This window comes from Lentzea aerocolonigenes, from assembly GCF_000974445.1.
GTDB lineage: Bacteria > Actinomycetota > Actinomycetes > Mycobacteriales > Pseudonocardiaceae > Lentzea > Lentzea aerocolonigenes.
On sequence record NZ_BBOJ01000025.1, the window covers coordinates 111,844 to 153,197 of the forward strand.

Here is a 41,354-nt window from a genome sequence, read left to right on the forward strand (position 1 = left end):
GCCATCGGCGTGGCAGCTCGCCGGGCACAACGCCACGCCCCGGTCAGGTTCGTGTCCAGCACCGAGGTGAACCTGTCCTCGGTCATGCGGGTGATGAGCGTGCTGTCGGTGATCCCGGCGTTGGCCACGAACACGTCCACCGGTCCCAGTTCGGACTCGACCGCGGTGAAGGCCGCGTCCACCTGCTCGTTGTCGGTCACGTCGCACTTCACCCCGAAGGCACCCGCCGGGCAGTCACCGCCGCGGTGCGTCACGGCCACCTTCGCGCCGTCGGACAAGAACGCCTCCGCGATCGCCCGGCCGATTCCCCGGTTGCCTCCGGTCACCAGCACCGTGCGCGTCATGGCGTGCTCCTTTCGGATCATCGGCGTCCGGGTGATGCCACAGGTCGGTGTCCCGGCCGCCCCTATCGTGAGGTCGGATTCGGGCACCGTCGCCCTCAACCTGGTTCGAGGTTAGGGAGATCGACAGTGCCACCTGATGGCCGTCACGGCCGACGTGTTGACCTTTCCGGCCATCCGCCCGGTTTCCGCCGGGGCACGGCCGGAGTGCGGGCGATGGTCGAGGTCGGCACCGAACACGGCGTGGACGTGCGGAAGTGTCTGCACAGCACCGGAATCTCCCCCGAGATGCTGCACGGTGAGGGCGCGGTGGTGAGTGACACGCAGGAACTCGCGGTGGCCGCCAACCTCGTCACCGCGACCGGCCACGCGGCCGGGGTCGGGCTCGCCGTCGGCGAACGACTCTCGTTGCGCGCCTACGGGATCTGGGGTTTCGCGTTGCTGACCTGCCCGACGGTGCTGGGAGCCGTCGAGTTCGGCCTGCACTACCTGCCTCTCACCTGTGCGGTGACCGGCTTGAGCCTGCGGGTGTGCGAGGACGAGGCTCACCTGATCGTGGACGACCGCCGCTCCCCGGCAGCGCTGAGACCGTTCCTCGCCGAGCGGGAGGTCGCGGTCACGGCAGGCATTCTGCGGACCATCCTCGGTGAGTCGCCGCCCTCTCTGCGCGTGGAACTCCGCCGTTCCCGGCCGTCGGCCGACTACGAGAAGGCGATCGGCGCGCCGGTGCGGTTCGACACGCCGCACGACGCGATCGTCACGAGCAGCGCGGTGCTCGACCTCCCCCTGCCGCAAGCAGATCCGCTCACCATGACGGCGTGCGAGCGCACGTGCCTCTCACTGCTGCGCGAACAGTGCGCCCCGTGCGTCGCTCAGGCCGTGCGGACGGTCATCGCCGAAGGTGTTACCGACGCCGGCCTCATCGCCGCCCGTCTACACCTGTCGGCCCGCACGTTGCGCCGGCATCTCGCCGCGGAGGGAACGTCGTTGCGCAACCTCGTGGACGAGGCCAGGCGGGTCAAGGCCATCGAGCTCATCACGCTGCACCACCTCGGCGTCGAGCAGGTCGCGCTGCGGCTCGGTTACGCCGAGGCCGCGACGTTCATCCGCGCGTTCCGCCGGTGGACGGGCACGACCCCCGGTGCGTACACCCGCCGCTGATCTCGCCGGCAGACAGGCCGCACTGGTGATCGTGCTGCACCACGTGCTCGCGGACGGGGCCGGCGGACTCGCCGTCCTCGCCGGTCCGGCCCATCCGGGACCCGGACTCGCCCGGTCGATCATCGGGAGTCCCGGCGCAGGTTGACGGCCATCGCGACGAGCGCGACGAGGAGCACTCCCACGACGAACGGCTCCGCCGGATCGAATCCACGAGCCCCGGCGATCCCGGCCCTGGCCTGGAACACCAGGGCCACGACGTAGTTCACCTGGTACAACGCACCGAACACGAGCACAGCGGTCGCGAGCACGAATCCCCACGAGTCGCGGAGCCACAACAGGACTGACGCCAGCACACACGCCGGCGCGAAGAACGCCAGGTCGAGCACGTACGCCAGATGCACCGCCGGCATCGGGAGCACCAGCTGGCTCTCGTCCGGAAGCGCTCCGGTGACGGCGAAGCGCAACGAGTAGAACACCCACATCCCGGCGAGGCCGAGCCCGAGGAGCATCAGCACCACGCTGATCGAACGCACCGGCGTTCCCGGCCTGAACCGCCGGCGGACGGCGGCGGCGTCGAAGTTTCGGAACAGCAGCACCGCGGCCGCGACCGTCAAGGGCAGGAGGGCCACGTGCACGAGGAACATGTCGTTGAACGACGATCCGAAGACGTAGATCGCGTAGTTGTAGCCGGCGTACATGAGCAGGCCGAGCCAGACCAGGCGTGCGCCGGCGGATCCCCGTCGTTCCACCACCAACGCACCGACCAGCAGCGGCGTGGCCAGCAGCAGGGTGACCAGGTCGTAGGCTCGAAGCTCCGCACCGATCTCCGGGGAGTCCCGGTAGAGATCAGGAATCCACAGTCCCACCGCGGACGACACGGCCATCAGCGCCGCCACGACCGCTGAAACCAGGCGGGCGGCGCGGAGGCTGTCCGTGCCGGTCTGCGTCTCGCCCACGTCGGCCCCTTCCGCCGAGCCTGCTCGGTCACGTGAAGATGATCTGGCCACCCGCCGCGCGCTCGTAGAACTCGCCGACCGTGATCACTTCCTGAACCTGGTCGATGAAATCCTCTTTGGACAGTCCGAACAGGTCCACGGACGCCTGGCACGCGTACAGGCCTGCTCCGGTGTCCGCGATCATCTCGATGAACTCGGGGATCGGCGGAATGTCCAGCCCGTCCATCTTGCGCGACAGGTAGTGCGTCATCACCGCGGACATGCCGGGCAGGCCGCCCGCCCACGTCGCGAGGTGCAGGCCGGGATTGCCGACCGTGGCGAGCTTGATGTGCTCGTGCCTGGCCTTGTGCACGGCGTCGAGCCCGAAGAACGTGAAGAACAGGTCTGCCTCGATGCCTTCCGCGCGGGCGCCGTTGGCCATGATCAGCGCGGGGTAGATGCCTTCCAGGGAGCCCTTGGAGACGATGATGGACACCTTCTCGATCTTGTCCTGCATCACGAACGGTCCTCTCTGCGATCAGATGCAGCCACGCGGCTTCGGGATGCCGGCGATGCGGGCCGCGAGCTTGGCCGGTCCCTTCGGGAAGAGCTGGTAGAGCTCCTTGACGCTGACGCCGGAGGACTTGCCCAGCGCGCGAACGGTGGGACCGGTGCCCTTCTGCGCGAACTCCGTGCGCATGAAGTTGATGACCTGCCAGTGCCGGCCGGTCAGGTCGCCCACGCCGGCCTCGTGCGCGATCTCGGCCGCCATGTCCTCACGCCACTGCCTGGGGTCGGTGAAGAAGCCTTCGTCGTTCACCGAGACCTCGGTTCCCGCGTACACCTTGCTGGACATCCAGGTTGCTCCTCACCGGAGTTCGAATCGCTTGCCCGCCAAGGGCATCGCGGTGGACACGCCGGGCAGGTCCCTGCCGGGCAGGAGGCTGTGCCAGTACAGCCAGCCGAACATCAGCTTGCCGAGGTGGTTGAGCCGGGACTCCTTGAGCAACGGCAGTCCGACCGCGGACGGGTAGTGCCCGGGCAACGGCTCGGTGTCGTAGTTGAAGTCGATCAGCACCGCCTTGCCGAAGCCGCTCTCGATGAAGCAGTTGGTGTGGCCGTCGAAACTCGCGTCGAGCTCTCCTCCCGCGAGGTACCGCACCACGTTGCGCACCAGCACTTCTCCCTCGAAGTGGGTCACCGAACCCGCCTTCGACACCGGGATCGCCGCGGCGTCGCCGATGACGAAGACGTTGTCCCTGACCTTCGACTGCAGCGTGTGCTCGTCGGTGGGCACGAAACCGAGCGCGTCACCGAGCCCCCGGGAACGCTCGACGCATTCGGCTCCTCCGTGCGCGGGCACGACGACGGCCAGGTCGAACTCGACCTCCCGCTCGTCGAACGAGATCAGCTTTCCCGCCGCACCGTCGACCTCACCGGTGTTGAACTCCGTCACCAGCTCGATGCCCTTCTCCTGCAGCATCCTGGCGAGGGCGCGGGAGGCGACAGGTTTGGTGAACGCCCCGTCCAGGGGCGTGACGTAGGTCAGCCGGACCTGGTCGCGGATGCCGCGTTCCTGGAAGTACCAGTCGGCCAGGAAGCAGAACTCCAGCGGTGCCACCGGGCACTTGATCGGCATGTCCACGACGTTGACGACCACCCGGCCGCCCTCGAAGTCCCGCAGCGCGCGGGCAAGCGCGGTCGCGCCCTTCAGGTCGTAGAAGCTGAACACCTTCGACATCCAGCCGGCACCGGTCAGGCCCTCGGTCTCCTCCGGCACCAGCCGGGCACCGGTCGCGACGACCAGGACGTCGTAGTCGAGCTCGGCACCCCCGGTGAGGTGGACCTTGTTCGCCTCCACGTCGACGTGGTCGACGCCGCAGTCGCGGTAGGCGATGCCGTCGTGCAGCTGCCGACCCCGCGAACGGACGAGATCCTCCTGGTGTGCGAGCCCGAACGGCACGAACAACAGACCAGGCTGATAGACGTGGTCGTCGTCGCGGTCGACGACGGTGATCTCGCACTCCCCCGCCAGGGCGCGCTGGAGCCTGTTGGCCGCGAGGGTGCCGCCGGTGCCGCCGCCGAGGATCACGATTCGCCTGGTCATGTCACCAGTCTTCGGTCCGGCGCGGCCGGTCCCCAGGGGCCTTCGTCCCCGCGCACGCGGGCCCGTGGACCGCGTCCGCGGGCGGTCCACGGACTCACGATGAACCAGTGACGAGCCACGTTCTCGACGCTCCGGCCTCGCCGCTGCTGGACCGCATCCGCAGCGGCCTCATCGGTGACGGCGAAGTTCTCGACGGGCCTTACGGTCCGCGCAGGATCATCTACGCGGACTACACCGCGTCGGGCCGGGCGCTGGACTTCGTGGAGGACTTCATCCGCGCGCACGTCCTCCCCCGCTACGCCAACACCCACACGGAGAGCTCCGGCACGGGGCTGTACACGACGAGGCTGCGCGAGCAGGCCCGGCGGCTCATCCGTGATTCGGTCGGTGGCACGGAGGACGACCTCGTGATCTTCTGCGGCTCGGGTGCGACCGCTGCGATCAACAAGCTCATCGGGATTCTCGAGATCCGGCTTCCGGCGGGGTTGAGCGACAAGTACTCGTTGCGGGACCGGATTCCGCCGGACCAGCGCCCGGTGGTGTTCGTCGGTCCGTACGAGCACCACTCCAACGAACTGCCGTGGCGCGAGTCGATCGCGGACGTCGTCGTCATCGGCGAGGACGCCCGCGGCCACATCGACGTCGCCGAACTGCGCAGGCAGCTGGTGCGGTACTCCTGCCGCCCGCTGCGGATCGGCAGCTTCTCCGCCGCCTCCAACGTCACCGGTGTGCTCACCAACGCCGACAGCATCGCCGCGCTGTTGCACGACCACGGCGCGCTGTCGTTCTGGGACTACGCGGCCGCAGCCCCGTACGTGCCCATCCGCGTGCGGGAGAGCGCGCCCGGTCGCGGCGACCACAAAGACGCGATCTTCCTGTCACCGCACAAGTTCGTCGGCGGACCGCAGACGCCCGGCGTGCTCGTGGTCCGCCGCGAGCTGGTCACCAACGCGGTGCCGACGGTGCCGGGCGGCGGCACGGTGGCGTTCGTCCGCCCGGACGGCCACCGCTACCTCGACGACCCGGTGGCCCGCGAGGAGGGCGGTACACCCGCCATCGTCGAGTCCATCCGGGCCGGTCTGGTGTTCGCGCTCAAGGACGCCGTCGGCACCAGGCTGATCCAGGCCCGCGAAGAACGCCTGTGGCGGCACGCCCTCGCGGCTTGGGAGGACGAGCCCGGCATCGAGATCCTCGGCCACCACGACGCCGCCCGGCTGTCCATCGTGTCCTTCCGCCTCCGCCACGGCGAACGGTTCCTGCACCACAACTTCGTCGTCGCCGTGCTCAACGACCTGTTCGGCATCCAGTCCCGCGGCGGGTGCTCGTGCGCCGGACCGTACGGACACCGGCTGCTCGCCATCGACACCGCGCACTCGCACGGCTACGACCACGAGGTCGCCATCGGCTGCGAAGGCGTCAAGCCCGGCTGGGTGCGGCTCAACTTCAACTACTTCATCACCGACGCCGTCCGCGACTACCTCGTCGAGGCCGTGCGGCTCATCGCCCGGTACGGCCACCGGCTGCTGACCGACTACTTCTTCGACCCGCACACCGGACTGTGGCAGCACCGCGCCAAAGCCGCTGTCCCGCTGGAACTGCCGGATCTGCGCGCGGTGGTGAACACCTCCGCGGCCGCCACCGCGCCGCGGGCCGACGACGGTGTCCTGGCCTCACAACTGGACGATGCCCGGTGTCTGCTCGCCGAACGCGCGGACCTGGTCGACGACGGGCCCACCGGGCTGTCCGAGGACTTCGAGGCGTTGCGGTGGTTCCTCCTGCCGCCCGTGTGTCTGCTCGGTCAGGCGAGTGCCAGGTAGAGGTCCTCCTCCAGTTGCGTGATCACGTCAGGTCGAGCACCTGACAACCCACCAGCACACGACCACTCCCGGCACGAGCGCAGAGAGAAGTCACGGCCGAAGGATCCGCCCCTGCGGGGTCATTCGCGGTGGGGCCTCGGTGACGCGCGCACCCACGGTCGTCCCGGCCTCGCCGCGCAGGATCGCTTCGGCGTCGGCGAGCGCGCCGATCGCCGCCGTGGACCCGGTCGCCTCGACGAAACGGCGGCACGCCTCGATCTTCGGGCCCATCGAGCCGGCGGGGAACGTCAGGTGTTCGAGTTCGTCCAAGTCGAGGTGGTGCAACGGTTCGGCGTCCGGCAGGCCGAAGTCGGTCATCACGGCGGGCACGTCGGTCAGCAGGAGCAGGCGGTCGGCTTTCAGGGCGATCGCGAGTGCCGCGGACGTGAGGTCCTTGTCCACCACGGCCTCGACGCCGACGAGCTTGCCCGTGTCCACGATCGGCGCGCCTCCTCCTCCGGCGCAGACCACGACCGTTCCGTCGCTCACCAGCTGCTCGATGGAGTCCTGTTCGACCAGCCGCAGGGGTTCGGGCGACGGCACCACGCGGCGCCAGTGCGGGCCGTCCGGTGCGATGGTCCAGCCGTTCTGCTCGGCCAAACGGGTCGCCCGGTCGCGGTCGTAGATCGGGCCGATGAACTTGGTCGGTGCGGAGAACGCCGGGTCGGCCGGGTCGACGACGGTCTGGGTCACCACGGCGAGAACGGGTTTGCGGACTCCCGCGTTGCGCAGCGACTGGGCCAGCCAGTAGCCGATCATGCCCTGTGTCTCGGCGCCGAGGGTGTCGAGCGGGTACGGACGGCTCAGCGCCGGGTCGGCCTCGCTCTCCAGCGCGAGCAGGCCGATCTGTGGGCCGTTGCCGTGGCAGATGACGAGGTCGTGGTCGGCGGCCAGTGGTGCGAGGGCGCGCGCCGCTGCCTCGACGTGGTGGAGCTGGACGGCCGCGTCCGCGCGTTCGCCGCGCACGAGCAGGGCGTTGCCTCCGAGAGCGACGACGATGCGCATCAGGAGGCCAATCCGGAGATCATGACCGCCTTGATGGTGTGCAGGCGGTTCTCGGCCTGGTCGAAGACGACGGACGCGGGTGAGGAGAACACCTCGTCGCTGACCTCGGCGCCGTCGAGGCCGTACTGGTCGTGGACTCGGCGGCCAACGGTCGTGGTGCGGTCGTGGATGGACGGCAGGCAGTGCAGGAACTTCGTGTTCGGGTTGCCCGTGGCCTTCATCAGTTCGGCGGTGACGCGGTAGGGCGTCAGCAACTCGACGCGGCTTTCCCAGACCTCCGGGGAGTCGCCCATGCTCACCCAGACGTCGGTGTAGACGAAGTCGACGCCGCGGACGGCCTCGTCCGGGTTGTCGGTGACGAGGACGCGGGCGCCGGTCGCGATGGCGAGCTCGTGCGCCTTGTCGATCACGTCGGCGGGTGGCTGCAGCGTGGTGGGGGCGGCGATGCGGACGTCCATGCCGAGCAGGGCGCCCGTGATCAGCAGGGAGCGGGCGACGTTGTTGTGGCCGTCGCCGACGAAGGCGAAGCCGATCTCCTCGACCGGGCCGGGGTGGTTCTCGACCATGGTGAGGACGTCGGCGAGCATCTGGGTCGGGTGCCAGGAGTCGGTGAGGCCGTTCCAGACGGGGACGCCGGCGTGGTCGGCTAGCTCCTCGACGGTCTCCTGGGCGAAGCCGCGGAACTCGATGCCGTCGAACATGCGGCCGAGAACCTTCGCCGTGTCCGGAATGGACTCCTCGCGGCCCATGTGGGAACCGGTCGGGTCCAGGTAGGTGACGTGGGCGCCCTGGTCGTGGGCCGCGACTTCGAACGCGCACCGGGTGCGGGTGGAGCTCTTCTCGAAGACCAGGGCGATGTTCTTGCCGGTGAGCAGTGGCTGTTCGGTGCCGGACGCTTTGGCCCGCTTGAGACCCCGAGCCTGGGAGACGAGGTCGAGGAACCTGTCCTTGGTGAGGTCGAGTTCCTTGAGAAGAGAGCCTGGGTGTCGCATCGGGAGGTCCTTTCAGATGCCGTCGCGCTGGATCGGACAGGTCATGCAGCGGGCACCGCCCCGGCCGCGGCCGAATTCGTTGCCGGGGATGGCGATGACCTCGATGCCGTGGTCGGCGAGCATGGTGTTGGTGACGGTGTTGCGCTCGTAGCCGACGACGACGCCGGGTGCGAGGGCGAGGAAGTTGTTGGCGTCGTCCCACTGTTCACGTTCAGCGGCGCGCGCGTCCTCGGCCGCGCTCAGCACGCGGAGGCGGTCGAGGCCGAGCTGGTCGGCGATCGTCGCGAACACCGAGTCGCGTTCCTCGACCCGCAGTCCGGCGGAGGCGTGCTCGACCACCTCGATCGGGTCCGCCGGGGTGATCAGCCACGTGCGCAGCTGAGCCGGGTCGAGTTCCGGGTACCGGATGAAGGTGGCCGGGTCGAGCATCGTCATGACCGTGTCGAGGTGCATGAGCGCGTGCGAGCGCGGCAACTGGACGGCGATCACGGACTTCGCCTGGCCGGTGCGGAACAGTTCGCGTGCCAGGATTTCCACGCCCATCGGGGTGGTCCGCTCCCCCATGCCGATCAGCACGGTGCCGCGGCCGAGGACGAGGATGTCGCCGCCTTCCAGCGTCGCGGGCTGGTGGTTGGCGTCGTCGGCACCGTAGTAGGTCGGGAAGGTGACGTCGGCGAACAGCGGGTGGAAGCGGTAGACGGCCTGGCAGTGCAGGGATTCGCGGCGGCGGGCGGGCTTGGCCATGGGGTTGATCGTCACGCCGCCGTAGATCCACGCCGAGCTGTCGCGCGGGAACAACGTGTTGGGCAGCGGCGGAAGGACGAAGTCGTCGAGGCCGAGCGAGCTCCACCGCAGGCTGTGCACGCCGAGGGGTGACAGGTCGGCGCGGGTGACCCCACCGATGAGCAGTTCGGCGAGCTGTGGCGCGTCGACCTTCTCCGCGAACTCGCGCACCGGGGCGGACAGCGTGGGGCCGAGCAGCTCCGGGGTGCAGACGCGGTCGAGGACGAACGCGCGGGCTTCCGGCAGTGCCAGGGTCTCCGCCAGCAGCGTTCCGGTGTGGTGCACGGTGATGCCGCGAGTGCGCAGGACATCGGCGAAGTGGTCGTGTTCCTCACGAGCCTTCGAGGCCCACAGCACGTCGTCGAAGAGCAGCTCGTCGCAGTTGCGCGGGGTGAGGCGGGACAGCTCCAGGCCGGGCCGGTGCACGACGACCTGGCGCAGCGTGCCGACCTCGGAGTGGACGCCGAGGGTCATGACTTCACCTCGCCGTACTCACCGCGGCCGGCCTTGAGCCAGATGTAGAGCGGCACGCCGAGCAGCAGGCACACGGCGCCGTAGTAGACGGCCTGGTAACCGCTGCCGGCCAGGGCCCAGAAGGAGAAGACCAGGGCGAGCACCGAGATGATGCCGTCACGCAGGAGGTGCGGCCACTCGGCCTTGCGTCCGCGGACCAGCAGCCAGAACAGCTGGGCGGCCGCGCTGAACAGGTACGGCACGACCGCGGTGAACACCGACAGCAGCACGAGCGTCGTGAAGACCTGCTCGAAGTTGGTGTAGCTGACGACCACCAGGGCCGAGGCGAGGACGGTCGAGCTGATGATGCCGAAGCTCGGGATGTCGCCTCGGGTGCGCAGGAACGCCTTCGGGAACAGGTTGTCCTTCGCGGCCGCCATGGGCATCTCGCCGATGATCAGGGTCCAGCCGATGAGGCAGCCGAGACCGGAGACGACAGCGGCGATCGCGATGGCCTGCCCTGCCCACTGGCCGCCGAAGATGGCGTTGGCGGCGTCGGTGAACGGCGCCTTCGTATCGCGCAGAGCCGCGTTCGGCACGGTGCCGAAGACGGTGAGCGTGCCGAGGATGTAGATGACAGCGCAGCCGATAGTGCCGAGGACGGTGGCGCGGCCGACGTTGCGCTCGGGGTCACGGACGCGGCCGGCGGCGACCGACGCGGTCTCGATGCCGATGTAGCTGAACAGCGCGATGGCCGCGGCAGCCGAGATGGCGCCCCAGATCGAGGTGCCGCTCGCGTTGAACGCGCCGAAGTTCGCCGACTTCACGAAGAACACGCCGACGGTCGCCATGAACAGCAGCGGCACGATCTTCAGCACGGTGAACAGGATCTGCGTCACCGCCATGTTCCGCAGGCCGGACAGGTTCACCAGCGCCGGGATCCACAGACCCACCAGAGCGATCACGATGGACCAGCCGACCTCGTGCTCCGTGTTCACGAACACCTCGACGTAGCCGACCAGCGCGACGACGATCGCGGCGTTGCCCGCCCAGGCGGTGATCCAGTAACACCAGGCGTTGAGGAACCCGGCGAACTCACCGAAGGCATCGCGCGCATAGACGTAGGGGCCACCGGAACCAGCGATCCGCTTGGAGAGCGCGCCGAACGCGAGAGCGAGCGCCAGGGCACCGATCGTGACGAGCACGAAGGCCACCAGGCTGACCGGACCGAACGGCGCGAGCGCGGCGGGCAGCCCGAACACGCCGGTGCCGATCACGGAGCCGACCACCAGCGCGATCGCGGTGGGCAACCCGAACCTGGACGGTGTCGGCGCATCGGCGCCGGGGTCAGGCCGCGTCGCGGCGGCTGGTCCTGAGGTGTCCGTGCTCACGACGTGCTCCCAACTCCGATGTGGACTTTCGCTGTGAGCAGCCTGCGCCGGGCGTGCACGACGTCCCACCGACCCAGGGCTTGTCGGTGCCGGGCACTAGGTCCCCTTCCGGGCGGGACCCCGGTCTCTGCGCGCCGCGAGACCGCGCGAGAAGCCTTGGGGTGAAGACGAGTCACGAGGAGGAACCGATGAGGGCGCTGGTCTACGGCGGTCCTGGCAAGCGCGAGTGGAAGGAGGTGCCGAAGCCCGGGATCAAGGACCCGACCGACGCGATCGTGCGCGTCACCGCGGTCACGATCTGCGGCACCGACCTGCACATCCTCAAAGGCGACGTGCCCGAGGTCGAACCGGGACGCGTCCTCGGCCACGAAGCCGTCGGTGTGGTCGAAGAGGTCGGTGCGTCCGTGACCGGACTCGAGCCCGGTGACCGCGTCCTGATCTCGTGCATCACCGCTTGCGGGCGATGCTCGTACTGCCGCACCGGAAGCTACGGCCAGTGCCTCGGCGGCGGAGGCTGGATCCTCGGGCACCTCGTCGACGGCGTGCAGGCCGAGTACGTGCGAGTGCCGTTCGCGGACACCTCGACGCACCTGCTGCCCGCCGACGTCTCCGACACCGCCGCGGTGGTGCTCGCGGACATCCTGCCCACCGCCTACGAGGTCGGTGTGCTCAACGGGACGGTGAAGCCCGCGGACACCGTGGTGATCGTGGGTGCCGGGCCGATCGGGCTGGCGGCGGTCCAGACCGCGCAGCTCTACAGCCCCAGCCACGTCGTCGTCGTCGATCTGTCCCCGGCACGCCTCGACGCCGCCAAGCAGTTCGGGGCCGACGTCACGGTCGCGACGGCGGAGGAAGCCGAGGAGGTCGTCAGCGAGCTGACGGGCGGGCTCGGCGCGGACGTGGCGATCGAGGCGGTCGGCGTGCCGGAGACGTTCGAGCTGTGCGCGAAGCTGGTGCGGCCGGGCGGACACGTGGCCAACGTCGGTGTCCACGGCAAGCCGGCGACGCTGCACCTGGAGAACCTGTGGATCCGCAACGTCACCATCACCACGGGCCTGGTGGACACGGTGTCCACGCCGACGCTGCTGCGCATGGTTGCTGCCGGCCGGATCGACGGGGAGCGGTTCATCACGCACCGGTTCGCGCTCGGGGAGATGGAGCAGGCGTACGAGGTGTTCGAGAACGCCGGCGACAGCGGAGCGCTCAAGGTGGTTCTGCAGGCCTGAGAAGCAGAAAGGGCGCCGGGTGTGAGCCCGGCGCCCTTTCGTGTGCTCATGTCCTTCTCCCCCAGCGGAAGTAGGCGAGAGGACCGGCGAAGTTCACCAGGATCGCCAGTGCCCACCAGAGCTTGCGGCCGCGCACGAACTCGCGAGGCCGCAACGCCAGGTCGGTCCACGCCGCCCCGGCCATCGCCACCTGCACGACACCGATCGTCAGCAGGGTCCTGCGCTGCGCCTCGGTGAGGTCGCGCCATCGTCTCGCCACGGTCAGATCCGTTCGGGTGTGGTGATGTGCACATCGGTCACGCCCGCGACCGCGCGCACCAGCACGTCGGCGACGTGCCGGTCGGTCGCGTCGTTCATCCTGTCCACGATGGACACTCTGCCGCGGTTCACCTCGACCTGCCACCGGTGTGCGGAGCCCAGCACGGCGAGGCGGTGGCGGACCTCCGCCTCGATGACCCAGTCGTCGCGGCTGATCGAGCGGAGCATGTCGCGCCGGGTCACGATGCCGGCGAGACGACCCTCGTGCACGACCGGCACACTGCGCACGCCGTGCTCCAGCATCAGGTCGGCGACCTCGGCGAGGTCGGTGTTCGGCGTGACCGTCACCGTCGGCTTCGTCATCACCTGGGCCACCAGGTCACCGGGCGCGTGCCGGGGCACCGGCGGTTCCCCGTGCACCAGCCAGCGAGGGTCCTGTGGCAGCCGGTCGCGCAGCAGTTCGACCTCGCTGACCACACCGACGAACGTGCCCACGGCATCGACCACCGGCAGCGCGGTGAAGCCGCGCTCCGCCAGCAGCCTCGCCGCGTCACGGGCACCTGTGTCAGGGCTGACCACCACGACGTCAGTGGTCATCACGTCTCGAGTTCTCATGTGGGCGCTCCTTCAGCCGAAGATCTCGGTCTGGCGCGGCGGGTTCGTGTCGTTCCACGCCGGCCGCAACCGGTTCTGCAGGTCGACGACACCCGGCAGCGACCGCACGAGGTGGTCGGCGATGTCGATCTCGCTCTGGCGTTCGAGCCTTCCCTGCAACGTGACCACGCCGTCGGCCACTTCGATGTCGATCGTGTCCGGGTCCGCCCACAGCGTCCGGCCGAAGATCTCCTCGCGAATGGTCGTCCTCAGCTCGTCGTCCTCGCGCAGGTAGAGCTTGAGCAGGTCGCGGCGCGACAACACGCCGACGAGAGCGCCGTCGCGGTCCATCACGAAGAGCCTGCGAACGCCGGTCCTGGCGAGCTCCCTGGCCGCGGCACTGGCCGAGGCGTCCGGCGCGACGCTCCTGACCGGGCTGGTCATCACGTCCCTGGCGGTCAGCCCGGAGGCCTGCTCCCAGCGGTGCTTGGCGTCGCGCCCGGCGAACAGACCGGGTGCCTCGGTGGTGCCGCCGCGGAACTCCTCCTTCGGCAGCAGGTCGGCTTCGGACACGACGCCCACGGGAAAGCCCCCGTCGAGCACGGGAACAGCGCTGATCCCGTGCTCTTCCAGCAGTTGCGCGAGGTCCTTGAACGAGGTCTCGACGTCTGCGCTGATCACCTCACGCGTCATCAGCGAGGAAACAGTCGGTTCACGCATGACACACCCTCCGGTGATCCGTTCGTTCACGTGCCCTTCAGCGTTGTCGAGCGCAAAACAGCAGGACACGTGCCAAAGGCGGCACCGCGCGGGGACAGCGGTCCCGGATCGCTGAGGACCTAGGCCCCTCACCACCACCGGGCGGCACTGCGAGGTTTGAGCGAGGGACCAAGACCTGGAGGTGAGCCGGATGAACCGCGGTCAGCCGGATGAGAACACGCTGCGGGCGGCGGTGGCGCTGGCGTGCCGTGCGCCGTCGGTGCACAACTCCCAGCCGTGGCGCTGGGAACTCGGTCAGCACAGTCTGCACCTGTACGCCGATCGAACACGCACGTTGCCCGCGATCGACCCCCTGGGTGCCGACCTGATCATCAGTTGCGGAGCCGCGTTGCACCACCTGCGGGTGGGACTGGCGGCACTCGGATGGCGGGCGGTCGTTCACCGGCTGCCGAACCCCGGAGAGCCCGACCACCTCGCTGCGATCGAGTTCCAGCCGTGCGAACCCTCCGAGTCGCACGTCGCTCTCGCTTCGGCGATTCCGCGCAGGCGCACGGATCGCCGCGCGTTCTCGTCCTGGGCAGTGCCCCAGGAGATCCTCGGGCAGCTCGTGGACTGTGCGCTCGCCGAGGGCGTCGAAGCCCAGGAGGTGGTGGGCCGCGCACGGGACGAACTGCTCATGGCGATCGCCACCGCCGCCACCGCGCAGCAGGCCGATCCGGAGTACCGAGCCGAGATCCGTGAGTGGACCGGCGTCTATCCCGGTGCCTCGGCGGGTGTGCCGGCCGCGAACATCCCGGCGGGTTCACGGCAGTACGGGAACCTCCAGATGCGTGAGTTCTCACCGGGTGAGCTGCTGCAGACCGACAACCGGCTGCTCAGCGAGGACGCCGGATCCCTGATCGTGCTGAGCACCTCGTCCGACGACGAGCTGTCCCGCCTGCGTGCGGGCGAAGCGACGAGCGCGGTCCTGCTGGAAGCGACCTCGGCCGGGCTCGCGTGCTGCCCGCTCAGCCAGCCGCTCGAGGTCGTGGAAACGAGAGAGCTCGTCCGCGACCACGTCCTGGGCGGCTCCACCTGTCCGCAACTCGTGATCCGCGTCGGCTGGGCCGGGTTCAACGCCGACCCGCTGCCCGCCACCCCCCGCCGTCCCGTCATCGACGTCCTCACTCCGCAGGAGCGGCCATGAGCAGCTACATCCGCGACTTCAGCACCCTCGGCAAGAACGACACGGACATCGCCGGCGGGAAGGGCGCGAACCTCGGCGAGTGCACCCGTGCGGGACTGCCGGTGCCGCCGGGCTTCGTCGTGACCGCGGAGGCGTTCCTGAACTCGATGAGCCAGGTCCGCGGCGACCTCGCCACCGAGCTCGCGATCGCGCTCGACCGGGCGACCTCCCCCGAACTGCTCGCGGAGTCCGCCGAGCGGATGCGGGAGCTCGTGCGCAAGGCCGGCGTCTCCGACGACGTCCGGCACGCGGTGCTGAAGGCCTACCGCGAGCTCGGCCAGGACGAGTCCGTCGCCGTGCGTTCCTCGGCCACCTCCGAAGACACCGCGGGTGCGTCGTTCGCAGGCATGAACAGCACGTTCACCAACACGCGCGGTGCGCACGCCCTGCTCGACAGGCTGCTGGACTGCTGGGTTTCCCTGTTCGGCACGCGCTCGGTCGCCTACCGCGCGGAGCAGGGCATCACCGACGAGCCCGCTATCGCCGTCGTCGTGCAGCGGATGGTGAACTCCGAGCGGTCGGGTGTCATGTTCACCGCCGACCCGTCGACCGGTGACCGCGACCGGATGCTCGTCGAGGCCTCGTTCGGCCTGGGCGAGGTCGTCGTGAGCGGCTCGGTCGAGCCGGACACGTACGTCTTGCGCCGCAACGGCGACACGGTGTCCCTCGTGGACACTCGCGTCGGCAGGAAGTCGCACAAGATCGTGCGCGGTCCGGACGGAGCCGACCAGCGGATCGACCTCACGACCGAGGAGTCCCACGCGCAGGTGCTCACCGAGGCCGAGGCGGTCGCGATCGGGCAACTGGGCATGCGAGTGCAGCGGCACTACGGTGAGCCGCAGGACACCGAGTGGGCCATCGCCGACGGCAAGACCTGGCTGGTCCAGTCACGTCCCATCACCACGCTGCCCGAGACCACCGCGACGCCGGACGGTCCGCTGGTCGCCGGTCTGGCCGCCTCTCCCGGCATCGCGTCCGGACGGGTCCGGGTGCTGCGCTCGCCCGATGAGGGCTCACGGCTGCGCGACGGCGAGGTGCTGGTCGCCGAGATGACCAACCCCGACTGGGTGCCGACGATGCGCAGGGCGTCCGCGGTCGTCACCGACGGCGGCGGCATCACCTGCCACGCCGCGATCGTGGCCCGTGAACTGCGCGTGCCGTGCGTCGTCGGCACCGGCTCCGCCACCTCGGTGTTGAAGGAGGGGCAGCAGGTCACCGTGGACGGCAGCGCGGGCGAGGTCCGCGCGGGATCGGCCCCCATCACCACGGCGCCGCGGATCGTCGCCCCGGCGGTGCCCGCCACCGAGGCCCTCGGCACGCGCGTGTACGTCAACCTCGCGTTGCCCGAGCACGCCGCCGAGGTCGCCGCCATGCCCGTCGACGGCGTCGGCCTGCTGCGGGCGGAGTTCATGCTGACGGAAGCACTCGACGCGGAACACCCCCGCCGCTTCCTGGCTCAGCGTGGCACCGAGGACTTCCTCCACGCCATGACCACGTCACTGCTGCAGATCACGCACGCGTTCGCGCCGCGCCCGGTCATTTACCGCACCATGGACTTCCGCACCAACGAGTTCCGCGAGCTCAAGGGCGGCGACGAGTTCGAGAAGCACGAACACAACCCGATGATCGGCTACCGCGGCTGCTACCGGTACGTCGACGACCCGATGCTGTTCGGCCTCGAGCTCGAGGCACTCGCACGTGTTCGCGAGCAGACGCCGAACCTGCACCTGATGATCCCGTTCGTCCGCACGAAGTGGGAGCTGGAGGCCTGCCTGGAGCAGATCGACCGCAGCCCCCTCGGACGACAGCGCGGCCTGCACCGGTGGGTCATGGCCGAGGTTCCGTCCGTGGCGTACTGGATTCCCGAGTACGCGCGCTCCGGCATCGACGGCGTTTCCATCGGCAGCAACGACCTCACCCAGCTCGTGCTCGGCGTCGACCGGGACTCCGAGCTGTGCGCGGACCTGTTCGACGAGTCCGACCCGGCCGTGCTCGACATGATCAGCCGCATCGTCGGTGCCGCACGCGACGCTGGCATCACCTCGTCGCTGTGCGGGCAGGCACCGTCCAACAAGCCTGAGTTCGCGGAGAAGCTCGTGGAATTCGGCATCACGTCGATCTCGGTGAACCCCGACGCCGTTCCGGCGGCCCGCGCGGCGATCGGATCCGCCGAGCGCCGGCTCCTGCTGCGGTCCCACCGCTGAACCTGGCCGGCCTCCGCTCAGGAAAGGCGCACCGCAGCGATCTGCTGTCGAACGCGTTCAGCCTGCGCGGTGCGCCCCGGTTGCACCGATGGCACCGCACCCCTTCCCCTCCCAGCCAAGTAGGAGATCCTCATGCCGGTTCGCGTTGGCATCAACGGGTTCGGTCGAATCGGGCGGGACGTGCTGCGCGCCGCCATCGACCGCAACGACACGGCGATCGAGATCGTCGCCGTCAACGACATCACCACGCCGGAGACGCTGGCGCACCTGCTCGCCTTCGACTCGACCTACGGGCCGTGGCGCAGGCACGTCTCCGCGGAGGGGAACACCCTCACCGTCGACGACCACAGCATCCTGGTGACCGCCGAGGCGGATCCGGCGGAACTCGACTGGGGCCGGCTCGGAGTGGACGTCGTCATCGAGGCCACGGGCCGGTTCCGCACCAGGGAAACGGCCGGCGTCCACCTCGAACGCGGTGCGCGCAAGGTTCTGATCACCGCTCCCGGCAAGGGCGTCGACGCCACCATCGTGCTGGGAGTCAACGACGACGTCTACGAGCCGGGCGCACACCACATCATCTCGAACGCGTCATGCACCACCAACTGCGCGGCCCCGATGGCGGCCGTGCTGAACGAGGCGTTCGGCATCGTCGAGGGCGTCATGACCACGATCCACAGCTACACCGGCGACCAGGCGCTGCTGGACCGGCCGCACAAGGACCTGCGCCGGGCGCGTTCCGCGGCGGTGAACATCATCCCGACCTCCACCGGCGCGGCCCGGGCCATCGGACAGGTCATCCCGGCGCTGGACGGCAAGCTCGACGGACTGGCCGTGCGCGTCCCGGTCGAGGACGGCTCGCTCACGGACCTGACGGTCCGGCTCACCGAGCCGGCCACCGCGGATCAGGTGAACCGCGCCTTCGAGGAGGCGGCAGCCAGGCATCTCAAGGGAATTCTGCGCTACACCACGGATCCGGTCGTGTCGCGGGACATCATCGGTGACCCGGCGTCGTGCGTGTTCGACGCGTCGCTGACCAAGGTTCAGGGGCACGTCGTGAAGGTGATGGGCTGGTACGACAACGAATGGGGCTACGCCAACCGCACCGTGGACCTCGCGGACCGCGTCGCCCGCACACTGCCCTGAGCGGTCACGTCTTCAGTTCGGCGAGCGCGTCGGCGATCGACGCGCTCCACCGTTCGATCTCGGCCCAGTCGCGGAAATCGCCGAACCGGCCACCCATGGCGCGGAACAGGAACGCGCCGACCTTCCCGAACGTCGCCGGCGTGATCACCCCGGTGAACAGGCGGTGCTCCACCGGGGTGACGTCCCCGAGCAGCTCCGCGAGGACGTCGGCCTCCTCCAGCATCGCCCATCCGCGCAGCGGGCCCCGCAACGCGCCCGGTGAGCCGACGCTGAACAACCACACCGGCTTGCCGCGCAGACCGCGCCGGTTCGCGGCGAGGAAGTCCGCGCCCTCCGGCAACCAGGACTGGTCGTGCACCGCGCTGCCGATCACGAACGCGTCGTAGCACGCCACGCCGGCCACCTCCTCGACCGAGCGCAACACCACCTCGTGCCCCCGTGCCATCAGCGCGCCTGTGATCCACTCGGCGATGCCCGCCGTCGAGCCGGCAGCACTCGCGTAAACCACCAGAACTCGCATCATCGCCTCCTCGTCCACCTTCCAGGATCGTCTGGAACGAAGAGCGACTTCAGTAGCGGGTGTCCCTGCCCAGGCGAGCCCAACGACCCTGTCCCACCTGGATCGCCAGCGCAAAAGTGTTGGTATGACCGAGATTCTCGTCGCATACGCGACCAAGATGGGCGGCACGAAGGAGATCGCCGAGGCGATCGCGGCGCGCATTCGGGCCGCCTCGCACGAGGTGACCGTGCTCGACGCCGCGGACGTCGGCTCTGTCGCGGACTACAAGGCCGTTGTTCTCGGCAGTGCGCTCTACGCCGGCCGGTGGCGTCCAGAAGCGGTGAAGCTGTTGAAGCGGAACGCGGATCTGCTCGCCAGGCGTCCGGTGTGGCTGTTCCACAGCGGTCCGCTCGGCAGCGACCTCTCCGCGCAGAAGGCGCCGCGCAAGGTGCAGGAACTCGCCACCCGCATCGGCGCGGACCAGCCGTTCACGTTCGGCGGCCGCCTCACCGGCCAGACCGCTGTCGGTTTCCTCGCCAAGAAGATGGCGAACGGTCCGATGGCGGGCGACTACCGCGACTGGGACGCGATCGACCTGTGGGCGTACAAGATCGCCCAGCACCTGGTCGCCGCGCGATGAGTCTGCTGTGGCGTGCACCGCCAACAGACTCATCCGGTGCGGTCCCAAGGACCCTGGGTGCGCCACCCCCGGCACGCGAAGCTCGTAGTCAGGACGAAACACCTGGGAGGTAACGATGTCTGCTGTTCACGTGCCCGTCCGAACCCGCACCGACGCGGGCGCGATGTCGCTCGCGGTGCTGCGCATCGCGACCGGTCTGCTGTTCCTCTGGGCCTTCTTCGACAAGGCGTTCGGGCTCGGCTACGCCACGCCCGCCAAGAACGCCTGGTTCTCCGGAGGCTCGCCCACCAAAGGTTTCCTCGGCCACGTCAACGTGGGACCGTTCCAGTCGACGTTCCGCGACTGGGCCGGCGCCTGGTGGGCCGACACGCTCTTCATGGTCGGCCTGCTCGCGATCGGTGTCGCGCTGGTGCTCGGCATCGGCCTGCGCGTCGCGGCCGTCACCGGCACGCTGATGATGCTGCTGATGTGGGCAGCCGAATGGCCGCTCGCGCAGCACGACTCCGCCGGCGCGGCGACGATGTCCACCAACCCGGTCATCGACTACCACATCGTGTACGCGCTGGTGCTCATCGTCGTTGCGACAACGGCTTCCAGCGCCATCTGGAGTCTGGCCCAGTGGTGGTCCGACCTGCCGTTCGTCCGCGCGAACCCCTGGCTCAAGTGACTACAACGCGAAATGGGGGCGCCGCAGCTGCGGCGCCCCCATTTCCGGCGTTTCAGTTGGCCGACGACCGTCACCGACCCGTCCATTCGGGTGCGATCCGCTTCCACTCGTCCGCCCACCGCCGGCGGCGGAATCTCCTGTGGACGAACGTCGTGACGAGATAGAGCAGCGCCATCGAGCCCGCGGCCGCGCTCCACAACAGGAGGGCCAGCACGATCGCATCGATCGCAGCCCCCTCGTTGGTCATCGGAGGCTCAGTCACACGCCCGTCCCGGTCGACCCAGATCGGCACGACAGCGCCGGCTTTGGCGTCGTAGTGGGCCTGGACGGGCCCGCGCCGGGCACTGCCGTCGCGCAGGCGCCACTGGGCGAGCACGGGAACCGTCTCCACGACCCCGCCCCGCTCGGACGAGCCGATCGTGTGCGGGGCGTCCTCGATCAGGACCGCCTCCGCGCGACTCCTGCTCACCTGTTCGACGGCAACTCGCTCCCGTTGCGTCGCATAGATCTCCGACCCGGCCGCACCGGCCACGGGGACGGCCAGCATCGCCACCGCGATGCCCAGCACGAGCACCGTGCTCTCGATCCGGTCGCCTGTGGTCGCGAGCTCGTTGCGGTAGGGAAAGGCTTGATGGACGAGTCTGGACATCCGTTTCGCGGTCATGGTCCACCTCCTTCCTCAAGATTTCCGGGTCGGCGCCCCGATCCACAGGGACCAACGTCTCGACCCCGCTGAGCCCGTGGTCTCGGTCTGGGAGGAGGCCCACGCGTCCGGTCGACGCCGTGCGAGCCGCGCGCGGTCCTCCTGTCACGCCGCGTGTTCTTGGTCCACGCCGGGGCGGACCACAGGGGCGCGCTGTCGAACTTCCCCGCCACACGCGCAATGCCTGGCCCGCGGTGTCGCCCAGGAGTTCAGCCGGACCGGCCGTCGAGCTCACCCGCCCGGTCGGGCACCTCGCGCTGCAACGTGCGCGCGGTGCGCTGGTAACCCTGCGACGGCGGCCGATGCGGCAGCGTGATCTCGGGCGGGGTCACCTCGTGGTAGTCGATCGTGCTCAGCAGGTGGGCGATCATGTTGATCCTGGCCCGCCGCTTGTCGTCGCCTTCCACCGCGTACCAGGGGGACTCGGCGATGTCGGTGTGCACCATCATCTCGTCCTTCGCCCGCGAGTAGTCCTCCCAGCGCGTCAGCGACTCGAGATCCATCGGGGAGAGCTTCCACCGCTTCAACGGGTCCCGGAGCCGCCTGCGGAACCGGTGTTCCTGTTCGGCGTCGCTGACCGAGAACCAGTACTTGCGCAGCAGGATGCCGTCCTCGACGAGCATCCGTTCGAAGACCGGGCACTGCCGGAGGAACAGCCGGTGTTCCTCCGGTGTGCAGTAGCCCATCACGCGCTCGACACCGGCGCGGTTGTACCAGCTGCGGTCCAGCAACACGATCTCGCCCGCCGCCGGCAGGTGCGCGACGTAGCGCTGGAAGTACCACTGGGTGCGTTCCCGCTCACTCGGGGCGGGCAGCGCGACGATGCGGGCGACCCTGGGGTTGAGGTGCTCGGCGATGCGTTTGATCGCCGAGCCCTTGCCCGCCGCGTCCCTGCCCTCGAACACGACGACGAGTCGCGCACCGGTCTCCCGCACCCACTCCTGCAGCTTCACCAGCTCGATCTGCAACCGGTACAGCTCCCGCTCGTAGACGTCCCGCTTCAGCCTGTCCATCGGCGTCTCCGCCACTTGTCCAGCTCCACCAGCACGTACGACACCGCGCTCAGCACGAGCACGACCAGCCAGGGCTGCCAGCCGAGCGGAGCTGTGTGGAACAACGAGTTCATGAACGGCGCGTAGGTGAGCAGCAGTTGCAGACCGACAGTCAGCGCGACGCCGACGAGCAGCCACCTGTTCGGCCCGGTGCGCGGACGGATGCGTTCCAGGGACCGGCAGTTGGCCAGATAGGCGATCTGGGCACCGACGAACACGTTGACCGCGACCGTGCGGGCGACTTCCAGCGACGCTCCCGCCGAGAGCTGCCAGCGGAACGCCCCGAACGAGCAGGCCAGGAGGATCGCCGACACGAACAGGATCCGTCCGACCAGGCTGCGGGTGAGCAACGGAAGCGAAGGCGGTAGCGGCGGACGGTTCATCACGCCCGGTTCACGTGGCTCGAAGGCCAGGGTCAGTCCCAGCGCGACGGCGGTGGTCATGTTGATCCACAGGATCTGCACCGGCAGGATCGGCAACGCGGCGCCGAGCAGGATCGCGGCGAGGATCACCAGCCCCTCCGCCATGTTGGTGGGCAGGGTCCAGATGATGAACTTGCGCAGGTTGTCGAACACCGCGCGGCCTTCCTCGACGGCGGCGCGGATCGACGCGAAGTTGTCGTCGGTGAGCACCATGTCCGCCGCCTGCTTGGCGACCTCCGTGCCGCCGCGGCCCATCGCGACGCCGATGTCGGCCCGCCGCAACGCGGGTGCGTCGTTCACGCCGTCGCCGGTCATCGCGACGACCTGGCCGTCCGCCTGGAACTGCTTGACCAGCCGCAGTTTCTCCTCCGGGGCGACACGGGCGTGCACGTCGGTGATGCCGAACTCCGCGGCGATCGCGCGAGCGGTGGCCGGGTGGTCACCAGTGATCATCTTGACCTCGACGCCCGCCGCCTGGCAGGCGTGCACGGCCTCGATCGCCTCGGGCCGGGCGGGGTCGTGCATGGCGACGAGACCGAGCAGCCGCACGTTGCCGCGCAGGGCTTCCTCGGTCATCTCGACGCCGGTGGCACGGCCGATCGCGAGAACGCGCAGCCCGGCGGCGGCCAGCTCGTCCGCTTCGGCGCTGTGGGGAAGTCCCGCGAGGTCGAGCAGCTTCTCGACCGCGCCCTTCAGGTAGATCACGTCGTTCTCGTGCCTGGTGGCCATGAACAGCCGTTCCGAGCTGAACGGCAGCACGTCGACCCGTGCCGTCAGGTCGGAGGAGTCCAATCCGATCTTCTGGGCGGCCACCACGAGCGCGGCCTCCGTGGGATCGCCGACGGGAAGCCAGCGGCCGTCCTCCTCCACGATTCGCGCGTCGTTGCAGGCCAGGCCCGCGAGCAGGCACTCACGCACCGCCGGGGTCACCGCCGGCGTGAAGACACCGGTGGGCGTGTAGCCGATCCCCGACACCTCGTGCCGCACTCCCCCGACCACCACCGCGTTCACCGTCATCGCGTTCGCGGTCAGGGTTCCGGTCTTGTCCGTGCAGATGATCGTGGTGCTGCCCAGCGTCTCCACCGCCGGCAGGCGCCGGATGATCGCGTTGCGCCGTGCCATCCTGGACACACCGATCGCGAGCGTCACGGTGACCGCCGCGGGCAGCCCCTCGGGAATCGCTCCGACCGCCAAGGCCACCGCGGCGGTGACCATCTCGGCGAACGGTTCGCCGCGCAGCACCCCGACCACCACGCTGAACGCGGCGAGGCCGAGGATCACGACCGTCAGCACCTGGCTGAAGTGGGCGAGCTTGCGGGTCAGCGGCGTCTGCACGGTCGCTGTCGTGCTCACCAGCCGGTGCACCCGGCCGATCTCGGTCTCCGCACCGGTGGCCACCACGACCCCGCGCCCGCTGCCCGCCGTCACCAGCGTGCCGGAGTAGGCCATGTTGGCGCGGTCGGCGAGCGCGGTCTCCGGCGGCAGCACGACCGAGTTCTTCGCCGACGGCACCGACTCGCCCGTCAAAGCCGACTCGTCGACGCGCAACTCCCGCGCCACCACCAGCCGGAGGTCGGCGCCGACCTGGTCGCCCGCGTCGAGCAGCACGACGTCGCCGGGCACGAGCTCGGCCGACGGGACGCGAGCGCTCACACCGTCGCGCACCACGGTGACCTCGGTGCGCACCATCGCCACGAGCGCGTCGAGCGCCTTCTCCGCACGGGCCTCCTGGACGAAGCCGATGATCGCGTTGATCACGACCACGCCGAACACCACGGAGGCGTCGACGACCTCGCCGAGCGCGGCGGTGATCGTCGCGGCGGCGAGCAGCACGTAGATCAACGGGTGGTGCAGCTGCCCGAGCAGTCGCAACGTCCAGTGCTGTCCACGCCGCGGCGGCAGCTCGTTCGGACCGAGGTCGTCGAGCCGCTGCCGCCACTGCGCCGTCGAGAGCCCGGCGTCCTGGTCGGTCTCCGCGAGCACCACGACCTCGGGCACCGGCAACCCGTGGTGCGCGACGTCCTCGCGGTCAGCCGTGGGAACCGGCATGACCAACTCGCAGATGCGGGTCCTCGTGACTGATCGCCCGCAGGACGTCGTGCCGCGTGACCACACCGAGGATCAGGCCGTCCTCCAGGATCGGCACGCTGAGCACCTCGCGCAGGGTCATCGCGTCGTACAGCGTGGCCGCCTCCATCTCCGGGCCGGCGGTCAGGACGGGTTGCGACATCACGTCCTCGACCTTGCCGGTGACGCCCGCGCAGGCGGCCTTCGTCACCACGCCGCGGAACACCCCGTGGTCGGACACCGGCAGCACGGTGAGGCCGGAGTCGTCCATGAGGCCCTCGGCGTGCCGGGCGAAGTCACGTGGCCCGACCGTCACGAGCGGACCGGCCATGACGTCCCTTGCCCTCATCGGGTCGCCTCCGCGGACTCCCGGTCGGTCACCGGGATGACGACGACCGGCGTGTGGGCGTGCCGCACCACGTGCATGCTCGTCGAGCCCAGCACGATCTGACGCATCCAGTGGCCGGTGTGCGAGGCGACGACCAGCAGTGCGGCGCCCTCCGACGCCTTCTCGAGCACTTCTGCCGCGTAGCCCCGCAGACTGCGCCGCACGATCTCGGGCAGCTCGGCGCGTCCCTCCGACGCCGCACGCACCGACTCGTCGATCAGGGCCTCCGACTCGGCCTCGGCCTGCTGCACGGTGTTCTCCCGCCAGTCGGCCATGGGCTCGTAGTTCCAGGCGTTGACGACGTGCAGCGTGCAGCCGCGAACGACAGCCTCGTCCATCGCCCACCGGAGCGCGCTGTTCGACGCCGGGGTCCCGTCGACACCCACCACGATCGGGTTTGCTGTCGTGCTCATCGAGTCCTCCTCAGTTGCCGCAGAAACGGGTCGGCCTGCCGGGCGTGGCCGGTTCGTGCTCTCACAGCAACGGTCCGGGGGTCAGCGGCACGGCGGCTTCGGCGGCTTCGGCGGCAGGACGCTCTTCCTGCTCCGTTTCGGGCGCGCGGATCACGACCACCGGGCAGGAGGCGTGGTGCACGCAGTACGAGCTGACCGAGCCCAGGATCGCCTCGACGATCGTGCTGTGGCCGCGGTTGCCGACCACGAGCAGCTCAGCGTCTTTCGAAGCCTCGACCAGCGCGGTGCGCGGATCGGCTTCGACGAGGACCGGGCGGACCTCGACGCCTTCGAAGCCTTCCACCGCCTTGTCCAGTCCTTCCTGGGCCGCGGCACGCATCGCCTCCGGCGACATCGAAATGACCACCTCGGCGGGTACCGCGCCGATGACGAACCCGTAGTCCGGGTGCCACGCGGTGACCGCGTCGACCCTGCACCCACGCCGCCGAGCGTCCTCCACGGCCCATTCCAGCGCCGCCCGCGCGGCGGCCGATCCGTCCACGCCGACCACCACGGGCCGGGATTCGTTCTCGCTCATGCACTTGAGCCTCCCGGCCCGCGTGATCAGCAGTGAGTGGCCCGAGTCCCGTGCGGTGCGGGACCTTCGTCCTACCAGGCCACACCGAGTGCCACCGCGACGACGACAGGCGCCAGCCACGCGGCCAGCTTCACCGCGAACCCCGGTCCACCGGCCACCGCGGCGAGCACGAGTTTGACCACCGTGTTCGTGGCGAGCGCGGCACCGCAGGCCAGCACCGCGGTGTGCACTGGAATTGACTGCGGCGCGAGGGACGCGGCGGCGATGGCCGCGGCGTGCGCGTCCGCGAGCCCTCCGAGCGCACCCGCGGCCACCACTCCCCCGCCACCCAGCCATTCGGCCGCCGTCCGAGTGATCACCAGGAACAGCACGAGGATCCCGGCCAGCACCAACGCGGCCTTGATCGACATCGGTCTGCCGACCACCGGTTCGTCGTCGGCTTCCGCGGGTTTGGTGCGCCACACGAGCCAGGCCACCTCCACCAGCAGCACCACCGCGCCGGCGCCGATCGCGGGCAGCAGCCGCAGCGCGACCGGCGGGCTCGCCACCGCCGTCACCGCGACGATCTGCGCGAGCGTGGCCAGGTTCACCGCCACGGCGCCGGGAAACGCCGCCGCGCCGACGGCCCGGTACTTGCGGCCCATCACCGCCGTCGTCGCCGAACCGGACACGAAGCCCCCGGCGAACCCCGTGACCAGGAGGCCCCAGCGCTGTCCGAACGCCCGCGCGGACACGTACCCGGCCCAGCCGATCACCGTGACGGCGATGACGAGCCACCACACCCTCGTCGGGTTCAGCACTCCGTACGGCCCCAGCGGCCGATCCGGCAGCAACGGCAGCACCACGAAGGCGACCACGAACAGGACCATCGCGTCGCGGACGTCCTGGTCGCTCACGACCTTGCGGGCGAAGCGGTGCAACGGCCGTTTCGCCGCGAGCAACGCCGCCACCACCACACCGACAGGTACCGCGAGCTCGGGCCGCTGCCAGGCGAGCGCGCCCAGGAGGAAAGCCGTGATGGCCGCGATCTCGGTGGTCGCACCGGGCTCCGTGGTCCGCAGGTACCAGGCGATCACCAGCGCGGCGACGGCCACGAGCGCGACGCCCAGTGCGATCGGCGACACCGCCGCGCTCACGGCACCGGCCAAGGCGATCAGCGGGAACGTCCGCGAGCCCGCCGGTCGCACCGAGTCGCGCGCGTTGTCGTGCTCGCGTTCGACACCCAGCAGGAGGCCGATCGCGAGTGCCGTCGCGAGGTGCCCCAGCGCGACCGCCGTGTTCACGGGCTCAGCCCGCGGCCTTCACGACGTGCGCGTCCGGTCCGGGGAAGACCAGGGTCTCGTGCTCGGAGTCCAGCCACCGCACCAGGTACGGCGGCGTGCCGTCCTCGTGCCTGACCTCCGTGATCAGCCCACGCCGACCGCCGTGGTCGATCACCGGTCCCTCTACGACCAGCCAGTCACCGGCTTCGGCCTTCATGGCACACCTCCTGCTCGAGTTCCTTAGAGGGTTCGCCACGGCCGAGCGCACGAGCAGGGCGAATGGGCTCGCCCGAGTCATGACGTTGGTCCCTGCCAGCCGCCGTGGAGAGACGGCCACGCTCGTGATGAGCGATGGGAGGAGACGATGAGGACACCGGTGATCGTGGTCGGCGTGGACGGTTCCGACCAGTCGAACGCCGCGCTGCGGTGGGCGCTGGAGGAGTCGGCGCGCCGCGGCGCCAGGGTGGAAGCGGTGCTCACCTACTTCCACGAGCCGGTGTTCGTGCCGGCGACCTTGATGGGTCTGAACCCGTACGGCGAAAGGCCGCAACGCCACCCCGCACAGGAACTGCACGCCAACGTCGAGCTCGTGCGCGCGACGGTGCCCGACGCACCGGACGTCACCGAGGTCGTCGAGGTGGGCGACGCGGCGGACCACCTGGTCGAGGCCTCCCGGCACGCCGACCTGCTCGTGATCGGGACCCGTGGCCACGGCAGGGTCGCCGGAGCCGTGCTGGGCGGAGTCGCCCAGAAGTGCCTGCACGGCGCTGAATGCCCGGTGGTGGTCATCCCACCGCGCGCGGTGAAGTGATCGGAACCGGCTGAGGCGGCCTCCCACCGCGGGAAGGCCGCCTCGGCGTTTCTCTCACTCGACGGGCCGGACGATCGCCAGCGGGCACGGCGCGTTGTACACGAGCGCCTGACTCGTCGACCCGAGCAACATCCCGGCGAACCCGCCGTGCCCGTGGCTGCCCACGACCACGAGCTGCGCCTCCGCGCCGTACCGCATGAGAGCCCGCACCGGACGGTCCCGCAGCACCACGCGGTGAACGGCGACGTCCGGGTACTTCTCCTGCCAGCCGGCCAACCGCTGAGCCAGCAGCCGCTGTTCCTCGCCCTCGACCTGGCTCCAGTCCACCGTGAACCGCGACGCGCTGTACGCGCTCTCCACCATGAAGTCCTGCCAGCACATGATCGCGGTCAACGAACAGCCGCGCATCGAGGCCGCCTCGAACGCGAACGCCAGCGCGGCCTCGCTCGTCGGCGAACCGTCCACACCGACCACCACCGGACCGTCCGGCACCGAGGTGCCGCGGACGACGACTGTCGGGCACTTCCCGTGCGCGGCGAGTGCGAGTGCGGTCGAGCCCACCAGCAGGCCGGTGACGTTGCCGAGGCCCTGTGACCCCAGCACCACCAGCCGGGCGTCGCGCGACTCCTCGATCAGCAAATGGATCCCGCTGTCGTTGAGGACCTCGGTCGTCGCCTCGACGTCCGGTGCGGCGGCACGGGCAGCGGCGACCGCTTCGGCAAGCCATCCGTGCGCTTGGTCCTCGATCGCCTTCCGGATCTCGTTGCCGGTCATGATGATCTCCGGATATCCCCTGACCGGCAGGGAGTACCCGTGCACGAGCCGCAACGGCACGTGGTGGCGGGCGCATTCGTCGGCTGCCCACTTCACCGCCGCCAGCGCCGACGACGAGCCGTCGACACCGACCACGACGGGCGCGTCAGGTCCCTTCATCGCTTTCCCTCAGTCAGCACGCGTACCCGCAGCACTCCGGGAACCGACCCGGTGAGTGCGCTGATCACGCGTTCGGTCTCTTCGTCCGCCGCTTCTCCGCCGACCACGGCTTCGCCGTCCTGCACCACGACCGTCCACTTGCGACTGCCGCCGCTGTAGAGGTCCAGCATTCGCTGGGCTTCGGCCGACACGGTCGTGTCCGTGCGGGCGAGGACCCGCACGAGGTCGCGCCGGGTGACGATGCCGACGACCTGTGAGCCGTCGACGATCGGCACGCAGCGGATGCGGTCGTCCACGAACACGCGGGCGATCACGGCGCCCTGTGCGCCGGTGTCCATCGCGACGGCGGGAGAGGTCATCACCTCGCCCACGGTCTTGCCGCCCGTCTCGTCGACGTAGCCGTTGCGCAGCAGGTCAGCCTCGGTGACGATGCCGATGAGCCGCTTGTCGTCGTCCACCACCGGCAGTGCGGTGAACCCGTGCGACACGAGCAGCGCCGCGGCGCCGCGCACGGGCACGTCCGGTGTCACCGTGATGGCCGGACTGGTCATGATGTCGCTAGCACGCATGGCGCTTCTTCCTTCCGGTCCTTGGCACCCACGAGCAGCAACGCCTGCGGGAAGCCCGCCAGCTCGTGACGTTCGATCAGCCCGGCCCGCCACTCCTGCCGGTGCATCAGGTGGATCACCGGGCGGACCCGCAGTCCCGCGGACCGCGCCGCGAGAACCGCCGCCTGCAACGCGGCACCGCCTCGCACGTGGTCCGGACGGCCGTCGCCGACCGTCACGACGACGAGGGTGTCGTCGTCGACCGGGTGCAGCTCGGTTCCCGCCCAGTGGTTGGCGGACACGAGATTCCTCGCTTCACCGTCCCCGGTGCCCTCGGACAACCGGGTGGCCTGGTGCTGGGCGAGCTCACGGGGGTCCGGCGGTTGCCGCCGGTCGGCTTTCACGACCGCGATCAGATCCGGGTTCGCGTGGTCGGACGGGAACACCACCTTGGCGTGCCAGCCGGCGGTCCGGACGGCGAGCACGATGTGCTCCAGCGCCGCGCCGCAGGTGAGCAACCTGTCCATGCCGAGCGGGTCGTGCGACGACCTGTGCCGGACCTCGTAGAGGTACACCGACCGGTTGTGCAGCTCGAGCACCCAGGGTTTGCCCGGGCTGTACACGGGCGCACTCCTGGCCGCTTCCACGATTTCCGCCGCCTCCGCGGCACTCCAGCGCATGCTTCGACGATCCGGCGCACGGCGGTGCGCCGGACAGAGCGGAGGGTCTCGCCCGGTGCGGGACGTTGGACTCTGCGAGCGGGTCAGGGCCGCGTTCCAAGCTGGAGTCCCAGGACGAGGAGGTTCCATGAGCACCGCCAAGAAGTGGTCCGTCGAGATCCACATCGACGAGCACGAGTCGCGGACCAGGGCGGAGGCACGCCTGCACACGGCGGACAAGACGCACCTGGTCGGGACCGGCCTGGCCCGGCTCAACCCCGCGGACCGCGACGTTCCGGAGATCGGTGACGAGCTCGCGGCGTCGCGGGCGCTCTCCGACCTCGCGCACCAGCTGCTGGACGCGGCCGCGAACGACGTCGAGGGCGTCACCCGGACCCCGGCACAGCTGAGCGAGTGAGGAGCGGACGATGTACTACGGCACCCCGATGGGCTGGGGCGGGTTCGTGGTGATGACGCTGGGCATGGTCGTGTTCTGGAGCGTGCTCCTCACGGTCGTCGTGCTGCTGGTCCGCCGTCGTGACGAGCACGGTGGCTCGGCGCTGCGGATCCTCGAGGACCGGCTGGCCAGAGGTGAGATCGACACCGACGAGTTCGACCGGGTCCGCAAAACCCTGCGTTCTCGTTGATCAGAGTCTTTGGTCCCTGTGTCGGCTCGCTCGCGGGGAGGATCGTTCCGTACCACGTCGTTGAGCGAGAGGTGGTAGCGGTGGTCGCGCGTGTCTTCCTGGTCGACGACCACGAGGTCGTCCGCGTCGGGATCAGAGAACTGCTCAGCGCCTCGGAGGACCTCGAGGTCGTCGGCGAGGCCTCCTCGGTCACCGAGGCGCTCACCAGGGTGCCCGCGGTGGCGCCTGACGTCGCCGTGCTCGACGTGCGGCTACCGGACGGCAACGGCATCGAGCTGTGCCGGGAGCTGATGTCCCGGCTGCCCGACCTCAAGTGCCTGATGCTCACCTCGTTCACCGACGACGAGGCGTTGTTCGACGCGATCATGGCGGGCGCATCGGGATTCGTGCTCAAGCGGATCGTCGGCAGCGACCTCACCAACGCCGTCAAGACCGTCGCAGCAGGACAGTCGCTTTTGGACGCACGCTCCACCGCCGCGCTGCTGAACCGGATCCGCCGCGAACGCGAGAGCGGTGATCCCCTGCGGATGCTCACCGAACAGGAGCGCACGGTGCTGGACCTGGTCGGCGAGGGTCTCACGAACAAGCAGATCGCGGACAAGATGTTCCTCGCCGAGAAGACGGTCAAGAACTACGTGTCGCACCTGCTCGCCAAACTCGGGCTGGAACGCCGCACTCAGGCCGCCGTGCTCGCCTCGAAGCTCGTCAAGCCCACGCCGGCCGAAGAGGGCTAGGTCCTAGTAGCGTGTCGCTGCTTAGTTATGGCGCCTGCGGCTGGGAGGCTGTTGTCATGGCCTCCCAGCTGAAACGGCCGGTGACGTTGTCCGCGCGGGATCGTGAGGAGTTGATCCGGCTGACGACAACGGGTGTGCATTCGGCGTCGGCGATCAGGCGGGCGCGGGTGCTGCTCGCGCTGGACACCTCGGTGGGCGAACCGGATCCGAAGGAAGTGATCGCGGACCGGCTCGAGGTCTCGGGCGAGATGCTGCGACTGGTCGCCAAGCGATTCGCCGAGACCGGTGGTGATGTGCTGGCCACGATCGGACGTAAAAAGCGGGATCTTCCGCCGGTGCCCTCGCCGGTGACCGGCGAGGTCGAGGCGCGGCTGATCGCCCTGGCATGCTCGCAGCCGCCGGCCGGGCATGCGCGGTGGTCGTTGCGGCTACTGGAGAAACACGTCCAGCTCACCGAGGACATCCCGAACCTGGACCACTCGACCATCGGCCGGGTTTTGAAAAAACGGAACTGCGTCCTCACCTGAGGAAGTGCTGGAACATCCCGCCGCGGTCCAACGCGGAGTTCGCCGCCCGCATGGAGGACGTGCTCGCCGTCTACGCCCGGCGCTATGACCCGGCCCGGCCGGTCGTGTGCATGGACGAGAAACCCTTCCAGTTCCTCGGCGAGGTCCGCGAGCCACTCCCGGCCCGGCCGGGCCGCGATGCCCGGCAGGACAGTGAATACGTCCGGTGCGGCACCTGCTCGATCTTCGTGTTCGCCGAGCCCCTGCGCGGCTGGCGCCGCGTGCATGCCCTGCCCCAGCGCACCATGCTCGACTGGGCCGCGCAGGTCAAACAACTCCTGACCGTGGACTATCCCGACGCCGAGACCGTGGTGCTGGTCATGGACAACCTCAACACCCACGCCATCGCCTCTCTCTACGAGGCCTTCGCGCCAGACGAGGCGTTCTCACTCGCCCAGCGCCTGGAGATCCACCACACGCCCAAACACGGCTCCTGGCTCAACATCGCCGAGATTGAACTGTCCGCGCTATCACGGCAATGCCTCGACCGCCGCATCAGCGACCTCGACACCCTCAACACCGAACTCACCGCCTGGCAACACGCCATCAACACCGAGCAACGCAAGGTCCGCTGGCAATTCACCACCGACGACGCACGCGTCAAACTCCGCCACCTCTACCCCAAGAGTTAGCCGCGACACCCTACTAGTCCAGCGGCACCCGCCACGTCACCCGCGTGCCACCGCCGGGCTCGTCCGTGACGGTGCAGGACCCGCCGCAGCCGCCCGCACGGTGCTCCAGGTTGCGCAGACCGCTGCGGGCCACGTGCGGCGGCATGCCGACGCCGTTGTCCACCATGCTGATGGTCAACGCGTCACCCGCCTCGACGGTGAGCGTCAGGTCGGTCGCCTGCGAATGGCGCAGCGCGTTGCCGACCACCTCCTTGACCACGGCCTCAGCCTGCTCGCCGATGTGTTCGGGCACGAGGTTGTCGATGGTGCCGCTCATCCGCACCGCGGGCGTCAGCGCGGCGCCCTCGGTCAGCTCGGCCACGATGTCGAGCAACCGCCGCCGCAGCCCCGTGTCGTCGTCAGCGGCCTGCAGGTCGAAGATCGACGTGCGAATCTCCAGCACCGTCTCGTCGAGGCTGTTGACGGCTTTCTGCACCCGCCGCCTGACCTCGGGGTGGGTCACCCACGTCAGTGAGCCCTGCAAGCTCATGCCGGTGGCGAACAGCCGTTGGATCACGTGGTCGTGCAGGTCGCGAGCGATCCGGTCGCGGTCCTCCAGCACGTCCACCAGACGTCTCGCCTTCTGGTTCTCCCCGAACTCCAGCGCCACCACCGTCTGGTCGGCGAGGGACGCGAGCAGCGGCATCAGGTCCGGTCCGAACGGCACCGCGCCCTTCTCCCGAACGGTCACCAGGAGGCCGGTCACCGTCGTGCCCGCGCGCATCGGGACGATCACGCACGCGCCGAGCTCCGTGTCCACCGCACCGAAAAGCCCCTCCAGGTCCTCCACCAGCATCGGCGCACCCGAGGCGAGCACGTCGGCGAGGACCGTCCCCGAGGGGTCGATCGCGCCCTCGACCAGCGACACCCCTGCCTGAGCAATGGCCCGCAGACGCTGGTCAGGGCCGTCGGCGAGCAGCACCGCGACGCTGTTCGCAGCCGCCAGCTCCGAGCACCGGTGGACGATGAGCCCCAGCGCGTCCTCGGCGGAGGCACCGCCCAGCAGCAGCGAGTTGATCTCCGCGGTGGCTTCGAGCCACCGCTCGCGCAGCCGCGACCGTTCGAAGAGCCTGGCGTTCTCGACCGCTACGCCGGCAGCTGCCGCGAGTGCCTCCAGGACCACCTCGTCATCAGGGGTGAAGTCGGCTCCATCGATCTTCTCGGTCATGTAGAGGTTGCCGAACACCTCGTCGCGCACGCGCACGGGAACACCGAGGAAGCTGTGCATCGGCGGGTGGTTGGCCGGGAAACCCACCGAGGCGGCGTGCTCGCTGAGGTCGTGCAACCGGATCACCCGCGGTTCCTCGATCAGCAGGCCGAGCAGCCCCTTGCCCTCCGGCAGGTGTCCCATTCTCGAGCGGGTCTCGGCGTCGATCCCGACGTAGACGAACTGGGAGAGGTTGTCGCGCTGACCGAGCACGCCCAACGCGCCATAACGAGCCCCGACGAGCTCGACAGCAGCCTGGACGATGCGTTGCAGGGTCGAGTCGAGTTCCAGGCCGGCACCGACCGCCAGCACAGCGTCGAGCAGGCCCTGCATCTTGTCCCGTGTCGAACCGACCTCGGCCAGCCGCTCCCGCATCTCGTCGAGCAGGTCGTCGAGCCTGAGCCCGCCCAGCAGGCTGCGCGACCGGCTCTCTGCTGAACCCGTCATGGATCGAAGCCTGGCACGCGGTCGTTCTGCCGCCAAGCAATCCCGGCCAGGTCGGGACCTTCGGCGGTGTGGTCCGTTTCGCGAACGGGTGACAGTTTCGGCACCGGGTTCGGCAAGCAGGGCGACGGGAGGGTCAGGAATGGCTCACGTGATCGCGGCGTTGGGACTCCCACCGGAGCAGGTGGAGGCAGCGCTGCGATCCGCGTCGCTCGCGCCGTCCGTGCACAACAGCCAGCCGTGGCGGTTCCGGGTGCTGCCCGACCGCATCGAGCTGCACCCCGACCTCGGCCGGAGGCTTCCGGCCACGGATCCGGAGGACCGCGAACTGCGCCTGTCCTGCGGCGCCGCGCTGTTCAACCTGCGACTCGCGCTGCAGGGATTCGGTGTGCGCCCGCTCGTCACGATCACGCCCGGCCACCCGGCGCCTGACGCGCTGGCGATCGTCCGCCGCGTCGGTGGGCTCACTCCTGACGACGAAACGCGGACCCTGCTCAAGGCCGTTCCGCTGCGCCGCACCAACCGGCGGCCGTTCTTCGAGTCCGGTGTGGACGCGCGGCACGCGTACGCCATGGTGCGAGCGGCTCAGCTCGAACGGTCGTGGCTGCACATCGTCGGATCCCGCGAGGAGGTCGCCCGGATGAAGGACTTCGTGCGCCGCGCCCACCGGATCCAGCAGGAGGACCCCGAGGTGCAGGCCGAGCTCGGCACCTTCACCGGGCACCGACCCGGCGCCACCGACGGTGTGCCGCCCGCGTCGGCGGGCTTCCACCCCGAGGCGCAGGACGAGTGGGCGTTCCGCGACTTCCACCCCGGGCACGAGCACGAACGCCTGTCGGGGAAGGACTACGAGTCCAACCCCCTGGTCGCGGTCGTGTGCTCGCACCACGAAGGCCCGCTGGGCGAGATCCAGGCGGGCCAGGCGATGCAACGGGTGCTGCTCACCGCCACCACGCTCGGCCTGTCCGCGTCCTTCATGTCCCAGCCGATCGAGGTCCGCACCGTGCGAGAGGAACTGCGCCGCGCGCTGGGCGGCGTGCTCGTGCCCCAGGCCCTGCTGCGCATGGGCTTCAGCACACCGGTCCCCGCCACACCGCGACGACCGGTCGCTGAACTGCTGATGGAGCCGACGACCTCGACGAGCTGAGCGGGTCACACCAGGACCCGCTCACCGTCCTTCGGCACGACCGCGGTCCACCCGTGCTCGGTCTCCAACCTGTCCGCCAGTGTCGCGGCGCTCTCCGGTTCGCCGTGGACGACGTAGGTGGTGGCCGGGGCGGGACCGCTGGTCGCCCACGCCATCAGCTCGTCCGCGTCGGCGTGCGCGCTGAACGCGTCGAGCACCTGGACCTGGGCCTTCACCGGCACGTACCGGCCGTGAATCTTGATCTCGCGGGCCCCGTCGACCAGCGAGCGGGCCCGCGTGCCGACCGCCGCGTAGCCGACGATCAGGACCGTGTGCCTGTTGTTGGGCAACATGTGCTTCAGGTGGTGCAGCACCCGGCCGCCGGTGGCCATGCCGGACGCGGAGATGATGATCGACGGCTTCTTCGGGTCGTTGGCCTGCATCGACTGGGCCGAGGTGTGCAGCTCCGCGAGCTGACCGGGGTCGAACGCGTCCTCGCCGTTCATCAGCTCGGGACGGATCTCCGGCCAGCTCTTCGCGACCGCCTGCCGGTAGACCCGCAGTGACGCCAGTGCCATCGGGCTGTCCACGAACACGGGCAGGTCGGGAATCTCCCCCGCCCGCACCAGCTTGGCGAGCTCGATGAGGATCACCTCCGTGCGGTCCACCGCGAACGCGGGGATCAGCACGCTGCCACCGCGTGCCGCCGTGCGCCGGATGGTCTCCGCGAACAACGCCGTCGCCGCGGCGTCGTCGTGCGGGCGGTCGCCGTAGGTCGACTCGATCAGCAACGCGTCGCAGGCAGGTCTCGGTTGCGGTGGCAGCAGCACGCGATGGGCGGGCCTGCCCAGGTCACCGCTCACGACCACGCTGCGATCGCCCAGCGTCAGATGTGCCCAGGCCGAGCCGAGGATGTGGCCGGCGCGGCCGAACTCCAGGCCGACGCCGGCGGCGATCGACCGGGGCGCTTCGAAGTCGATCGGCCGGAACAGCTTGGTGGCGCGCTCCGCGTCGCCCGCGTCGTACAACGGCAGCGCGGGCTTGTGCTTGGACCAGCCCGACTCGTTGGCCTGGCGTGCTTCCTCCACCATCAGGTGCGCGCTGTCGGCCAGCACGATCGCGGCCAGGTCGGCGGTGCCCTCGGTCGTGAACACCGGTCCACGCCACCCGTGCCGCACCAGCACCGGCAGATAACCGCTGTGGTCCAGGTGGGCGTGGGTGAGCACGACCGCGTCGAGCCGATCGAGGTCCAGCGGAGGCTGCTGCCAGTTGCGGCGCCGCAACGGTGCCAGCCCCTGGAACAACCCGCAGTCCACCAGGACCTGCGACCTGCCGGTGTCGAACAGGAACTTGCTTCCGGTGACCGTGCCGGTGCCGCCGAGAAACGTCAGCGTGCTCATCGTCGTGCCTCCTCGTGCTGGAGACCACACGGTCCTTCGTCCGCCGCCCGTCGACACAGCGGCACGAGACCCAGTGGTGCCAGGACTTTCGTCCCGCGAAGGTGCCCACCCTCCGCACTGGGAACGGCTCTGGCGCCAGGTCACCGTGGACTTGTGGAACCTGTCGTCGTGATCGCGGACGGCTCCCCGTGGAGCGAGGAAGCCGTGCGGTGGGCTGCGACGCGGTGGTGGTGCGAGGTACGACCGCCGAACGGCACGGCCTGCACGGACACGTCACGGCTCGCGTCAGCGGTGGACCCGACGACGCCGCTGTCCTCGCCCGCCCCGTCGTCTTCGCCACGAGCCACAGCGCGACGCTCCGAGTTCTGCACGCCGCGCCGTTGCCCGTGCGGCGCCGTGACCAGGGCCGCGCTCCACCACGCCCCTTGCCCCGTGCTCGTGGTGCACCGATCCGTCCAGGAGGAAGACCGTGGCGTCCCTTCCCTTCCCGCTCCTCGCCGACCAGTTCGCGCCGAGGTCTGAGTTCGGCCGCACCGACCACGTCGTGGTGGACGCCGATCCGGCCGCGACGTACAAGGCGGTGCACAACCTCGACCTGACGGACCTGCACGGCTTCCTCGTCACCGCTGCCGTACGCCTGCGCGAACTGCCCGAACGATGGCGTCAGGACCGCTCTCCCCGGCAACGCACGCGGTTGACGATCCAGGACCTCGACGCGGGCACCGACTGGGTCGTGCTCGGCGAGAACCCCGGCCACGAGATCGTGTTCGGCGCGATCGGCAAGGCCTGGAAACCCGTCGCCCAGTGGGTTCCGGTCGAGGCACGGGACTTCATGGACTTCAACGCACCCGGCTACGCCAAGGTGGTCTGCTCCGTCTCCGTGCTCCCCTACGGCCAGCGCCGCACGCTCGTCACCGCCGAGATGCGGGTCGTCCTCACCGACCCGCGCGCGTGGCTGAGCTTCCGCCGCTACTGGCGGATCAGCACACCGTTCGTGGGCATCATCAGCCGCGCGATCCTGCGCACCGTCAAACACTCCGCGGAAACAGGCGGTCTGCGATGAACGTCATCAGCACACGGCAGCTCAGCAAGTCCTACGGCAAGACCGTCGCGTTGCGGGACCTGGACCTCGAAGTGCCTCCCGGCGAGGTGTACGGGTTGCTGGGGCCCAACGGCGCCGGCAAGACCACCACGCTGCGTCTGCTGATCGACGTGATCAGGCCGACGCACGGCAGCATCAGGCTCTTCGGCGCGCAGATGTCACCACGGCTGCGTGGCCGGATCGGCTACCTGCCCGGCGATCTCGTGCTCTACGACCGGTTGACCGGCGCCGACTACCTGGGCTTCTGCGGGGCGTTGCGCGAGCACCCCGACCTCTCCGAGGCGTTGCGGCTCGCCAAGCGCCTCGACCTGGACCTCGACCGGCGCACGGACGAGCTCTCCAAGGGCAACCGGCAGAAGCTCGGGATCGTGCAGGCCTTCGCACACCGGCCTGAGCTCGTGATCCTCGACGAGCCCGCGAGCGGCCTCGACCCGTTGGCGCAGCGGGAGTTCCACACCTACCTGCGCGAGTACGTCGACGGCGGCGGCACGGTGCTGTTCTCCTCGCACGTGCTGTCGGAGGTCGAGCACGTGGCCGACCGCGTCGGCATCCTGCTCGCCGGGAGCCTCGTCGTCGAGGACACCGTCACGTCGTTGAAGGCCAACGCCGTGCGGGAACTCACTTTCACCTTCGGCGAGGAGGTCGCGGCAGCGTCCTTCAGCGGTATACCCGGTGTGCAGGCGGCAGTTCAGGTCAGCGGCACGGAGGTCCGCTGCCGCGTCACCGGCGCGGTCGGCGAGCTCGTGCGCACCGCGGCCAGGTTCCCGCTTCTCAACGTCACGAGCCACGAACCAGACCTCGAGGACATCTTCGTCCACTACACCGAGGAGCACTCCGATGGCGACTGAGCTCATGACGAAGTCGTTGCGGGACAACCGCGGCAGCACCACCGGCTGGGGCATCGCGCTCATCGCGAGCGTGCTGCTGCAGCTCGCCGTGTACCCGGCCGTGCGGGATGCCGCGGGTGAGTTCGAGAAGCTGCTCGAGTCGTACCCGGAGTCGTTCAAGGCGCTCTTCAACGTCCAGCAGTCGCTCGCCAGCGGGGTGGGCTACCTGCAGGGCGAGGTGTTCGGTTTCCTCGCGCCACTGGTGCTGCTGGGCGTCGCCATCGGCCAAGCCTCCAGAGCGACGGCGGGCGAGGAGAAGGCCCACACGATGGATCTGCTGCTGGCCAATCCGATCTCCCGCACCCGTCTGCTGCTGGACAAGGCGCTCGCGGTGTTCACCTCACTCGCCCTCGTCACGGTTGCCTTCGGTGCTGTGCTCGTGGTGGGAAGCAGCGTGGCCGGTCTCGGAGTGCCTTGGCTGGACCTGGTGTGGGCGGTCACGGCGAGTGCGGTGGTGGCGCTGCCGTTCGGCGCTCTGGCTTTGCTCGTCGGTGCGCTCATCGGCCGGCCTGGCCTCGCGGTCGCGATCCCGGTCGGACTCGGTCTGCTGACCTACCTGCTCGACGCCCTTTCGCCGCTGTCAGAGGGTTTGCGGCCGTGGCGGGTGCTCTCTCCGTTCCACCACGCGGCGGTGAACGACGCGTTGACGGGTGACCCGAACTGGCTCGGTCTGGCGGGACTGGTCGTGCTCACCGCGGTTCTCGTCGCGGGTGCGGCGATGGCGTTCGAGCGGCGGGAGATCAGGGCCTGAGCGCAGCCTGTGGTGGTGGATGAACGGAACCTTCGTCCACCACAGGTCGATGAAGGTTCCGTTCATCGACGACGCTTGGTTTGGGGGCGTGCTGGGACGACTTTGCCGTGGCCCTGGTTTTCACCCGAACGAGCCGGTTCTGTGGAATGAATCCAAACCCTAACGTCGAAGGCATGACCGCGATCATTTCCACCGCGTACAGCCGGGACCTCGGCGACGAACTGCGCAGGCTGCGGGAGTCCTGCACCGGGCTGGGCGGCCGTGCGATGGCCATTCAGCTTGGATGGGATCCAAGCAAGGTGTCCACCATCGAGAACGGCAAGGCGCGGGCGAGCGACATCGACCTCGTCCAGTACCTCGCGACCTGCGGCAAGGACATCGACTTCATGGAGGACTTCCGCCGCCGCTACCGCAACGCCTTCGACCTCTACTTCGTGCAGGTGCCGGACAACCTCCGCACGATCGCCATGACCGAGTCGATGGCCAAGAAGATCGTCTCCTACGACATCATGACGGTGCACGGTCTTCTGCAGACGCAGCGCTACGCGCGTGAGCTGTTCGTGGACGGGGATATCGAGGCCCCCGAAGACATCGAGAAGTACGTGCAGGCACGTATGGAACGGCAGACGATCCTGCGGCGGCCGAACCGCCCGGAGTGCCTGTTCTACGTGCACGAGCTCGCTTTGCAGCTGCACCTCGGCGACGCGCAGCTGATGGAGGACCAGTACCTGCGTCTCCTGTTCAACACCCACATCCTCCGTGTCGTGCCCGCGAACGTGAGGGGCGCCGCATTTCAGACCAAGTGCACCCTGTACGAGTTCGAGAAGGTACCTCCGGTGGTGTTCACGGAGACCAACATGGGCCAGGTGTTCGCACAGGACAACGCGGCGGTGGAGCGCGGCAGGAGGTTGTTCGAGCGATTGGATGCCGTGGCCTTGGAGTCGGGTAGCCCAGGGGAGTTTCACCCCTGGGCTCCCACAGATCCCGGCGTGACAGTCTCCCGTCACCGGGCTCTTGTCACTCTGGTCACCAGACGCGCGGGACCGAAGTTACCCAGGTCCAGTGCGCGAACATGCGGGGGTGTCGCTGCGTGATTCCCCACCAGCACTGGAAGGATTTCTTCTTGGCCCGCAACCGTTTGTACTTCTTACGGATCCAGCGCATCAGGTAGGCGTTGATGCGCGACAGGAGTTGATACAGGGCGGAGCGGTAGAACGCTCCGTAGTACTGCATCCAGCCTCGCACGACAGGGTTGATCCTGCCTGCGAGGTCGGCGAAGGAGTGACCGGTACGTCGGTGCAGCCGCCAGGACCGCACTTCCGCGTTGATCTTGTTCAGGGCGTCCTTGCTGATCGCGGGCAAGAACCTGTTGAAGTTCCCGTTCTTGCCCCGCGCCCGCCGCTGCCGGAACGTGAATCCCAGGAATGTGAACGACGTGTGCTCGTGCGAGCCTCGCCGCTTGCCGTCCTGGCAGTACACGATCTTCGTCTTGTCGGGGTGCAGTCGCAGCCCGACCTGTTCCATCCGCTGCGCTATCGCCCTGGCCACAGTTTCGGCCTGGGCCTTGCTGGCGCAGTGCACGACGGCGTCATCGACGTACCGTTCGAACGGGACGGTCGGGAACTCCCGTGCCATCCACGCGTCGAACGCGTAGTGCAGGAACAGATTCGCCAGCACCGGTGAGACCGCGGACCCTTGCGGGGTGCCGCGATCCCGTTGCACAAGGCGGCCGTCCGCATGTTGCAGCGGCGCTCGCAGCCACCGCTTCACATACAGCACGACCC

Annotated in this window: 48 protein-coding genes (1 of these 48 running past the window's edge); 20 read left to right on the forward strand and 28 right to left on the reverse strand. The window is 69.4% G+C overall.

Translation table 11 applies throughout. The annotated features are described in order from the left end of the window. Positions 1-344, reverse strand: partial view of a 3-oxoacyl-ACP reductase FabG gene (gene fabG, locus AOM45_RS39885; protein WP_030469885.1) — the 5' end (the start) only. 361 nt of this gene lie to the left of the window's left edge; the window shows 344 of its 705 coding nt (coding positions 1-344); it begins with the start codon at positions 342-344; the stop codon falls past the left edge of the window. Positions 345-557: 213 nt separating this feature from the next. Here fabG and AOM45_RS39890 point away from each other — a divergent pair, with 213 nt between their 5' ends. Further along, a complete protein-coding gene (locus AOM45_RS39890; RefSeq protein ID WP_051784058.1) occupies positions 558-1,502 on the forward strand; it encodes an AraC family transcriptional regulator in 945 nt (314 codons plus the stop codon). Next, positions 1,483-1,647, forward strand: coding sequence for a hypothetical protein (locus AOM45_RS51380; protein ID WP_156094052.1), 165 nt, complete (start codon positions 1,483-1,485; stop codon positions 1,645-1,647). Before AOM45_RS39890 ends, AOM45_RS51380 begins: the two co-directional genes overlap by 20 nt. Here the strand turns inward: AOM45_RS51380 and AOM45_RS39895 are convergent. From AOM45_RS39895 to sqr, 4 genes are read right to left on the reverse strand one after another with little or no spacing between them, the layout of a single operon-like run. After that, entirely contained in the window at positions 1,622-2,458 is an 837-nt protein-coding gene (locus AOM45_RS39895) for a hypothetical protein (RefSeq protein WP_030469883.1), read from the reverse strand. The genes AOM45_RS51380 and AOM45_RS39895 overlap by 26 nt on opposite strands. 28 nt (positions 2,459-2,486) lie before the next feature. Beyond that, positions 2,487-2,954, reverse strand: coding sequence for a DsrE/DsrF/DrsH-like family protein (locus AOM45_RS39900; protein WP_030469882.1), 468 nt, complete (start codon positions 2,952-2,954; stop codon positions 2,487-2,489). Positions 2,955-2,975: 21 nt separating this feature from the next. Beyond that, entirely contained in the window at positions 2,976-3,293 is a 318-nt protein-coding gene (locus AOM45_RS39905; RefSeq protein WP_030469881.1) for a TusE/DsrC/DsvC family sulfur relay protein, read from the reverse strand. A 12-nt stretch (positions 3,294-3,305) separates the two neighbouring features. Then, positions 3,306-4,544: a type III sulfide quinone reductase, selenoprotein subtype gene (gene sqr, locus AOM45_RS39910; protein ID WP_030469880.1), complete on the reverse strand. Its 1,239-nt coding sequence runs from the start codon at positions 4,542-4,544 to the stop codon at positions 3,306-3,308. A gap of 107 nt (positions 4,545-4,651) precedes the next feature. Here sqr and AOM45_RS39915 point away from each other — a divergent pair, with 107 nt between their 5' ends. Next, positions 4,652-6,361, forward strand: a complete 1,710-nt coding sequence (locus AOM45_RS39915) for an aminotransferase class V-fold PLP-dependent enzyme (protein WP_030469879.1) — start codon at positions 4,652-4,654, stop codon at positions 6,359-6,361. A 90-nt stretch (positions 6,362-6,451) separates the two neighbouring features. Here the strand turns inward: AOM45_RS39915 and AOM45_RS39920 are convergent, their stop codons facing one another. From AOM45_RS39920 to AOM45_RS39935, 4 genes are read right to left on the reverse strand one after another with little or no spacing between them, the layout of a single operon-like run. Next, a complete protein-coding gene (locus AOM45_RS39920; protein WP_030469878.1) occupies positions 6,452-7,405 on the reverse strand; it encodes a carbamate kinase in 954 nt (317 codons plus the stop codon). Further along, positions 7,405-8,397 (reverse strand): ornithine carbamoyltransferase, encoded by a 993-nt coding sequence (argF, locus tag AOM45_RS51385; protein ID WP_030469877.1) that lies wholly within the window; start codon positions 8,395-8,397, stop codon positions 7,405-7,407. Before argF ends, AOM45_RS39920 begins: the two co-directional genes overlap by 1 nt. Before the next feature lie 12 nt (positions 8,398-8,409). Further along, the gene (locus tag AOM45_RS51390; protein WP_030469876.1) at positions 8,410-9,654 is read right to left on the reverse strand and encodes an arginine deiminase; all 1,245 of its coding nucleotides are present in this window, start codon (positions 9,652-9,654) and stop codon (positions 8,410-8,412) included. Then, the gene (locus AOM45_RS39935) at positions 9,651-11,024 is read right to left on the reverse strand and encodes an APC family permease (RefSeq protein ID WP_030469875.1); all 1,374 of its coding nucleotides are present in this window, start codon (positions 11,022-11,024) and stop codon (positions 9,651-9,653) included. Before AOM45_RS39935 ends, AOM45_RS51390 begins: the two co-directional genes overlap by 4 nt. Before the next feature lie 188 nt (positions 11,025-11,212). On the opposite strand from AOM45_RS39935, the gene AOM45_RS39940 reads away from it, so the two are divergent. Then, positions 11,213-12,250 (forward strand): zinc-dependent alcohol dehydrogenase family protein, encoded by a 1,038-nt coding sequence (locus tag AOM45_RS39940; protein ID WP_030469874.1) that lies wholly within the window; start codon positions 11,213-11,215, stop codon positions 12,248-12,250. Positions 12,251-12,296: 46 nt separating this feature from the next. On the opposite strand, the gene AOM45_RS51395 is transcribed toward AOM45_RS39940, so the two are convergent. Genes AOM45_RS51395 through AOM45_RS39955 form a run of 3 tightly spaced genes read right to left on the reverse strand, consistent with a single transcriptional unit; the run spans position 12,297 to position 13,822 of the window. Continuing rightward, the gene (locus AOM45_RS51395) at positions 12,297-12,509 is read right to left on the reverse strand and encodes a PLDc N-terminal domain-containing protein (protein WP_051784057.1); all 213 of its coding nucleotides are present in this window, start codon (positions 12,507-12,509) and stop codon (positions 12,297-12,299) included. A 2-nt stretch (positions 12,510-12,511) separates the two neighbouring features. Next, positions 12,512-13,123 (reverse strand): CBS domain-containing protein, encoded by a 612-nt coding sequence (locus tag AOM45_RS39950; RefSeq protein WP_030469872.1) that lies wholly within the window; start codon positions 13,121-13,123, stop codon positions 12,512-12,514. Between the two features lie 12 nt (positions 13,124-13,135). Further along, positions 13,136-13,822, reverse strand: coding sequence for a CBS domain-containing protein (locus tag AOM45_RS39955; RefSeq protein WP_030469871.1), 687 nt, complete (start codon positions 13,820-13,822; stop codon positions 13,136-13,138). Positions 13,823-14,012: 190 nt separating this feature from the next. On the opposite strand from AOM45_RS39955, the gene AOM45_RS39960 reads away from it, so the two are divergent. The 3 genes from AOM45_RS39960 to gap all read left to right on the forward strand — a co-directional run bounded on the left by AOM45_RS39960 (position 14,013) and on the right by gap (position 18,394). Continuing rightward, positions 14,013-15,008, forward strand: coding sequence for an Acg family FMN-binding oxidoreductase (locus AOM45_RS39960; RefSeq protein ID WP_030469870.1), 996 nt, complete (start codon positions 14,013-14,015; stop codon positions 15,006-15,008). After that, positions 15,005-17,251 (forward strand): phosphoenolpyruvate synthase, encoded by a 2,247-nt coding sequence (gene ppsA, locus AOM45_RS39965; protein ID WP_030469869.1) that lies wholly within the window; start codon positions 15,005-15,007, stop codon positions 17,249-17,251. The genes AOM45_RS39960 and ppsA overlap by 4 nt, the downstream gene beginning before the upstream one ends. A 132-nt stretch (positions 17,252-17,383) precedes the next feature. After that, positions 17,384-18,394: a type I glyceraldehyde-3-phosphate dehydrogenase gene (gene gap, locus AOM45_RS39970; protein WP_030469868.1), complete on the forward strand. Its 1,011-nt coding sequence runs from the start codon at positions 17,384-17,386 to the stop codon at positions 18,392-18,394. A gap of 4 nt (positions 18,395-18,398) precedes the next feature. On the opposite strand, the gene AOM45_RS39975 is transcribed toward gap, so the two are convergent. Then, entirely contained in the window at positions 18,399-18,914 is a 516-nt protein-coding gene (locus tag AOM45_RS39975) for a flavodoxin domain-containing protein (RefSeq protein WP_030469867.1), read from the reverse strand. Between the two features lie 124 nt (positions 18,915-19,038). On the opposite strand from AOM45_RS39975, the gene AOM45_RS39980 reads away from it, so the two are divergent. Further along, a complete protein-coding gene (locus tag AOM45_RS39980) occupies positions 19,039-19,533 on the forward strand; it encodes a flavodoxin domain-containing protein (RefSeq protein ID WP_030469866.1) in 495 nt (164 codons plus the stop codon). Positions 19,534-19,648: 115 nt separating this feature from the next. Further along, the gene (locus AOM45_RS39985; RefSeq protein WP_030469865.1) at positions 19,649-20,200 is read left to right on the forward strand and encodes a DoxX family membrane protein; all 552 of its coding nucleotides are present in this window, start codon (positions 19,649-19,651) and stop codon (positions 20,198-20,200) included. 70 nt (positions 20,201-20,270) lie between these two features. Here AOM45_RS39985 and AOM45_RS39990 read toward each other — a convergent pair whose 3' ends face one another. From AOM45_RS39990 to AOM45_RS40025, 8 genes are all read right to left on the reverse strand, one after another. Continuing rightward, positions 20,271-20,864: an Rv1733c family protein gene (locus AOM45_RS39990; protein WP_051784054.1), complete on the reverse strand. Its 594-nt coding sequence runs from the start codon at positions 20,862-20,864 to the stop codon at positions 20,271-20,273. A gap of 248 nt (positions 20,865-21,112) precedes the next feature. Continuing rightward, positions 21,113-21,916, reverse strand: coding sequence for a polyphosphate kinase 2 (gene ppk2, locus AOM45_RS39995; protein WP_030469863.1), 804 nt, complete (start codon positions 21,914-21,916; stop codon positions 21,113-21,115). After that, positions 21,904-24,426, reverse strand: a complete 2,523-nt coding sequence (locus tag AOM45_RS40000) for an HAD-IC family P-type ATPase (RefSeq protein WP_030469862.1) — start codon at positions 24,424-24,426, stop codon at positions 21,904-21,906. Before AOM45_RS40000 ends, ppk2 begins: the two co-directional genes overlap by 13 nt. Further along, the gene (locus AOM45_RS40005; RefSeq protein WP_081902356.1) at positions 24,407-24,793 is read right to left on the reverse strand and encodes a CBS domain-containing protein; all 387 of its coding nucleotides are present in this window, start codon (positions 24,791-24,793) and stop codon (positions 24,407-24,409) included. The genes AOM45_RS40000 and AOM45_RS40005 overlap by 20 nt, the downstream gene beginning before the upstream one ends. Next, entirely contained in the window at positions 24,790-25,245 is a 456-nt protein-coding gene (locus tag AOM45_RS40010) for a universal stress protein (RefSeq protein WP_051784053.1), read from the reverse strand. Before AOM45_RS40010 ends, AOM45_RS40005 begins: the two co-directional genes overlap by 4 nt. 61 nt (positions 25,246-25,306) lie before the next feature. Then, on the reverse strand, positions 25,307-25,822 hold the full coding sequence (locus tag AOM45_RS40015; protein WP_030469859.1) for a universal stress protein: 516 nt from the start codon (positions 25,820-25,822) through the stop codon (positions 25,307-25,309). Positions 25,823-25,893: 71 nt separating this feature from the next. Continuing rightward, positions 25,894-27,105: an MgtC/SapB family protein gene (locus tag AOM45_RS40020; protein WP_030469858.1), complete on the reverse strand. Its 1,212-nt coding sequence runs from the start codon at positions 27,103-27,105 to the stop codon at positions 25,894-25,896. A 4-nt stretch (positions 27,106-27,109) separates the two neighbouring features. Continuing rightward, a complete protein-coding gene (locus tag AOM45_RS40025; RefSeq protein WP_030469857.1) occupies positions 27,110-27,301 on the reverse strand; it encodes a DUF1918 domain-containing protein in 192 nt (63 codons plus the stop codon). Positions 27,302-27,448: 147 nt separating this feature from the next. Between AOM45_RS40025 and AOM45_RS40030 the strand changes: the two genes are divergently transcribed. Beyond that, positions 27,449-27,895 carry a universal stress protein gene (locus tag AOM45_RS40030; protein ID WP_030469856.1) on the forward strand — a complete coding sequence of 149 codons (447 nt, stop codon included), beginning with the start codon at positions 27,449-27,451 and terminating at the stop codon, positions 27,893-27,895. Positions 27,896-27,949: 54 nt separating this feature from the next. On the opposite strand, the gene AOM45_RS40035 is transcribed toward AOM45_RS40030, so the two are convergent. Genes AOM45_RS40035 through AOM45_RS40045 form a run of 3 tightly spaced genes read right to left on the reverse strand, consistent with a single transcriptional unit; the run spans position 27,950 to position 30,056 of the window. Beyond that, entirely contained in the window at positions 27,950-28,828 is an 879-nt protein-coding gene (locus tag AOM45_RS40035; RefSeq protein ID WP_030469855.1) for a universal stress protein, read from the reverse strand. Next, complete coding sequence (locus AOM45_RS40040; protein WP_030469854.1) at positions 28,825-29,397, reverse strand: CBS domain-containing protein; 573 nt, start codon at positions 29,395-29,397, stop codon at positions 28,825-28,827. Before AOM45_RS40040 ends, AOM45_RS40035 begins: the two co-directional genes overlap by 4 nt. Next, a complete protein-coding gene (locus tag AOM45_RS40045; protein ID WP_156094051.1) occupies positions 29,376-30,056 on the reverse strand; it encodes a hypothetical protein in 681 nt (226 codons plus the stop codon). The genes AOM45_RS40040 and AOM45_RS40045 overlap by 22 nt, the downstream gene beginning before the upstream one ends. 127 nt (positions 30,057-30,183) lie before the next feature. Here AOM45_RS40045 and AOM45_RS40050 point away from each other — a divergent pair, with 127 nt between their 5' ends. The 5 genes from AOM45_RS40050 to AOM45_RS51400 all read left to right on the forward strand — a co-directional run bounded on the left by AOM45_RS40050 (position 30,184) and on the right by AOM45_RS51400 (position 32,614). Next, positions 30,184-30,453 (forward strand): DUF1876 domain-containing protein, encoded by a 270-nt coding sequence (locus tag AOM45_RS40050; RefSeq protein WP_030469852.1) that lies wholly within the window; start codon positions 30,184-30,186, stop codon positions 30,451-30,453. A gap of 10 nt (positions 30,454-30,463) precedes the next feature. After that, positions 30,464-30,682 carry an SHOCT domain-containing protein gene (locus AOM45_RS40055; RefSeq protein ID WP_030469851.1) on the forward strand — a complete coding sequence of 73 codons (219 nt, stop codon included), beginning with the start codon at positions 30,464-30,466 and terminating at the stop codon, positions 30,680-30,682. Between the two features lie 80 nt (positions 30,683-30,762). Next, entirely contained in the window at positions 30,763-31,416 is a 654-nt protein-coding gene (locus AOM45_RS40060; protein WP_030469850.1) for a response regulator, read from the forward strand. Positions 31,417-31,472: 56 nt separating this feature from the next. Beyond that, positions 31,473-31,943, forward strand: a complete 471-nt coding sequence (locus AOM45_RS52535; protein WP_201780143.1) for a helix-turn-helix domain-containing protein — start codon at positions 31,473-31,475, stop codon at positions 31,941-31,943. Then, positions 31,832-32,614 carry an IS630 family transposase gene (locus AOM45_RS51400; protein ID WP_201780160.1) on the forward strand — a complete coding sequence of 261 codons (783 nt, stop codon included), beginning with the start codon at positions 31,832-31,834 and terminating at the stop codon, positions 32,612-32,614. Before AOM45_RS52535 ends, AOM45_RS51400 begins: the two co-directional genes overlap by 112 nt. Positions 32,615-32,627: 13 nt before the next feature. Here AOM45_RS51400 and AOM45_RS40075 read toward each other — a convergent pair whose 3' ends face one another. Beyond that, the gene (locus AOM45_RS40075) at positions 32,628-34,307 is read right to left on the reverse strand and encodes a GAF domain-containing sensor histidine kinase (protein WP_030474289.1); all 1,680 of its coding nucleotides are present in this window, start codon (positions 34,305-34,307) and stop codon (positions 32,628-32,630) included. Between the two features lie 139 nt (positions 34,308-34,446). On the opposite strand from AOM45_RS40075, the gene AOM45_RS40080 reads away from it, so the two are divergent. After that, positions 34,447-35,451 carry an Acg family FMN-binding oxidoreductase gene (locus AOM45_RS40080; protein WP_030474288.1) on the forward strand — a complete coding sequence of 335 codons (1,005 nt, stop codon included), beginning with the start codon at positions 34,447-34,449 and terminating at the stop codon, positions 35,449-35,451. 5 nt (positions 35,452-35,456) lie between these two features. Here AOM45_RS40080 and AOM45_RS40085 read toward each other — a convergent pair whose 3' ends face one another. Both AOM45_RS40085 and AOM45_RS51405 read right to left on the reverse strand, forming a co-directional pair. Beyond that, positions 35,457-36,830, reverse strand: a complete 1,374-nt coding sequence (locus AOM45_RS40085; protein ID WP_030474287.1) for an MBL fold metallo-hydrolase RNA specificity domain-containing protein — start codon at positions 36,828-36,830, stop codon at positions 35,457-35,459. 140 nt (positions 36,831-36,970) lie between these two features. After that, the gene (locus tag AOM45_RS51405; protein ID WP_156094505.1) at positions 36,971-37,177 is read right to left on the reverse strand and encodes a hypothetical protein; all 207 of its coding nucleotides are present in this window, start codon (positions 37,175-37,177) and stop codon (positions 36,971-36,973) included. Between the two features lie 122 nt (positions 37,178-37,299). Here AOM45_RS51405 and AOM45_RS40090 point away from each other — a divergent pair, with 122 nt between their 5' ends. The 4 genes from AOM45_RS40090 to AOM45_RS40105 all read left to right on the forward strand — a co-directional run bounded on the left by AOM45_RS40090 (position 37,300) and on the right by AOM45_RS40105 (position 40,664). Continuing rightward, positions 37,300-37,893, forward strand: a complete 594-nt coding sequence (locus AOM45_RS40090) for a hypothetical protein (RefSeq protein ID WP_030474286.1) — start codon at positions 37,300-37,302, stop codon at positions 37,891-37,893. Next, positions 37,890-38,780, forward strand: coding sequence for an ABC transporter ATP-binding protein (locus AOM45_RS40095; RefSeq protein ID WP_030474285.1), 891 nt, complete (start codon positions 37,890-37,892; stop codon positions 38,778-38,780). Before AOM45_RS40090 ends, AOM45_RS40095 begins: the two co-directional genes overlap by 4 nt. Then, positions 38,770-39,570 (forward strand): ABC transporter permease subunit, encoded by an 801-nt coding sequence (locus AOM45_RS40100; RefSeq protein ID WP_030474284.1) that lies wholly within the window; start codon positions 38,770-38,772, stop codon positions 39,568-39,570. The genes AOM45_RS40095 and AOM45_RS40100 overlap by 11 nt, the downstream gene beginning before the upstream one ends. A 173-nt stretch (positions 39,571-39,743) precedes the next feature. After that, positions 39,744-40,664, forward strand: coding sequence for a helix-turn-helix domain-containing protein (locus AOM45_RS40105; protein ID WP_059362943.1), 921 nt, complete (start codon positions 39,744-39,746; stop codon positions 40,662-40,664). Here the strand turns inward: AOM45_RS40105 and AOM45_RS40110 are convergent. Then, positions 40,597-41,354, reverse strand: a 758-nt coding sequence (locus tag AOM45_RS40110) for a reverse transcriptase domain-containing protein (protein ID WP_156249763.1), incomplete at its 5' end; no start/stop codon positions are given. The two genes, AOM45_RS40105 and AOM45_RS40110, sit on opposite strands and share 68 nt — an antisense overlap.

Coding starts and splice junctions, on each gene's coding strand:
- AOM45_RS52535 (WP_201780143.1), top strand. CDS start 31,473: ATGGCCTCCCAGCTGAAACGGCCGGTGACGTTGTCCGCGCGGGATCGT.
- AOM45_RS39985 (WP_030469865.1), top strand. CDS start 19,649: ATGTCTGCTGTTCACGTGCCCGTCCGAACCCGCACCGACGCGGGCGCG.
- AOM45_RS40040 (WP_030469854.1), bottom strand. CDS start 29,397: ATGCGTGCTAGCGACATCATGACCAGTCCGGCCATCACGGTGACACCG.
- AOM45_RS39960 (WP_030469870.1), top strand. CDS start 14,013: ATGAACCGCGGTCAGCCGGATGAGAACACGCTGCGGGCGGCGGTGGCG.
- ppsA (WP_030469869.1), top strand. CDS start 15,005: ATGAGCAGCTACATCCGCGACTTCAGCACCCTCGGCAAGAACGACACG.
- AOM45_RS39905 (WP_030469881.1), bottom strand. CDS start 3,293: ATGTCCAGCAAGGTGTACGCGGGAACCGAGGTCTCGGTGAACGACGAA.
- AOM45_RS39900 (WP_030469882.1), bottom strand. CDS start 2,954: ATGCAGGACAAGATCGAGAAGGTGTCCATCATCGTCTCCAAGGGCTCC.
- AOM45_RS40100 (WP_030474284.1), top strand. CDS start 38,770: ATGGCGACTGAGCTCATGACGAAGTCGTTGCGGGACAACCGCGGCAGC.
- AOM45_RS39940 (WP_030469874.1), top strand. CDS start 11,213: ATGAGGGCGCTGGTCTACGGCGGTCCTGGCAAGCGCGAGTGGAAGGAG.
- AOM45_RS51390 (WP_030469876.1), bottom strand. CDS start 9,654: ATGACCCTCGGCGTCCACTCCGAGGTCGGCACGCTGCGCCAGGTCGTC.
- AOM45_RS40075 (WP_030474289.1), bottom strand. CDS start 34,307: ATGACGGGTTCAGCAGAGAGCCGGTCGCGCAGCCTGCTGGGCGGGCTC.
- AOM45_RS40025 (WP_030469857.1), bottom strand. CDS start 27,301: ATGAAGGCCGAAGCCGGTGACTGGCTGGTCGTAGAGGGACCGGTGATC.
- AOM45_RS40105 (WP_059362943.1), top strand. CDS start 39,744: ATGACCGCGATCATTTCCACCGCGTACAGCCGGGACCTCGGCGACGAA.
- ppk2 (WP_030469863.1), bottom strand. CDS start 21,916: ATGGACAGGCTGAAGCGGGACGTCTACGAGCGGGAGCTGTACCGGTTG.
- AOM45_RS39980 (WP_030469866.1), top strand. CDS start 19,039: ATGACCGAGATTCTCGTCGCATACGCGACCAAGATGGGCGGCACGAAG.
- argF (WP_030469877.1), bottom strand. CDS start 8,397: ATGCGACACCCAGGCTCTCTTCTCAAGGAACTCGACCTCACCAAGGAC.
- gap (WP_030469868.1), top strand. CDS start 17,384: ATGCCGGTTCGCGTTGGCATCAACGGGTTCGGTCGAATCGGGCGGGAC.
- AOM45_RS40085 (WP_030474287.1), bottom strand. CDS start 36,830: ATGAGCACGCTGACGTTTCTCGGCGGCACCGGCACGGTCACCGGAAGC.
- AOM45_RS39950 (WP_030469872.1), bottom strand. CDS start 13,123: ATGAGAACTCGAGACGTGATGACCACTGACGTCGTGGTGGTCAGCCCT.
- AOM45_RS40055 (WP_030469851.1), top strand. CDS start 30,464: ATGTACTACGGCACCCCGATGGGCTGGGGCGGGTTCGTGGTGATGACG.
- AOM45_RS40050 (WP_030469852.1), top strand. CDS start 30,184: ATGAGCACCGCCAAGAAGTGGTCCGTCGAGATCCACATCGACGAGCAC.
- AOM45_RS40005 (WP_081902356.1), bottom strand. CDS start 24,793: ATGAGGGCAAGGGACGTCATGGCCGGTCCGCTCGTGACGGTCGGGCCA.
- AOM45_RS40000 (WP_030469862.1), bottom strand. CDS start 24,426: ATGCCGGTTCCCACGGCTGACCGCGAGGACGTCGCGCACCACGGGTTG.
- AOM45_RS40030 (WP_030469856.1), top strand. CDS start 27,449: ATGAGGACACCGGTGATCGTGGTCGGCGTGGACGGTTCCGACCAGTCG.
- AOM45_RS39975 (WP_030469867.1), bottom strand. CDS start 18,914: ATGCGAGTTCTGGTGGTTTACGCGAGTGCTGCCGGCTCGACGGCGGGC.
- sqr (WP_030469880.1), bottom strand. CDS start 4,544: ATGACCAGGCGAATCGTGATCCTCGGCGGCGGCACCGGCGGCACCCTC.
- AOM45_RS39920 (WP_030469878.1), bottom strand. CDS start 7,405: ATGCGCATCGTCGTCGCTCTCGGAGGCAACGCCCTGCTCGTGCGCGGC.
- AOM45_RS40095 (WP_030474285.1), top strand. CDS start 37,890: ATGAACGTCATCAGCACACGGCAGCTCAGCAAGTCCTACGGCAAGACC.
- AOM45_RS39955 (WP_030469871.1), bottom strand. CDS start 13,822: ATGCGTGAACCGACTGTTTCCTCGCTGATGACGCGTGAGGTGATCAGC.
- AOM45_RS39890 (WP_051784058.1), top strand. CDS start 558: ATGGTCGAGGTCGGCACCGAACACGGCGTGGACGTGCGGAAGTGTCTG.
- AOM45_RS39990 (WP_051784054.1), bottom strand. CDS start 20,864: ATGACCGCGAAACGGATGTCCAGACTCGTCCATCAAGCCTTTCCCTAC.
- AOM45_RS40010 (WP_051784053.1), bottom strand. CDS start 25,245: ATGAGCACGACAGCAAACCCGATCGTGGTGGGTGTCGACGGGACCCCG.
- AOM45_RS40015 (WP_030469859.1), bottom strand. CDS start 25,822: ATGAGCGAGAACGAATCCCGGCCCGTGGTGGTCGGCGTGGACGGATCG.
- AOM45_RS40045 (WP_156094051.1), bottom strand. CDS start 30,056: ATGCGCTGGAGTGCCGCGGAGGCGGCGGAAATCGTGGAAGCGGCCAGG.
- AOM45_RS40080 (WP_030474288.1), top strand. CDS start 34,447: ATGGCTCACGTGATCGCGGCGTTGGGACTCCCACCGGAGCAGGTGGAG.
- AOM45_RS40035 (WP_030469855.1), bottom strand. CDS start 28,828: ATGAAGGGACCTGACGCGCCCGTCGTGGTCGGTGTCGACGGCTCGTCG.